Origin of the sequence: Burkholderia sp. BCC1996 (genome assembly GCF_905339955.1) — a bacterium.
Classification (GTDB): Bacteria; Pseudomonadota; Gammaproteobacteria; order Burkholderiales; family Burkholderiaceae; genus Burkholderia.
Genome location: NZ_CAJPHM010000010.1, coordinates 227146 through 273051 on the forward strand (window position 1 = coordinate 227146; position 45906 = coordinate 273051).

The 45906-nt window shown below is 68.8% G+C and carries 50 protein-coding genes, 1 tRNA gene, 1 other RNA gene, 1 pseudogene and 1 riboswitch (1 of these 54 only partly in view); of the genes and pseudogenes, 26 read left to right on the plus strand and 27 right to left on the minus strand.

The features are described 5' to 3' along the window. Window positions 1–504 carry the 3' portion of a pantoate--beta-alanine ligase gene (panC, locus tag U4Z64_RS17225; RefSeq protein WP_321820551.1) on the plus strand. 336 nt of this gene lie to the left of the window's left edge, so only the last 504 of its 840 coding nucleotides appear in the window; the start codon falls outside the window, past its left edge; its stop codon occupies window positions 502–504. 41 nt (window positions 505–545) lie between these two features. Beyond that, complete coding sequence (panD, locus tag U4Z64_RS17230) at window positions 546–932, plus strand: aspartate 1-decarboxylase (RefSeq protein ID WP_006484038.1); 387 nt, start codon at window positions 546–548, stop codon at window positions 930–932. Window positions 933–1140: 208 nt separating this feature from the next. On the opposite strand, the gene U4Z64_RS17235 is transcribed toward panD, so the two are convergent. From U4Z64_RS17235 to U4Z64_RS17250, 4 genes are all read right to left on the minus strand, one after another. After that, window positions 1141–1800, minus strand: coding sequence for a ParA family protein (locus U4Z64_RS17235; protein WP_321820552.1), 660 nt, complete (start codon window positions 1798–1800; stop codon window positions 1141–1143). A gap of 127 nt (window positions 1801–1927) precedes the next feature. Further along, on the minus strand, window positions 1928–2341 hold the full coding sequence (locus U4Z64_RS17240) for a DoxX family protein (RefSeq protein ID WP_321820553.1): 414 nt from the start codon (window positions 2339–2341) through the stop codon (window positions 1928–1930). A gap of 164 nt (window positions 2342–2505) precedes the next feature. After that, entirely contained in the window at window positions 2506–2646 is a 141-nt protein-coding gene (locus U4Z64_RS17245; protein WP_185735533.1) for a hypothetical protein, read from the minus strand. A gap of 81 nt (window positions 2647–2727) precedes the next feature. Next, window positions 2728–4230, minus strand: coding sequence for a cobyric acid synthase (locus tag U4Z64_RS17250; RefSeq protein ID WP_124571268.1), 1503 nt, complete (start codon window positions 4228–4230; stop codon window positions 2728–2730). Between the two features lie 74 nt (window positions 4231–4304). Here U4Z64_RS17250 and cobU point away from each other — a divergent pair, with 74 nt between their 5' ends. Genes cobU through U4Z64_RS17270 form a run of 4 tightly spaced genes read left to right on the plus strand, consistent with a single transcriptional unit; the run spans window position 4305 to window position 7723 of the window. After that, a complete protein-coding gene (gene cobU, locus U4Z64_RS17255) occupies window positions 4305–4865 on the plus strand; it encodes a bifunctional adenosylcobinamide kinase/adenosylcobinamide-phosphate guanylyltransferase (RefSeq protein ID WP_321804744.1) in 561 nt (186 codons plus the stop codon). Continuing rightward, window positions 4859–5803: an adenosylcobinamide-phosphate synthase CbiB gene (cbiB, locus tag U4Z64_RS17260; protein WP_321820554.1), complete on the plus strand. Its 945-nt coding sequence runs from the start codon at window positions 4859–4861 to the stop codon at window positions 5801–5803. Before cobU ends, cbiB begins: the two co-directional genes overlap by 7 nt. Next, entirely contained in the window at window positions 5796–6815 is a 1020-nt protein-coding gene (gene cobD / locus U4Z64_RS17265) for a threonine-phosphate decarboxylase CobD (RefSeq protein ID WP_321820555.1), read from the plus strand. The genes cbiB and cobD overlap by 8 nt, the downstream gene beginning before the upstream one ends. Continuing rightward, window positions 6812–7723, plus strand: a complete 912-nt coding sequence (locus U4Z64_RS17270; protein ID WP_321820556.1) for a cobalamin-binding protein — start codon at window positions 6812–6814, stop codon at window positions 7721–7723. Before cobD ends, U4Z64_RS17270 begins: the two co-directional genes overlap by 4 nt. A gap of 152 nt (window positions 7724–7875) precedes the next feature. Here U4Z64_RS17270 and cobC read toward each other — a convergent pair whose 3' ends face one another. From cobC to U4Z64_RS17295, 5 genes are read right to left on the minus strand one after another with little or no spacing between them, the layout of a single operon-like run. Next, window positions 7876–8460, minus strand: coding sequence for an alpha-ribazole phosphatase (gene cobC, locus U4Z64_RS17275; protein ID WP_321820557.1), 585 nt, complete (start codon window positions 8458–8460; stop codon window positions 7876–7878). Then, the gene (locus U4Z64_RS17280; RefSeq protein WP_321820558.1) at window positions 8445–9221 is read right to left on the minus strand and encodes an adenosylcobinamide-GDP ribazoletransferase; all 777 of its coding nucleotides are present in this window, start codon (window positions 9219–9221) and stop codon (window positions 8445–8447) included. Before U4Z64_RS17280 ends, cobC begins: the two co-directional genes overlap by 16 nt. Continuing rightward, entirely contained in the window at window positions 9211–10266 is a 1056-nt protein-coding gene (gene cobT / locus U4Z64_RS17285; protein WP_044845637.1) for a nicotinate-nucleotide--dimethylbenzimidazole phosphoribosyltransferase, read from the minus strand. The genes U4Z64_RS17280 and cobT overlap by 11 nt, the downstream gene beginning before the upstream one ends. Window positions 10267–10318: 52 nt before the next feature. Next, window positions 10319–11131: an ABC transporter ATP-binding protein gene (locus U4Z64_RS17290; RefSeq protein WP_321820559.1), complete on the minus strand. Its 813-nt coding sequence runs from the start codon at window positions 11129–11131 to the stop codon at window positions 10319–10321. Further along, a complete protein-coding gene (locus U4Z64_RS17295) occupies window positions 11128–12126 on the minus strand; it encodes an iron ABC transporter permease (protein ID WP_321820560.1) in 999 nt (332 codons plus the stop codon). The genes U4Z64_RS17290 and U4Z64_RS17295 overlap by 4 nt, the downstream gene beginning before the upstream one ends. Window positions 12127–12814: 688 nt before the next feature. After that, a riboswitch (cobalamin riboswitch) is annotated at window positions 12815–13068 on the minus strand. Window positions 13069–13233: 165 nt separating this feature from the next. On the opposite strand from U4Z64_RS17295, the gene U4Z64_RS17300 reads away from it, so the two are divergent. The 5 genes from U4Z64_RS17300 to U4Z64_RS17320 all read left to right on the plus strand — a co-directional run bounded on the left by U4Z64_RS17300 (window position 13234) and on the right by U4Z64_RS17320 (window position 15634). After that, a complete protein-coding gene (locus tag U4Z64_RS17300) occupies window positions 13234–13584 on the plus strand; it encodes an ATPase (protein WP_044845635.1) in 351 nt (116 codons plus the stop codon). Then, window positions 13581–13895, plus strand: coding sequence for a cell division protein ZapA (locus U4Z64_RS17305; RefSeq protein WP_011885730.1), 315 nt, complete (start codon window positions 13581–13583; stop codon window positions 13893–13895). The genes U4Z64_RS17300 and U4Z64_RS17305 overlap by 4 nt, the downstream gene beginning before the upstream one ends. Before the next feature lie 80 nt (window positions 13896–13975). Next, a non-coding RNA gene (gene ssrS / locus U4Z64_RS17310) (6S RNA) lies at window positions 13976–14157 on the plus strand. A gap of 69 nt (window positions 14158–14226) precedes the next feature. Continuing rightward, entirely contained in the window at window positions 14227–14688 is a 462-nt protein-coding gene (locus tag U4Z64_RS17315) for an EVE domain-containing protein (RefSeq protein WP_257772964.1), read from the plus strand. A 205-nt stretch (window positions 14689–14893) separates the two neighbouring features. Further along, entirely contained in the window at window positions 14894–15634 is a 741-nt protein-coding gene (locus U4Z64_RS17320) for an SIMPL domain-containing protein (protein WP_044845633.1), read from the plus strand. 181 nt (window positions 15635–15815) lie between these two features. Here U4Z64_RS17320 and lgt read toward each other — a convergent pair whose 3' ends face one another. Continuing rightward, on the minus strand, window positions 15816–16706 hold the full coding sequence (gene lgt / locus U4Z64_RS17325) for a prolipoprotein diacylglyceryl transferase (RefSeq protein WP_044845632.1): 891 nt from the start codon (window positions 16704–16706) through the stop codon (window positions 15816–15818). Window positions 16707–16795: 89 nt separating this feature from the next. Continuing rightward, a complete protein-coding gene (locus U4Z64_RS17330; protein WP_044845631.1) occupies window positions 16796–17713 on the minus strand; it encodes a LysR substrate-binding domain-containing protein in 918 nt (305 codons plus the stop codon). Between the two features lie 135 nt (window positions 17714–17848). On the opposite strand from U4Z64_RS17330, the gene ilvD reads away from it, so the two are divergent. Both ilvD and U4Z64_RS17340 read left to right on the plus strand, forming a co-directional pair. After that, window positions 17849–19522, plus strand: coding sequence for a dihydroxy-acid dehydratase (ilvD, locus tag U4Z64_RS17335; protein ID WP_321820561.1), 1674 nt, complete (start codon window positions 17849–17851; stop codon window positions 19520–19522). 125 nt (window positions 19523–19647) lie between these two features. Next, entirely contained in the window at window positions 19648–19977 is a 330-nt protein-coding gene (locus tag U4Z64_RS17340; protein ID WP_044845629.1) for a c-type cytochrome, read from the plus strand. Window positions 19978–20120: 143 nt separating this feature from the next. Here the strand turns inward: U4Z64_RS17340 and U4Z64_RS17345 are convergent, their stop codons facing one another. From U4Z64_RS17345 to U4Z64_RS17355, 3 genes are read right to left on the minus strand one after another with little or no spacing between them, the layout of a single operon-like run. After that, the gene (locus U4Z64_RS17345; RefSeq protein WP_321820562.1) at window positions 20121–20870 is read right to left on the minus strand and encodes a DUF2486 family protein; all 750 of its coding nucleotides are present in this window, start codon (window positions 20868–20870) and stop codon (window positions 20121–20123) included. 25 nt (window positions 20871–20895) lie between these two features. Continuing rightward, window positions 20896–21312 carry a DNA polymerase III subunit chi gene (locus tag U4Z64_RS17350; RefSeq protein ID WP_044845627.1) on the minus strand — a complete coding sequence of 139 codons (417 nt, stop codon included), beginning with the start codon at window positions 21310–21312 and terminating at the stop codon, window positions 20896–20898. 34 nt (window positions 21313–21346) lie between these two features. Then, the gene (locus U4Z64_RS17355) at window positions 21347–22858 is read right to left on the minus strand and encodes a leucyl aminopeptidase (RefSeq protein WP_044845626.1); all 1512 of its coding nucleotides are present in this window, start codon (window positions 22856–22858) and stop codon (window positions 21347–21349) included. 122 nt (window positions 22859–22980) lie between these two features. Here U4Z64_RS17355 and lptF point away from each other — a divergent pair, with 122 nt between their 5' ends. The 3 genes from lptF to U4Z64_RS17370 are packed head-to-tail and all read left to right on the plus strand — an operon-like array spanning window position 22981 to window position 25633. Further along, window positions 22981–24072 (plus strand): LPS export ABC transporter permease LptF, encoded by a 1092-nt coding sequence (gene lptF, locus U4Z64_RS17360; RefSeq protein WP_044845625.1) that lies wholly within the window; start codon window positions 22981–22983, stop codon window positions 24070–24072. A gap of 3 nt (window positions 24073–24075) precedes the next feature. Then, on the plus strand, window positions 24076–25224 hold the full coding sequence (gene lptG / locus U4Z64_RS17365) for an LPS export ABC transporter permease LptG (RefSeq protein WP_044845624.1): 1149 nt from the start codon (window positions 24076–24078) through the stop codon (window positions 25222–25224). Between the two features lie 25 nt (window positions 25225–25249). Beyond that, the gene (locus tag U4Z64_RS17370) at window positions 25250–25633 is read left to right on the plus strand and encodes a sirohydrochlorin chelatase (RefSeq protein WP_044845623.1); all 384 of its coding nucleotides are present in this window, start codon (window positions 25250–25252) and stop codon (window positions 25631–25633) included. A gap of 89 nt (window positions 25634–25722) precedes the next feature. Here U4Z64_RS17370 and cobA read toward each other — a convergent pair whose 3' ends face one another. From cobA to U4Z64_RS17400, 6 genes are all read right to left on the minus strand, one after another. Then, complete coding sequence (cobA, locus tag U4Z64_RS17375; RefSeq protein ID WP_321820563.1) at window positions 25723–26472, minus strand: uroporphyrinogen-III C-methyltransferase; 750 nt, start codon at window positions 26470–26472, stop codon at window positions 25723–25725. Window positions 26473–26560: 88 nt separating this feature from the next. Continuing rightward, the gene (locus U4Z64_RS17380; RefSeq protein WP_321820564.1) at window positions 26561–27877 is read right to left on the minus strand and encodes a sulfate adenylyltransferase subunit 1; all 1317 of its coding nucleotides are present in this window, start codon (window positions 27875–27877) and stop codon (window positions 26561–26563) included. A 22-nt stretch (window positions 27878–27899) separates the two neighbouring features. Further along, window positions 27900–28862 (minus strand): sulfate adenylyltransferase subunit CysD, encoded by a 963-nt coding sequence (gene cysD, locus U4Z64_RS17385; RefSeq protein ID WP_044845620.1) that lies wholly within the window; start codon window positions 28860–28862, stop codon window positions 27900–27902. A gap of 75 nt (window positions 28863–28937) precedes the next feature. Further along, the gene (locus tag U4Z64_RS17390) at window positions 28938–29681 is read right to left on the minus strand and encodes a phosphoadenylyl-sulfate reductase (RefSeq protein ID WP_044845619.1); all 744 of its coding nucleotides are present in this window, start codon (window positions 29679–29681) and stop codon (window positions 28938–28940) included. Then, window positions 29678–30220, minus strand: coding sequence for a DUF934 domain-containing protein (locus tag U4Z64_RS17395; RefSeq protein WP_044845618.1), 543 nt, complete (start codon window positions 30218–30220; stop codon window positions 29678–29680). The genes U4Z64_RS17390 and U4Z64_RS17395 overlap by 4 nt, the downstream gene beginning before the upstream one ends. Window positions 30221–30245: 25 nt before the next feature. Next, entirely contained in the window at window positions 30246–31925 is a 1680-nt protein-coding gene (locus tag U4Z64_RS17400) for a nitrite/sulfite reductase (protein WP_044845617.1), read from the minus strand. 217 nt (window positions 31926–32142) lie between these two features. Between U4Z64_RS17400 and U4Z64_RS17405 the strand changes: the two genes are divergently transcribed. The 4 genes from U4Z64_RS17405 (at window position 32143) to U4Z64_RS17420 (ending at window position 34830) form a co-directional block, all read left to right on the plus strand. After that, a complete protein-coding gene (locus tag U4Z64_RS17405; RefSeq protein WP_009689198.1) occupies window positions 32143–33084 on the plus strand; it encodes a CysB family HTH-type transcriptional regulator in 942 nt (313 codons plus the stop codon). 64 nt (window positions 33085–33148) lie between these two features. Continuing rightward, window positions 33149–34306: an ABC transporter substrate-binding protein gene (locus U4Z64_RS17410; RefSeq protein WP_321820565.1), complete on the plus strand. Its 1158-nt coding sequence runs from the start codon at window positions 33149–33151 to the stop codon at window positions 34304–34306. A 105-nt stretch (window positions 34307–34411) separates the two neighbouring features. Further along, a tRNA-Leu gene (locus U4Z64_RS17415) sits at window positions 34412–34496 on the plus strand. Between the two features lie 163 nt (window positions 34497–34659). Beyond that, window positions 34660–34830, plus strand: coding sequence for a hypothetical protein (locus U4Z64_RS17420; protein ID WP_321820566.1), 171 nt, complete (start codon window positions 34660–34662; stop codon window positions 34828–34830). A gap of 39 nt (window positions 34831–34869) precedes the next feature. Here U4Z64_RS17420 and U4Z64_RS17425 read toward each other — a convergent pair whose 3' ends face one another. Next, window positions 34870–35760, minus strand: a complete 891-nt coding sequence (locus U4Z64_RS17425) for an alpha/beta hydrolase (RefSeq protein ID WP_321820567.1) — start codon at window positions 35758–35760, stop codon at window positions 34870–34872. 105 nt (window positions 35761–35865) lie between these two features. Between U4Z64_RS17425 and U4Z64_RS17430 the strand changes: the two genes are divergently transcribed. Next, window positions 35866–36753 carry a LysR family transcriptional regulator gene (locus U4Z64_RS17430; RefSeq protein ID WP_321820568.1) on the plus strand — a complete coding sequence of 296 codons (888 nt, stop codon included), beginning with the start codon at window positions 35866–35868 and terminating at the stop codon, window positions 36751–36753. A 125-nt stretch (window positions 36754–36878) separates the two neighbouring features. Here U4Z64_RS17430 and U4Z64_RS17435 read toward each other — a convergent pair whose 3' ends face one another. The 3 genes from U4Z64_RS17435 to U4Z64_RS17445 form a co-directional block, all read right to left on the minus strand. Beyond that, window positions 36879–37808 (minus strand): LysR family transcriptional regulator, encoded by a 930-nt coding sequence (locus U4Z64_RS17435; protein ID WP_321820577.1) that lies wholly within the window; start codon window positions 37806–37808, stop codon window positions 36879–36881. Window positions 37809–37996: 188 nt separating this feature from the next. Next, the gene (locus tag U4Z64_RS17440) at window positions 37997–38770 is read right to left on the minus strand and encodes an SDR family oxidoreductase (protein ID WP_044845613.1); all 774 of its coding nucleotides are present in this window, start codon (window positions 38768–38770) and stop codon (window positions 37997–37999) included. A 192-nt stretch (window positions 38771–38962) separates the two neighbouring features. After that, entirely contained in the window at window positions 38963–39463 is a 501-nt protein-coding gene (locus U4Z64_RS17445) for a DinB family protein (RefSeq protein ID WP_044845612.1), read from the minus strand. Between the two features lie 210 nt (window positions 39464–39673). Here U4Z64_RS17445 and U4Z64_RS17450 point away from each other — a divergent pair, with 210 nt between their 5' ends. Further along, a complete protein-coding gene (locus tag U4Z64_RS17450; protein ID WP_044845611.1) occupies window positions 39674–40390 on the plus strand; it encodes a pseudouridine synthase in 717 nt (238 codons plus the stop codon). A 105-nt stretch (window positions 40391–40495) separates the two neighbouring features. After that, on the plus strand, window positions 40496–40684 hold the full coding sequence (locus tag U4Z64_RS17455) for a hypothetical protein (RefSeq protein WP_044845610.1): 189 nt from the start codon (window positions 40496–40498) through the stop codon (window positions 40682–40684). Here the strand turns inward: U4Z64_RS17455 and U4Z64_RS17460 are convergent. Then, a complete protein-coding gene (locus U4Z64_RS17460) occupies window positions 40667–41704 on the minus strand; it encodes an NAD-dependent epimerase/dehydratase family protein (RefSeq protein WP_321820569.1) in 1038 nt (345 codons plus the stop codon). The two genes, U4Z64_RS17455 and U4Z64_RS17460, sit on opposite strands and share 18 nt — an antisense overlap. A gap of 106 nt (window positions 41705–41810) precedes the next feature. Here U4Z64_RS17460 and U4Z64_RS17465 point away from each other — a divergent pair, with 106 nt between their 5' ends. The 3 genes from U4Z64_RS17465 (at window position 41811) to U4Z64_RS17475 (ending at window position 44792) form a co-directional block, all read left to right on the plus strand. Beyond that, window positions 41811–42842, plus strand: a complete 1032-nt coding sequence (locus U4Z64_RS17465; protein ID WP_321820570.1) for a CDP-6-deoxy-delta-3,4-glucoseen reductase — start codon at window positions 41811–41813, stop codon at window positions 42840–42842. Window positions 42843–43138: 296 nt separating this feature from the next. Beyond that, window positions 43139–44323 (plus strand): acetylornithine transaminase, encoded by a 1185-nt coding sequence (locus tag U4Z64_RS17470; protein WP_321812816.1) that lies wholly within the window; start codon window positions 43139–43141, stop codon window positions 44321–44323. Between the two features lie 13 nt (window positions 44324–44336). Further along, window positions 44337–44792: a GNAT family acetyltransferase gene (locus tag U4Z64_RS17475; protein ID WP_044845606.1), complete on the plus strand. Its 456-nt coding sequence runs from the start codon at window positions 44337–44339 to the stop codon at window positions 44790–44792. A 21-nt stretch (window positions 44793–44813) separates the two neighbouring features. Here the strand turns inward: U4Z64_RS17475 and U4Z64_RS17480 are convergent, their stop codons facing one another. Together U4Z64_RS17480 and U4Z64_RS17485 are read right to left on the minus strand one after the other, a co-directional pair. Continuing rightward, window positions 44814–45485 carry a DUF2278 family protein gene (locus U4Z64_RS17480; protein ID WP_321820571.1) on the minus strand — a complete coding sequence of 224 codons (672 nt, stop codon included), beginning with the start codon at window positions 45483–45485 and terminating at the stop codon, window positions 44814–44816. A 270-nt stretch (window positions 45486–45755) separates the two neighbouring features. Beyond that, window positions 45756–45906: pseudogene (locus U4Z64_RS17485) on the minus strand (ABC transporter ATP-binding protein); the annotation flags it as partial.

Sequence of the window (45906 nt, forward strand, 5' to 3'; positions counted from 1 at the left end):
CTCGAGGGCGAGTTCCGCCCCGGCTTCTTCGCCGGCGTGTGCACGGTCGTCACCAAGCTGATGTCCTGCGTGCAGCCGCGCGTCGCCGTGTTCGGCAAGAAGGATTACCAGCAGCTGATGATCGTGCGCCGCATGTGCCAGCAGCTCGCGCTGCCGGTGGAGATCATCGCGGCCGAGACCGTGCGCGACGAGGACGGCCTCGCGCTGTCGTCGCGCAACCGCTATCTGACGACCGACGAGCGCAAGGAAGCGCCCGAGCTCGCGAAGACGCTGCAACGCGTGCGCGACAGCGTGCTCGGCGGCGAGCGCGACCTCGGCACGCTCGAGCAGCACGCGCGCACGCACCTGGCCGAGCGCGGCTGGGCGCCCGACTACATCGCGATCCGCCGCCGCGCGAACCTGATCGCGCCGAGCACCGCCGAGCTCGAGGCCGGCGAGCCGCTCGTCGTGCTCGCGGCCGCGAAGCTCGGCGCGACGCGCCTGATCGACAACCTGGAAATCTGACGGGCCGCCCGCCCTCGCCTCACACGCATCACGGAGAACCCATGCAGCGCCACATGCTCAAATCGAAGATCCACCGCGCGGCCGTCACGCACTGCGAGCTGCATTACGAAGGCTCGTGCGCGATCGACGAAGACCTGCTCGAAGCGGCGGGCCTGATCGAAAACGAACGGATCGACATCTGGAACATCAACAACGGCGAGCGCTTCTCGACCTACGCGATCAAGGGCGAGCGCGGCAGCGGGATGATTTCGCTGAACGGCTCGGCCGCGCGCCGCGCGCAACTCGGCGACCTCGTGATCATCGCGGCGTTCGCGATGGTCGACGAAGCCGAGCTGCAGGCCGGCTGGAAGCCGAAGCTCGTGTTCATCGACGAAGGCAACAAGATCAAGGGCCACCGCGACCACGTGCCGACGCAGAACTGGACCTGATTCACGCGGCCGGCCGGCGCATCGCGGCGCGCCGGATCGCTGCCGCGGCGCGCCGCGCGCCGGGGCGGCCGAAGCCGCGCAGCCGCATACGTACGAAGGGCCTGATCCGGCACGCTGCCGCATCAGGCCCTTCTTCATTGGAGCGGGAACCGACCGAATTCGACCGGCTGCGCCGCGCGGGTTCGCCTCGCGCATCCGCCTCGCGCGCTCAGGACGCCTTCGCGACCTTCTCCGCTTTCGGCGCGCGGCGCTCGGCCCATTCGACGATCGGCCGCCACTGCTCGAGATCCTTCTCGACGCGGCTCTTCGCGACGTCCCACAGCGTCAGGCCGTGCGCGGCGATCTGCACGTAGTTCTGCGTGTCGCGCACGTAGCCGAGCACCGGCAGCCCGAGCCCTTCAACGAAGCGGTGCAGCTGGTCGGACGAGCGCGTGCGCGCGTCGACCCGCATCCCGACGATCCCGACCTCGACGCTGCCCTTGCGCACGGCCTTCTCGCCGGCGAGGCGCTCCAGAAACTGCTGGGTCGCGAGAATATCGAACATCGACGGCTGCAGCGGCACGATCACCTTGTCGGCGAGCTGCAGCGCGACGTTGAGCCGGTTGCCGTGCAGCCCGGCCGGCGTGTCGATCACCGCATATTCGAGGCCGCGCGGCGGCTTCGACGGCGCCTCCGGGTCAAGCTCCCACGCCTCGATCGGCGGCAGGCCGGCCGGCCGCAGGTCGAGCCACGCATGCGCGGACTGCTGCCGGTCCAGATCGGCGAGCGCGACCCATGCGCCCTGCGCCGCGAAATAGCCGGCAAGATTGGTGGACAGCGTGCTCTTCCCCACGCCGCCCTTCGGATTCGCCACCACGATGACCGTCATGAATTCCCCCGAAAAAGCCGTGCGGCGCCTGCCGCCCTGGCAGGCGCCGCTCGATTGCGGATACAGGGAGCGATGATATCGGCAAACGGGGTGTCACCGGAACGGGTTGCGCCGAAGCCCGCCCCGTTTATGCGGTCCGCGTCGCGGCGCGCGGTTCGCCGAGCGCGAACGCACCGCCGCCCAGCAGCGCCTGCACGGCCAGCGTGACGGCCCAGAACGCCGGGTATTCCCAGCCGCCGTTCGGCGACGCGAAGCTCCAGCCGTTCGGCAGATGCGCGGACACCGCGCCGAGCATGAACGGCAGCAGCACGAGTGCGGCGATCCGCACGCGGAAGCCCGCGAGCAGCGCGAGGCCGCCGGCCAGTTCGACGACGGTGGTGACATACGCGAGCCAGCCCGGCAGGCCGATGGACGCGAAAAACTGCGCGGTGCCGGGCAGCGTGAAGACGAACACCTTCTGCGCGACGTGCGCGAGGTACAGCACGCCGAGTGCGACACGCAGCAGCGTCGCGCCGAGATCGTTCAGGCGATTGGGGTTCATGGCGAATTCCTTCGTGAGTGGATGGGAATGGATCGCACTCTATTCGAATCGTTTCGACCAATAAACACGCATTTCTGCTTTAACTGATTCCCGAATGGAACGAATCGGATCATGAAAAAGGGCATGACCGATCATGCCCCGATGCCAGCACCCCGCCGCGAACCTCAGCCGCCGCTCTTGCCCTGGGCGGCGTCGCCCGAACCGGCCGGCCCGCCGCCCGGTGCATACGAATCGCACGCGTGCGCAAGCGCCGACGCGCCCAGCAGCACCGCGAGCAGCACACTCAACCACCATCGACCCTTCATCGTCGCGCTCCTTCGGGCGGACCTCCGCCCATCTGAGTTGTACGCGATCCGCCGCAAAATGCCAGGCCGGCACGCCATGCGTCAGCGGAACTCGGCGTACAGCGCGCGCAGGTCGAGATGCTCGGCGAACGAATCGGCCAGCCGCTCCAGCGACGCCTCGCGCAGCGCCGGATAGTCGATGCGTTCCGCGCCGTCGAGCCCCGCCCATGCGAGCAGTGCCGCGCACGCGTCGGGCGCGTCGAACAGCCCGTGCACGTAGGTCGCGAGGATCTGCCCGTCGGCCGAGCGTGCGCCGTCCGGGCGGACGCCGCCCGGTGCGTCGCCCGCCGCCAGTTCCAGCGCGGGCGCCGCGAGCGCGGGCCCGCGCGTGTCGCCCATGTGGATCTCGTAGCCGTGCACCGCGGCCGCGCCCGGCAGCGCGAGCTGCCCGGTCACGTTCTTCAGCGTCTTGTCCGGCTGCAGCGTCGTGTCGAAATCGAGCAACCCGAGCCCCGCCACGCTGCCGGGCGCCCCTTCGAGGCCGAGCGGATCGTCCAGCGTGCGGCCGAGCATCTGCATCCCGCCGCAGATGCCGATCACCTTGCCGCCATAGCGCAGGTGCCGGCGGATCACCGCGTCCCAGCCCGCGTCGCGCAGCCACGCGAGATCGCGCTGCACGCTCTTCGAGCCGGGCAGGATCAGCAGGTCGGCGTCCGGCACCGGGCCGCTCTTCCAGTACGTGAACTCGACCTGCGGATGCGCACGCAGCGGGTCGAAATCGGTATGGTTGCTGATCCGCGGCAACGCGGGCACCACCACGCGCAGCACGCCGGCATCGCCGCGCGCAGCGGCGCTGCGCGCCTGCGACGGCAGCATGTCCTCGGCATCGAGCATCAGCCCGTGCAGGTACGGCAGCACGCCGAATACCGGCTTGCCCGTCTGCGCGCGCAGCCAGTCGAGGCCCGGTTCGAGCAGCCTGATGTCGCCGCGAAAGCGGTTGATGACGAAGCCGCGCACGCGCGCGCGCTCGCTGTCCGACAGGCACGCGAGCGTGCCGACCAGGTGCGCGAACACGCCGCCGCGGTCGATGTCGGCCACCAGCACGACCGGGCAGTCGACGCGCTCGGCGAAGCCCATGTTCGCGATGTCGCCTTCGCGCAGGTTGATTTCGGCCGGGCTGCCCGCGCCTTCGACGAGCACCGTGTCGTAGCCGGCGCGCAGCCGCGCGTACGACTCGAGCACCGCGTCGAACGCGACCGGCTTGTAGTCGTGGTAAGCACGCGCGTCGAGGTTCATGCGCGCCTTGCCGTGAATGATCACCTGCGCGCCGCGGTCGCTCGTCGGCTTCAGCAGCACCGGATTGAAATCCGTATGCGGCGCGACGCCGGCGGCCAGCGCCTGCAGCGCCTGCGCGCGGCCGATCTCGCCGCCGTCGGCCGTCACCGCGCTGTTCAGCGCCATGTTCTGCGGCTTGAACGGCGCGACGCGCGCGCCCGCGCGGCGCGCGAGGCGGCACAGCCCCGCGACGAGCGTGCTCTTGCCCGCGTCGGACGTCGTGCCCTGGATCATCAACGTGCCGTGCGGCTGCGGTTCGGGTGCGTTCATCGTGTGCAAAGTCGTGGCGAAGCAAACGCGCATTATCGCCCGCGTGCGGCCGCCCGCGCCGTTACAATCACGCGATGATTCCGCACGACCTCACCTTCGTCCTCGGCGGCGCGCGCTCGGGCAAGAGCGCGCACGCCGAGCGGCTCGCCGCCGACAGCGGGCGCCCCGTCACCTACATCGCGACCGCGGCCGCGACGGCCGCCGACGCCGAATTCGAACGGCGCATCGCGCATCACCGCGCGCGCCGGCCGGCCGACTGGGGTTTCGCCGACGCGCCCGTCGACCTCGCCGGCACGCTCGCGCGGCTCGACGATCCGCACGCGTGCCTGCTCGTCGACTGCCTGACGCTGTGGCTCACGAACCTGCTGTGCCCGCTCGACGGCGAACCGCTCGACGATGCGCAGTACGCGGCGCAGGTCGAGCGGCTCGAGCACGCATTGCGCGGCGCGCGTGCGAAGGTGATCGTCGTCAGCAACGAAATCGGGCTCGGCGTCGTGCCGCTCGGGTCGGTCACGCGCCGCTACGTCGACGAACTCGGGCGCCTGAACCAGCGCGTCGCCGCGCTCGCGACGCGCGTGACGCTGCTGGTCGCCGGGCTGCCGCTCGAACTCAAGGCCGGAGCGCCGTCATGCTGATGCTGTCGCTGCCGCTCGTCGCGATGCTCGCGGTCGCGGCCGCGATCGTCGATCGTGTGATCGGCGAACCGGCCGGCTGGCATCCGCTCGTCGCGTTCGGCCGGCTTGCCGCGCGCATCGAAGGCGCGCTGAACACGGGCCGGCGCGGCCGCGTGGTCGGCGTCGCCGCATGGGTCGCGGCCGTGGTGCCGCCGGTGGCCGTCGCCGTGTGGCTCGCGGCCGTGCTGCCGTGGCCGCTCGCGGCCGCGCTGCACGTCGCGCTGCTGTGGTTCGCGCTCGGCGCGAAGAGCCTCGCCGACCATGTCGCGCCGATCGCCGCCGCGCTGCTGCGGCACGATCTCGATGCCGCACGCGCGCTGACCGCACGGATCGTGTCGCGCGACACGAGCGCAGCCGACGAAGGCGCGCTGTCGCGCGCGGCCGTCGAATCGGCCCTCGAGAACGGCAACGACGCGATCTTCGGCGCGCTCTTCTGGTTCGTCGTCGCCGGCGGCCCCGGCGCGCTGCTGTTCCGGCTCGCGAACACGCTCGACGCGATGTGGGGCTATCGAACGCCGCGCTTCCTGACCTTCGGCTGGGCCGCCGCGCGCCTCGACGACGCGCTCAACTGGATTCCCGCACGCCTCACCGCCGCGAGCTACGCGCTGCTCGGCGACACGGCCGCCGCGTGGCGCTGCTGGCGCACGCAGGCGCGCCACTGGGACAGCCCGAACGCGGGCCCCGTGATGGCCGCGGGCGCCGGCAGCCTGAACGTGCAGCTCGGCGGCCCGGCCGTCTATCACGGCGAAATCGAAGACCGTCCCGCGCTCGGTACCGGCGCACCGGCGACGGCCGCGCACGTCGTCGCCGCGCTGTCGCTCGTCACGCGCACGCTCGCGCTGTGGCTCGCACTGCTCGTCGCGAGCGGCGCACTCATCCTCGCTACCCATCATGTCTGACGCACGCATCCCGCACGGCGGCAACCTGCACGAAGCCGCGCGCCGCCACGGCATTCCGCACGACGCCTGGCTCGACCTGTCGACCGGCATCAATCCGGTCGGCTATCCGGTGCCGCCGGTTCCGGCTGACGCATGGCGCCGGCTGCCCGACGACGGCGACACGCTCGCCGCATGCGCGGCCCGCTACTACGGCGCACCCGATGCCGCGCACGTGCTGCCGGTCGCCGGCAGCCAGGCCGCGATCCGCGCGTTGCCCGCGCTGCTGCCGGCCGGCGACGCCGGCGTCGCGCCGCTCGCGTACGGCGAATACGCGCCTGCCTTCGCGCGTCACGGCCATCGTGTCGTCCCGCTCGACATCGCCTCGGACGCGTTGCCTGCGACGCTACATCACGTCATCGTCGGGAATCCGAACAATCCGACTGCCGAGTTCGTTCCGACCGAACGGCTGCTCGGCTGGCATGCGCAACTGTCGGCACGCGGCGGCACGCTGATCGTCGACGAGGCCTTCGCGGATACGGGCGCCACGCCGTCGCTCGCGCAGTACACCGATCGTCCGGGCCTCGTCGTGCTGCGCTCGGTCGGCAAGTTCTTCGGGCTCGCCGGCATTCGCGCGGGCTTCGTGCTCGCGCGTCCCGAGCTGATCGCCGCGCTGCGCGACATGCTCGGCGCGTGGACCGTCAGCGGCCCCGCGCGTCACGCGGTCGCCGCCGCGTTCGCCGACCGCGCATGGCAGGCCGCCGCGCGCGAGCGGCTCGCGGCCGACGGCGCACGCCTCGCCGCGCTGCTGCGCGCACATGGCTTCGCGGCGCACGCGACGCCGCTGTTCAGCTGGACCGACGACCCGCGCGCCGCCGCGCTGCATACGGCACTCGCCACGCACGGGATCTGGACGCGGCACTTCGCGCAACCGTCGAGCGTGCGCGTCGGCCTGCCGGGCAACGAAGCCGAATGGCAGCGCGTCGCCGACGCGCTCGCGCAGTGCGTGCCGACGCTGCAACGGGCATCCGCATGAACGCCCGCCCGTTGCGCCGGCTGCCGGCGCTCGCGATGCTGGTCGCGCTCGCGCCCTTCGCTCACGCCGACATCACGACCCGCGACGATGCCGGCAATGCCGTCACGCTGCCCGCACCGGCGCAACGCGTGATCAGCCTCGCGCCGCATGCGACCGAACTGGTCTACGCGGCCGGCGGCGGCACGAAGCTGGTCGGCACGGTCACGTACAGCGACTACCCGCCCGCCGCGCAGGCCGTGGCGCGCGTCGGCGACAACAAGGCGCTCGACCTCGAGCGGATCGCCGCGCTGAAGCCCGACCTGATCGTCGTCTGGCGGCACGGCAATGCCGAGCGGCAGACCGACGCGCTGCGTGCGCTGCACATTCCGCTGTTCTTCAGCGAACCGAAGCATCTCGACGACGTCGCGACGTCGCTGCGCCGTCTCGGCACGCTGCTCGGCACGGAACCGGTCGCCGACGCGGCCGCGGCATCGTTTTCGCGCGACATCGCGGCGCTGCGCGCGCGTTACGCGGCACGCCCGCCCGTCACGATGTTCTTCCAGGTATGGGACCGGCCGCTGACGACGCTCAACGGCGCGCATCTGTTCAACGACGTCGTCACGCTGTGCGGCGGCCGTAACGTGTTCGCGGCGCTGAAGCCGCTCGCGCCGACCGTCACCGACGAGGCCGTGCTTGCGGCGAATCCGGAAGCGATCGTGACGACGAGCGCCGGCGCGACACGCTCGGACGCGCCGCTGCCGAGCCTCGCGCGCTGGCGTGCATGGCCCGCGCTGACGGCCGTGGCGCGCAACAACCTGTTCGCGATCGACGGCGATCTGCTGACCCGGCCGTCGCCGCGGATCGCGCGAGGCGCGGCCGCGCTGTGCGAGGATCTCGACGCGGCGCGGGCGCGGCGGCCGGCGCGCTGATTTCGGGCGTCGATGCCCTTGCGCGCGTCAGGCGAGCACGCGACAGCCTACGCGTCCCAGTGGACGACTTCCCACATGCGGGCGACATCCTCCATCCGACGCTGATTGCGGGCCCTGATGCCCTTGCGCGCGTCAGACGAGCACGCGACAGCCTACGCGTCCCAGTGGACGACTTCCCACGTGCGGGCGGCATCCTCCATCCGCAACCAGACGACGCCGCCCGTCGGTACCGGTCGTGACAGCAGCGTATCGAGCGGCACGCGCAGCGCATGCGATGCGAAGGCGCGAATCACGCCTGCGTGCGTGATCGCCCATTGCGGCGCGTCGGCCTGCGCGACCTCGCCGGCCACGCGCGCCACGCGCGCGGCGAACCGCGCGACACTCTCGCCGCCATGCGCGCACGCATGCATCAGGTCGGCCGCCCACGCATCGAGCGCCGCGCGGTCGATGTCGTCCCAGCGCTGCAGCTCCCACGCGCCGAAGTCCATTTCCTGCCAGCCCGCGTCGCGCCGCAGCGGCACGTCGAACGCCTGCGCGAGCCGCTCGGCGACCGACGCGCAACGCGTGAGCGGACTCGTCCAGACCTGCGCGGGCAACGGCGCCCCGAGCGCCGCCAGACGCTCGCGCATGGTCCGCTCCCCCGCCTCGGCCGGTGCGGCGAGCGGCACGTCGCTGCGTCCGTAGCACACGCCCGGCTCGACAGCGACGGCCGGATGGCGAATCAGGACGAGATCCATCCGAGCACCACGAGATAGATCGCCAGCTCGCTCAACTGCTGCGCGAAGCCGAGGCAGTCGCCCGTATAACCGCCGATCCGCTTCACGAAATAGCGGGCCGCCCATGCGCGCACGAGCACGAGCGCGACGACGGCCGCGACGCCCGCGCGCCAGTCCGGCCAGAACAGCCACGGCAACCCGAATGCGGCCACGACGCAGGCCGCGCGCGCGCCCATGCGCCGTGCGACCGGTTTTGCCTTGCCTTCCGGCCGGACGTAGTCGAGCGACATCAGCAGGCTCACGGCCCCCGCGCGGCTCGCCGCATGCGCGGCGATCATGGTCCACGCGGCGCGCAGCGGCGGCATGGCCGCGAGCGCCTGCCATTTCAGGCCAAGCGCGATCACGAGCGCGGCCGCGCCGAACGTGCCGATGCGCGAGTCGTGCATGATGCGCAGCACGTCGTCGCGCGCGTAGCCGCCGCCGAACGCATCGCAGCTGTCGGCCAGGCCATCCTCGTGGAATGCGCCGGTCGCGAGCAGCGTCGCGGCCATCGACAGCCCGACCGCGATCGACGCCGGCAGCACGCGCAGCGCCGCGAGATAGACGAGCGCGCCCCATGCGCCGACGCACGCACCGACCAGCGGGAAGTAGCGTGCGGCCTGATCGAGATCGCCGGCCGCGTAGCCGATCGCGCGCGGCACCGGCACGCGCGTGAAATAGCCGAGCGCGACGAAGAAGTAGCGCAGTTCGGCGCGTACGCCCTGCGTGCGTTCAGGCGTCACGATTGTCGACGCCCGCGGATTCGAAGCTCGCCATCTCGGTGAGGAACGCGGCCGCCGCGCGCACCAGCGGCAGCGCGAGCGCGGCGCCCGTGCCCTCGCCGAGCCGCAGGTCGAGCGCGAGCAGCGGCTTCGCGCCGAAATGCTCGAGCATGCGCCGGTGCCCGGCCTCGTGCGACGCATGCGAGAACACGCAGTAGTCGCGCACGCCGGGCGCGATGCGCTCGGCGACGAGCAACGCGGCCGTCGCGATGAAGCCGTCGACGAGGATCGTCATCCGCTCGCTCGCGGCCGCGAGATACGCGCCCGTCATCATCGCGATCTCGAAGCCGCCGAACGTCGCGAGCACGTCGAGCGGCGCGATCGCATGCGAATGCCGGACGAGCGCGCGGCCGAGCACCGCGCGCTTGTGCGCGAGCCCCTGGTCGTCGAGACCCGTGCCGCGCCCGACGCACGCGTCGATCGGCACGTCGAGCAGACGGCTCATCAGGCACGCGGCCGACGACGTGTTCGCGATCCCCATTTCGCCGAAGCCGATCACATTCGTGCCGAGCGACGCGTGCACGCGCACGCGCGCGGCACCCGCGGCGAGCGCCGTTTTCGCCTCGTCGTGCGTCATCGCGGGTTCGACCGCGAAGTTGCGCGTGCCGCGCGCGACCGGCAGCGACACGAGCCGGTCGGACACCGGCAGCGGCGACGCGACGCCCGCATCGACGATCTCGAGCACGCTCTGCGCGACGCCCGAGAACGCATTGATCGCCGCGCCGCCGGCCAGGAAGTTCGCGACCATCTGCGCGGTGACCGCCTGCGGATACGGGCTCACGCCCTCGGCCGCGATCCCGTGGTCGCCGGCGAACACGATCGTCACGGGACGCTGCACGTGCGGCCGCTCGGTGCGCTGGATCAGGCCGATCTGCAGCGCGAGCGCCTCGAGCTGGCCGAGGCTGCCGGGCGGCTTGGTCTTGTGATCGATCACATGCTGCAGACGCTTGCGCAGCGTGTCGTCGAGCGGCGCGATCGCGGGCGGGAAGTCGGTCGGGTTCGTCATCGGAAGGTTGCCTCGTTGGTGCGGCCGCTGCCGCGCATCGAAAGAAGGAAGTTCATCGTCGCTCGGGCCACGCGGGCAGCAGCGCATCGCGGCCGTTCTCGCGAATCAGCACGAGCGGATAGCCGAACGCGTCGCTCGCGCGCGCCGGCGTCAGCACGTCGAGCACGGGGCCCGCCCACGCATGGCCGCGGCCGTCGAGCAACAGCGCGTGCGTCGCGAAACGCCGCGCAAGATTCAGGTCGTGACACGAGAACAGCACCGTGCGCGGGCCCGCGTCGAGCCACGCGGCCAACGCGGTCAGGCCGTCGATCTGGTGATGCAGGTCGAGATGGGCGAGCGGTTCGTCGAGCAGCATCAGCGGCGCGTCCTGGCACAGCGTCGCGGCCAGCGCGACACGCTGCCGCTCGCCGCCCGACAGCGACAGCACGTCGCGCGACGCGAGCGCGCTCAGCCCGAACGTCGCGAGCGCGTCGCGCGCGGCCGCGCGGTCTGCCTCGCGCTCCCAGCCCCAGCCGCCGAGATACGGAAAGCGATTGAGCAGCACAGTGTCGAATACCGTCGCGCTGAAAGCGTCGTGCAGTTGCTGCGGCATCAGCGCGCGGCGCCGTGCGAGCTGTTCGGGCGGCCACGCGGCGAGCGGCCGGCCGTCGATCTCGACCTGCCCGCCGGCCGGCCGCTGCAGGCCCGCGAGCGTCGCGAGCAGCGTCGTCTTGCCGGCGCCGTTCGGCCCCGCGACGCACCAGATCTCGCCGGGCCGAAACGCCTGCGTGAAGCCGTCGAGCAGGGTCCGTGCGCCGGCCCTCAGCGTGAGGTCGACCGCCGCATAGGTCATGTCGCCGGCGGTGTGCGGTGCGGCATGCGTCATCGCATCGGTCTCCTCAGCAACATCCACAGGAACACCGGCACACCGATCAACGCGGTCATCACGCCGACCGGCAATTGCGCGGGCGCGATGGCGGTGCGCGCGAGCAGGTCGGCCGCCATCACGCCGCCGCCGCCCGCGAGCATCGCGGCGGGCAGCAGCATGCGCTGGTCGTTGCCGAATGCGAGCCGCAGCGCGTGCGGCACGACGAGGCCGACGAAACCGATCGTGCCGGCCGTCGTCACCGCGGCCGCGGCGGCCAGCGACGCGACGAGGTAGATCCGCATGCGCAACCGCGCGACCGGCACGCCGAGCGCGAGCGCGGTCGCGTCGCCACGCAGCAGCACGTTGAGTTGCGGCGCGGCCGGCAGCGCGACGCAGACGGCCAGCAGCAGCGCGCCCCATGCGAACCAGGGCGCCGTCACGCCGTTCAGATCGCCCGTCAGCCAGAAGATGATGCCGCGCAGCCGCGCGTCGGGCGCGAGCGACAGCAGCAGCGTGACGAGCGCGCCCCACCCGGCCGCGATCACGACCCCCGTGAGCAGCAGCCGCGGCGACGCGTCGCGCGCATCGCCGCGCCACAGTTCGCGGCGCGCAAGCCCGAGCACGAGCGTGACCGACACGAGCGCGCCGGCGAACGCGGCCGCATCGACGAGCCACCACGCGGCGCCCGCGATCATCGCGACGAGCGCGAAGCCGGCCGCGCCGCCCGACACGCCGAGCACGTACGGCTCCGCGAGCGGATTGCGCAACAGCACCTGCAGCAGCGCACCGGCCAGCGCGAGCAGCGCGCCGCACGCGAAGCCCGCGAGCGCACGCGGCAGCCGCAACGTGCGCACGATGTCGGCGAGCAGTGCGTCGCCGCCGTGCGGCGCGAGCGACGCGAGCGCCTGCCACGGCGACATCGGCACGCTGCCGATCGACAGCGACGCGACGAACAGCAACGCGACCGCGGCCGCGAGCGCGGCCCAGATCGCGGCGGCACGCGCGGCGCTCATGCGCCGCACGGCATCGCGCATGACGCGTGACGCTTTCGCTGACCGTCATGGCCGGCCGGCCGCGGCACCGGCGTCGCGCTCCGGCGTGTCGTAGGCATACGCAAGCTCGTCATCCTCGTCGAACAGGTTGTTGATGCGTGCACGGACGAACCGTGCCCGGTGATGTCATCGCACGCACGGCCAGGATGCCATGCGCGGCATGACGCATGATTCACGGCCGACGACGCCCCATACCGCGCGCGACGATCGGCACCCGGATTCCGCATTTCGTCGCCCGGGTCCCCGCGATGCGGCGGCCGGCCGCGTGCCGGTCGCACCGACGTGACACGCGCGCGATCCGTCGCGCCGCATCCTCGCGCGGCCCACGTTCTGCGCAATATAGTGGAAGCCGCCGCAGCGGGTCGATCGGCATCGCGCTTGCGTCACCGTCAGGCACGCTCGGTGCGGCAACCGCGGCGGCCGGCAGCAAGGGGACAGCGTCGCGCCAAGCGACCGGGCGCGGTGCCGCGACGACCGGCGTCGTCGCCGATCCGGACGAATCGGCGTGCGCCGCGCTCCGCGCGATGGCGGCAGGCGACATTCCGCAGCGTGCGCCGCACGCCGTGCGGACGATTGGGGTCAGCATCGAAGACAAGTCCCGTGAAGCACTGCGCGCCCCGCTTCCCCGCAGGCCGCGCGTCATGAAGCCGTGCAGGCTCCTCGCCTCGGCCGGTATCCGGGCTGGCGGCGTACCGGCTCGCCTTCCCGCGCGTATCACGCGCAGTGGCCCGCGCCAGCGTGCGACCTGCACGCGAAACGCGCCCGAGCCGGCCTGCGTCATGCGACGCGGCCGCTTACCGTTGCGGGGGCAGCGCAGGTTGGCGAACTCCGGGCGGAGCACGCGCCCTGCTTCCCGTTTAACCGCGCGACGCACGCGCGAGCACCGAGGCGGCGCCAGTTTAGGAGCGGGCCGCGCGAGCGTCAAGGAAGCGTCCGGACGCATGCGGAACACGTGCCGGACCCGTGTATTCGCGGCAAGAAGCGGGGGTGTTACGACTGGAAACGTTACAGATGTCGGAATGCGCGTTATTCCGCGCTAAAATGCTGGGTCTTTAGAGGACGCAGCAAATGCTCAACGAACTCGAAACTTTATCTCAAAATATTGGCCGTCTGATCTCGCTGAACAAGCGCTATCACTCGGAACGGCTCGCGCTCGAGGAGCAGGTCGCGCAATTGCGCGCGGAAGCGGACACGGTCCGCGCGGAACTCGCGCAACTGCGCGACGAACGCAATGCGCTCGCGGCCGAGCGCGACACGCTGTCGGCAAAGATCGACGACGCCCAGGTCAAACTGAATGCGATTCTCGAAAAGCTGCCGCGCACGAAGAGCGCGGAGCAAGCCGACAACCAGCTCGACCTGCTGGATGCGCAGGCGCGCACGGACAGCGACGACGCGGCCAGCCACGGAGAACATGCATGAGCACCAAGCAGATCGAAGTCTCGATTCTCGGTCAGCCCTATCGGCTCGCCTGTTCGGCCGAGACCGAAGCGGCGCTGCTCGAGGCCGTCGCACGCGTCGACGCAGAAATGTCGAAGATCCGCGCGAACAGCTCGGTGCGCGGCACCGACCGCATCGCGGTCATGGCCGCGCTGTCGCTCGCGAGCGAATTGCTGCGGCTGCAAACGAGCGTGCGTCACGGTGAAGCATTTCCGGCGGAAGAAATCCGTCGTACAATGCACCAGATGAACGAACAACTCGGCGCGGTGCTCGCACAGCACGAGACGCAGTAACGTTTGATCGATGCGTCGATTCCCCTTGATCTCGGCGATCAACGGTGGTCAAATTGGCGCAACGAAACACAGTTCAGTCAGCTTCCCTGCCTGGTTCGCCAAGGTCATATATTCCTTGAACCAATGCCATGTGCACGGTTGCGGAAATTTGTAGCACGGGCGCGCGCGTCACTCTGTCTGATGTACCCGAAGTGCTGCTAACTGCGACCAATTCTGAACCCCAGGTTCAGGATGCCGGCCTAGCGGCCAAGGCGGGGGCCTATTCAACGGCATCGGGAAGTCCCGATGCCGTTTCCTTTTGTAGCAGCCCTTTCTGCGTCGATCACGATCCATGCAATACTGGCTGATGAAGTCCGAACCGGACGAAGCAAGCATCGACGATCTCGCGCACGCGCCGCAGCACTCGCTGCCGTGGACCGGCGTGCGCAACTATCAGGCGCGCAATTTCATGCGCGACACGATGAAGATCGGCGACGGCGTGCTGTTCTATCACTCGAGCTGCCCGGAACCGGGCATCGCGGGCCTCGCCGAAGTCTCGTCGACGCCCTACCCCGACCCCACCCAGTTCGATCCGACAAGCCCGTATTACGATCCGAAGTCGACGCAGGAAGCACCGCGCTGGCTGCTCGTCGACGTGCGCTTCGTGAAGAAGTCGCCGCTCGTGCCGCTCGCCGCGCTGCGCGAACACGACGAACTCGCCGACATGCGCGTGCTCGCACGCGGCAACCGGCTGTCGATCACGCCCGTCACGCGTGCCGAGTGGCGCTTCATCACCGAAAAGCTGATGAAGTAGGCGTACGCAGCGAGCGCGCGCGGCACGCACACGCCAAAGGTCAAATCCGGTCAATACGCGCCACCGCCACGGAACTCGCGGCGCGCTCGCGCAGCCTAAGCAACCGCTGTCGCCGCGATCGGGCGGCGGCCGTTTTTCGTCGCGCGGTACGCCCGCGTCGCGCACGCGTGATCCGCGTGCGCGCCCTCGCACAAGGAGTCCAACAATGACCAAGAAATCCGCACTCGCGCTGTCGCTCGCCCTCGCCGCCGCCGTGCCCGTCGCGCTGACGCTCGCGTCGCCCGCCGCGCACGCGCAGACCGCGAACCCGCACTTCCCGGAGCCGGCGGGCGTGCTGTCGCTGTCGTCGCAGGCCAGCGCCGACGTGCCGCAGGACATCATCCACATCACGCTGTTCTACGAACAGCAGGCGAAAGACCCGGGCAGCCTGACGTCGGCGCTGAACCAGCGCGCCGACGCGGCGCTCGCGCAGGCGAAGGGCGTGTCGGGCGTCACCGCGCACACCGGCGCGTTCTCCGTCTATCCGAGCACCGATCGCGACGGGAAGATCTCCGCATGGCGCGGTCGTACCGAAGTCGTGCTCGAATCGCGCGATTTCGCGGCGGCGTCGAAGCTCGCGGGCCAGTTGTCGAACCAGATGCAGATCGCGAACGTCGAGTTCTCGTTGTCACCCGAAGCGCAGCGCGCGGCCGAGCAGAAGCTCACGACCGAAGCGATCAAGTCGTTCCGCGCACGCGCGGACGAAGCCGCGAAGGCGTTCGGCTACAACAGCTACTCGATTCGCGACGTGAACGTCGGCGGCAGCCGCAACGTGCAGCCGTACCCGCGCATGATGGCGATGGCCGCCGCACCGATGGACAGCGCGAAGATGAGCGCGCCGATTTCGGTCGAAGGCGGCAAGGCGACCGTGTCGGTCACGGTCAACGGCTCGGTGCAAATGAAGTAACGCGCATTGCGCAACACGCGGCAGATGTGAAAACGCCGGCCCTCGGGCCGGCGTTTTTCGTTTGCGATCCTGCGATCGACGCGCACGCCGATCGTGCGCGTCCGCATCACATCAGGCATCACGCATCACGTGCCACGCGTCACACCGCTCGCGCGTGACGCAACCGCATCACGCCGCGACATCACGCGACCGCATTCGCCGCGCGACGGCGATACGCCCACACCAGCAACGCGACGCCCGCGAGGATCATCGGCAGCGACAGCCACTGCCCCATCGACAGGCCGAGCGCGAGCAGGCCGAGGAAGTCGTCCGGTTCGCGCGCGAATTCGACCGTGAAACGCGCGAGCCCGTAACCGATCAGGAACAGCGCGGAGATCGCACCCATCGGCCGCGGCTTGCGCGAGAAGAAGAACAGCACGAAGAACAGCGCAATGCCTTCGAGCGCGATTTCGTAGAGCTGCGAAGGATGGCGCGGCAGCATCTGGTACTGCATGAACACGTCGGCCAGATGCCACTTCTCGACGAGCGCCGGATGCTTCGGCAGCCATGCCGCGTCATCGCGCATCGCGCCCGGGAACAGCATCGCCCACGGCGCGTTCGGATCGGTCACGCGGCCCCACAGCTCGCCGTTGATGAAGTTGCCGAGCCGCCCGGCCGCGAGCCCGGTCGGCACCATCGGCGCGACGAAGTCGGTGACCTGCAGCCAGTGGCGCTTGCGCTGCCATGCGAACAGCGCCATCGCGAGCGTCACGCCGAGGAAGCCGCCGTGGAACGACATCCCGCCTTCCCACACCTTGAACACGTCGAGCGGATGCGAGAAGTAGAAGTCGGCCTTGTAGAACAGCACGTAGCCGAGCCGGCCGCCAAGCACGGTGCCGAGCACGCCGTAGAACATCATGTCGTCGATGTCCTTCGCGGTCCAGCCCTGCGCCGCGACGTGCGGCAGCTTCAGGCGGATCCGGCCGACGACGATCGCCGCGATGAAGCCGACGAGATACATGAGGCCGTACCAGCGCACGGCCAGCGGCCCGAGGTGGATCGCTACGGGGTCGAAATTCGGGTGAATGATCATGGGTTAGCGATGAAGTTTTCGAATGCGGTACGGCGCTCGCACCGGCGCCGCACCGCGCATTGGACGGCGCCGGCGCGCCATCGTTCGCGTCACGTGGCGAGCCCCTGCGCGCGCACGACGTCGATGAAGCCGGCGAGCACGGGGCTGACGTCGCCCGTGCGCCACACGAGGCCGGTTTCGACGACCGGCGCGTCGCCGGCGAGCGGCCGGTAGACCACGCCGGTGCGCCGCAGGTTACGCAGCGACTGCGGCACCAGTGCGACACCCATGCCGGCCGACACGAGGCTGACGATCGTCTGCATCTGGATCGCCTCCTGGCCGATGCGCGGGGTTTCCCCCGCCGCGCCGTAGCAGCCCGTAATGATGTCATAAAAGCCGGGCGCCAAACGGCGCGGGAAGATCACGAGCGGCAGCGCGGCCAGGTCGGCCAGATGCACGGGTTCGTCTTCGGACACGCCGTGCGCCGCGGCCGCCGGCATCGCGACCACCAGCGGCTCGCGCACGACCGGCAGGTACGACAGCCCGGCCGCGTGACGCGGCGGCACCGGCGGAATCACGAGCCCCGCGTCGATGCGGCCCGCGACGAGCTCGTCGATCTGCACGTCGCTCGTCGCTTCCGCGAGCTGCAGCCGCACTTGCGGATAACGCGCGCCGAACGCGCGCAGCAGCGACGGCAGCAGCCCGTAATCGGCGGTCGACACGAACGCGAGCGACAGCGAACCGGCTTCGCCGCGCGCGAGGCGCCGTGCGAGCGGCGGCAGCGCGTCGGCCGACGCGAGCAGCCGGCGCACGTCGGGCAACAGCGCCGCACCGACCGCCGTCAGCGCGACCGAGCGCTTGGTGCGCGCGAACAGCGCGACGCCGAGCGTGTCCTCCAGCGCCCGGATCGCCTGCGACAGCGGCGGCTGCGTCATCGACAGGCGCTCGGCCGCGCGGCCGAAATGGCGCTCGTCGGCCACGGTCACGAAATAGCGCCACTGGCGCAGGTCCGGCGTCGGTTCGGCCATCTCTCACTCATTCGCAAAAAGACTTAATAAGCGACAAATAATATATTGGACATCCCAAACCGGAAACTCCATGCTTGATTGATCCGAACCGGTGCGCCGATCGCGGGCGTCGCCAATACAACGATGGAGTCCCCCATGCCGTACAACCGTCGCTCGAAGCACATCACGCAAGGCGTGGCCCGTTCGCCGAACCGCTCGATGTATTACGCCCTCGGCTACCAGAAGGACGATTTCGACAAGCCGATGATCGGCATCGCGAACGGCCACTCGACGATCACGCCGTGCAACTCGGGCCTGCAGCGGCTGTCCGATGCCGCCGTCGCGGCGGTGAAGTCGGCCGATGCCAACCCGCAGATCTTCGGCACGCCGACGATCTCGGACGGCATGTCGATGGGCACCGAGGGGATGAAGTACTCGCTGGTGTCGCGCGAGGTGATCGCCGACTGCATCGAGACCTGCGTACAGGGCCAGTGGATGGACGGCGTGGTGGTGGTCGGCGGCTGCGACAAGAACATGCCGGGCGGGATGATCGCGCTCGCGCGCCTGAACGTGCCGGGCATCTACGTGTACGGCGGCACGATCCGCCCGGGCCACTGGAAGGGCCGCGACCTGACGATCGTGTCGTCGTTCGAGGCAGTCGGCGAGTTCACCGCGGGCCGGATGTCGCAGGAAGATTTCGAAGGGGTCGAGAAGAACGCGTGCCCGACATCGGGCTCGTGCGGCGGGATGTACACCGCGAACACGATGAGCTCGTCGTTCGAGGCGCTCGGCATGTCGCTGATGTACTCGTCGACGATGGCGAACCCCGATCAGGAGAAGGTCGATTCGGCCGCCGAATCGGCACGCGTGCTGGTCGAGGCCGTGAAGCGCGACCTGAAGCCGCGCGACATCATCACCAAGGCGTCGATCGAGAACGCGGTATCGCTGATCATGGCGACCGGCGGCTCGACCAATGCGGTGCTGCACTATCTCGCGATCGCGCACGCGGCCGAGGTCGACTGGACGATCGACGACTTCGAGCGCATCCGCAAGCGCGTGCCGGTGATCTGCGACCTGAAGCCGTCGGGCCAGTACGTCGCGACCGACCTGCACCAGGCCGGCGGCATCCCGCAGGTGCTGCGGATCCTGCTCGATGCGGGGCTGCTGCACGGCGGCTGCATGACGATCACCGGCCGCACGCTCGCCGAGGAGCTGAAGGACGTGCCGGGCGTGCCGCGCGCGGACCAGAAGGTGATCTTCCCGATCGATCGCGCGCTGTACCAGGAAGGCCATCTCGCGATCCTGAAGGGCAATCTCGCGGAAGACGGCGCGGTGGCAAAGATCACCGGCCTGAAGAACCCGGTAATCACGGGCCCGGCGCGCGTGTTCGACGACGAGCAAAGCGCGATGGACGCGATCCTCGGCGACCGGATCCGCGCGGGCGACGTGCTGGTGCTGCGCTATCTCGGCCCGCAGGGCGGCCCCGGCATGCCGGAAATGCTCGCGCCGACGTCGGCGATCATCGGCAAGGGGCTCGGCGAATCGGTCGGCTTCATCACCGACGGCCGCTTCTCGGGCGGCACCTGGGGGATGGTGGTCGGGCACGTCGCGCCTGAAGCGTTCGTCGGCGGCACGATCGCGCTCGTGCAGGAAGGCGACTCGATCACGATCGATGCGCACCGGCTGGTGCTGCAGCTGAACGTCGACGATGCGGAGCTCGCGCGCCGGCGCGCCGCGTGGAAGCAGCCGGCGCCGCGCTACACGCGCGGCGTGCTCGCCAAGTTCGCGGCCCTCGCGCGTCCGGCGAACCAGGGCGCCGTCACCGGCTGATGCGGCGCGCGGGCCATGCGACCCCATTGCGAACGGCCGCCGGGGAAACGCGCAGAACGCGCTTTCCCTTTGCTTTTATAATGCGCGGACCGTGAAGCCGGCCGTCTCCGCCGGCGGAGAATCGCATGAAACAGACGATATTGCGCGCGCTGCTCGTGGCGCTGCTGACCGGCAGCGCGGCGGCGGCACACGCCGACCCGGCCGGCGACGGGTTCGCGCTCGCGCAGCGCAAGAACTGCATGGCCTGCCATGCGGTCGGCAAGCCGCTGATGGGCCCGTCGTTCCACGACATCGCCGGCAAGTACGCGGCACGCGCAGATGCTCTCGATTACCTCGCGCAATCGATCGTGAAAGGAAGCGTCGGGGTGTGGGGTGGCGTGCCGATGCCCGCCAATACGCAGTTGACGAGCGCAGAAGCGCACACGCTCTCGCAATGGGTGCTGTCGCTGCGCTGAACCGGACGACCGGATGCGTGCACCGCGCGCCGCGCCTTGCGCCCGGCAGCGTTCCGCGCTTATCGTTGCAACCGGCCGGCAATCGTCAGTGACGATGACTGGAGCCGCGCCCGCGGCCCCTGCGCACGAAACGTGCGGCGGGCTCAGCCTGAATGACCGGTCCGGCGGCGGGCGATCTCCGCATCGACCGCGTCGCGAACCCACTCCATCACTTCGGTTTCGAGCGCCAGCGCCACTTCGCGCGTGATCTGGCCGACGAGCCAGGCCGTATGGTCGTGCAACGCGTCGCGACAGCGGGCCTCGATGGCCTCGCGCCCTTCCCCGGTCAGATAATTCGTCAGCCGATTGCGCAGACGCTCGGCGATATGCTGCGTGTCCTCCGCCGTCAGCGCGGCGGCTACATGCGAGTCCGGATGCGACGCGCCGGTGAGTTGAGCGGTAGCCAGCCCGCCGACAGCCGGTGCAATCGCGTGGGACAGCATCGCTTCGCCAGCATCGCGCGGCATCGCGGCAACGCCGGCCTGCTGCGCATCTTCGTCTTCGGCGGCCAGTGCGGAGCGCAGCGGCGCCTGCGCCGCAGCCGACTCTTCGGCGACGACGTGCCCCGCGGCACCGGGTTGCGCCGGCGCATCGCTGTCGCCCGGCAATTCGACGGTCGGGATGTCCGGCGTCGGCACCGGCTCGACCACCACGAATTCGGGGTCGGTGGCCGGCTGCTCCGGCGCGGCGGACGCCCGAGCCGGATGGCCTGATACCAGCACGTCGGTCAGCACCGGCACCGCGGCAACGTCGTGCGGCGGCGCGTCGGCCGCGGACGAACGCGCCGGCACCGGCTTGCCCGGCACCAGCACGTCGGTCAGCGTCGGGATCGAAGAGGATTCGGCTTGTGTCACGGGAACGCTCCGTCGACGGTTTCGGCTAACTGCCCTGCTTGTAGTTGTTCAGCGCGTAGCCGCGATCGCGATAGAAGCGGTAGCGGTCGCGGCCCGCGGCCAGCTCGTCCGGCGCATTGCCGACCACTTCGAGCAGGCGCTCGAAGCGGGCGAACTGCGCGGGTACGGCCGCGCCGAGGTTCAGCAGCACATGATGATGCGGCGCCTGGTCGAGATCGGCGGCCAGCACGATCGGCGTGCCCGCCGCGTGCGCGCTGTCGACGCCGCAGTGCGGAATGAAATCGAGCGGCGAGAACGTCCAGAGCCGCTCGTCGAGCGCGCGCAGGCGCGCGGGCTCCGCGAGCACGACGACCGGCTGCCCGGCCAGGTAGGCCTTGCGCAGCAGCCGGCATGCGTACGCGAGCGAATCGCCGACGTTCGAATGGAAATCGATTCGCGTCATTGCCCGCGTACCCGCATCGTCGTGAGACCTGCCATCACTGGCCGGCGCGGTCGATCAGGAACTGCGCGAGCAGCGGCACCGGACGGCCGGTCGCGCCCTTCGCCGCGCCACCCTTCCATGCGGTGCCGGCGATGTCCAGGTGCGCCCACGGATAGCTGTCGGTGAAGCGCGACAGGAAGCACGCCGCCGTCACGGCACCGGCCGGACGCCCGCCGATGTTCGCGATGTCCGCGAAATTCGACTTCAGCTGATCCTGGTACTCGTCGTCGAGCGGCATGCGCCATGCCGGATCGTTCGCTTCGCGCGATGCGTCGAGCAGTTCGCCCGCGAGTGCGTCGTCCTTCGAGAACAGGCCGCTGTTGTGGGCGCCGAGCGCGATCACGCAGGCGCCCGTGAGCGTCGCCACGTCGATCACCGCGGCCGGCTTGAAGCGCTCCGCATACGTGAGCGCGTCGCACAGGATCAGGCGGCCCTCGGCGTCGGTGTTGAGCACCTCGATCGTCAGCCCCTTCATGCTCGTGACGATGTCGCCCGGCTTGGTCGCGTTGCCGCCCGGCATGTTCTCGCAGGTCGGCACGATCGCGACGACGTTGATCTTCAGGCCCATTTCGGCGACCGCACGCATCGTGCCGAGCACCGAACCCGCGCCGCACATGTCGTACTTCATCTCGTCCATGCCCTCGCCCGGCTTCAGCGAGATGCCGCCCGTGTCGAACGTGATGCCCTTGCCGACCAGCACGACCGGTGCGGCCTTCGCGGCGGCGCCCTGGTAGTGCAGCACGATGAATTGCGGCGGCTCGACCGACGCACGCGCGACCGACAGGAACGAGCCCATCTTGAGCGCCTGGATCTGCTTCAGGCCGAGCACCTCGACCTTCAGACCCCAATCCTTCGCGATCTTCTTCGCGGTGTTGCCGAGATAGGTCGGCGTGCACACGTTGCCCGGCAGGTTGCCGAGGTCGCGCGTGAGGTCCATCCCGTTCGCCAGCGCGACGGCCTGCTTGACCGCCAGTTTCGCGGCCTTCTCATCGGCCGGATCGACGCTGAACACGACGCGCTTGAGCGTGTGCGACGCCGGTTCCGGCTTGCTCTTCATCTGCGTGAAGCGGTAGGTCTCGTTGCGCAGCGCGAGAATCGCCGCACGCACACCCCAGTCGGAGCTGCGCTCGTCGACCGGCAGCTGCGCGAGCGAGAACGTGACCTGGCCGACCTTGGTCGCGAGCAGCGCGCGCCATGCGGCCGTCACTGCGTCGTTGTAGGCTTTCTGATTGAAAGCATCCTGCTTGCCGAGGCCGACGAGCAGCACGCGCGATGCGCCGATGCCCGACACTTCGTGCAGAAACAGCGTCTTGCCGCGCTTGCCGTCCATGTCGCCGGCCTTCACCACGCGCGAGATCAGCCCCTTGGTGGCCGTGTCGATGTCGAGCGCCGCGCCCGAGAGAGTCTGCGCCTCGAAGATGCCGAGCACGATGCAGTCGGACTTCCCGGTCAGGAACCCCTTGGCTTCGCCTTTGCTCCAATCACAGCCTTTTATGCTAAAGTCCATCGCGCTTGTCCTCGGATAAAATCTGGGCTAAGGATGAAAGCCGCAATTATCCGCTATTTTTCCCGTGGCGGCGCGAGCGCTCCACCACGCGTGCGCAGCCTCCCGCCCTCTTCTCATCAAGAATGATCTTCGAACGCTCCCTCCAGCGCGAGCTTGCGTATACGGCTGGCGCCGTGTTCATGGTGCTGCTCACGATCATGCTCACGACGATGATGATCCGCATCGTCGGCTATGCCGCGTCCGGCGAAATCGATCCGCGCGACGTGCTCGTGCTGATCGGCCTGACCGTGATCGGCTACCTCGCCGTGATGCTCGTCGTCACGCTGTTCGTGTCGATCCTGTTCGTGCTGACCCGGTGGTACCGGGACTCCGAAATGGTGGTCTGGCTTGCATCCGGCGTGAGCCTCACGCGCCTGATCAAGCCGATCGGCGTGTTCGCCACGCCGATCGTCCTGCTGATCGCGTTCTTCGCGTTCGTCGGCTGGCCGTGGTCGAACCAGCAGAGCAAGATGATCAAGGCGCGCTTCCAGCAGCGCGACGAGATCTCGCTGCTCGCGCCGGGCCAGTTCCGCGAATCGGCCTCGAACCATCGCGTGTTCTTCATCGAGAAGATGTCGCCGGACCAGAGCAAGGTGCAGAACGTGTTCGTCACGTCGACTGAGAACGGCAAGGTCAACGTCGTCGTGTCGCACACCGGCCACACGGAAACGAAGGACGGCGATCGCTTCGTCGTACTGGAAGACGGCCGCCGCTACGACGGCACGCCCGGCCAGCCGAACTTCAAGATCATGGAGTTCCAGCGCTACGGCGTGAAGATCACGAGCACCCCGGTCACCAACGTGCCGACCACCAACAGCACGCCGACACCGGACCTGCTGCGCAACCCGACGCGCGACAACCTCGCGGAATTCGCGTGGCGCGCGGGGCTGCCGCTGATCGCGATCAACCTGATGGTGCTCGGCATTCCGCTGTCGTACCAGAACCCGCGCCGCAGCCGCACGATCAACCTCGTGATGGCCGTGCTGATCTACCTGACGTACTCGAACCTGCTGAACGTCGTGCAGGCACAGATCGAGCAGGGCAAGATGTCGTTCGGCGTCGGACTCGTCGGCCTGCACCTGGTCGTCGCGGCGATCGTCGCGTTCATCTTCTGGTTGCGCGTGCGCAATCGTCCGCTGTTTACACGCGCGCTGTTCGGCCGCTCGGGAGCATGATCGATGCGGCTCTATGAAAAATACTTCGCGCGGCAGATCTACGTCACGTTCATCTTCATCCTGTTCGCGTTCTCGGGCCTGTTCTTCTTCTTCGACCTGATCAGCGAACTGAACTCGGTCGGGCACGGCAACTACAAGTTCGGCTACGCGGTGCTGCGCGTCGCGCTGCAGACCCCGTCGCGCTTCTACGAGATCATCCCGGTCGCCGCGCTGATCAGCGCGATCTACGTGTTCGCGCAGATGGCCGCGAACTCGGAATTCACGATCTTCCGCGTGTCGGGCCTCGCGACCAACCAGGCGCTGCGCTCGCTGCTGAAGATCGGCGTGCCGCTCGTCATCATCACCTACCTGATCGGCGAATTCGTCGGCCCGTACGCCGACCAGCTGTCCGAACGCGTGCGGCTGCAGGCGCTCGGCGCGTCGGTGTCGTCGAACTTCCAGTCGGGCGTATGGGTGAAGGACACGCTCGCGGCCCGCGAGAACGGCGAGCAGGTCACGCGCTTCGTGAACGTCGGCAGCCTGTCGCCCGACTCGACGATCAGCAACGTGCGCATCTACGAGTTCGACTCGAAATTCCAGCTGCAGAACGTGCGGATCGCGCAGACGGGCCGCTACGAGCCGCCCGGCCACTGGCTGCTCAAGGGCGTCACGGAAACCGAACTGACGCCGATCAAGCCGATCGGCGGCGCACCGGCAGACGCGCTGAACCCCGTGTACCGGTCGCAGCAGGTGACGCTGCCCGAATACCGGCTGCGCTCGGACCTGACGCCGCAGATCCTGTCGGTGCTGCTCGTGTCGCCGGAACGGATGTCGCTCATCAACCTGTTCCGCTACATCCAGCACTTGCGCGAAAACCAGCAGGACACGCAGCGCTACGACATCGCGCTGTGGCGCAAGCTGCTCTACCCGTTCGCGGTGTTCGTGATGCTCGTGCTGTCGCTGCCGTTCGCGTACCTGCACACGCGAGCCGGCGTGGTCGGCGTGAAGGTGTTCGGCGGCATCATGCTCGGCATGAGCTTCCAGCTGCTCAACACGCTGTTCTCGCACATCGGCACGCTGAACACCTGGCCCGCGCCGCTGACCGCGGCGACGCCGGGCCTCATCTATCTCGCGCTCGGCCTGTTCGCGCTCAAGTGGGTCGACCGGCACTGAGCGCCGTCACGACGGAGGCTTCGACATGAGTTCGCACGGCATCGTCCTGTTCGGCCACGGCGCACGCGATCCGCGCTGGGCCGAGCCGTTCGAGCGGCTCGCCGCGCGGCTGCGCGGGGCCGGCTCCCCTGCTCCGCACGTGTCGCTCGCGTTTCTCGAACTGATGACGCCATCGCTCGATACGGCCGTCGCCGCGCAAGTCGCGGCCGGCTGCACGCGCATCACCGTGGTGCCCGTGTTCTTCGGTCAGGGCGGGCATGTCCGCCGCGACCTGCCGCAGCTCGTCGATGCATGCCGCGCCACGCATCCGGGCGTCGAGATCCGTTGCGCGACGGCCGTCGGGGAAGACGACGGCGTGCTCGATGCGATCGCGCGCTACTGCATCGACCAGCTCGGCCGCGACGCGTAAGCGGATCGCTGGCCGAAGCGGCGAGCCCAAAGAAAAAAGCGCCGGCTTCGGAAGCCGGCGCTTTTTTTCCTGCGGATCGCACGTTCGACTCAGGCCGCATCCTGCAACGCAGCGCCCTCTTTCACGCGCCGCACGCGTTCGGCGAACGCATCGCCGATCATCAGCAGGCTCGGCTCCGCCGGGTCGAGCCACGCCTGCGCGCCGCCCGCCGCCATCTGCCCGAGCGTCAGCGTCAGCGTGCGCTCGCGCGCGGTGCTGCAAGCCTCGACGATCGCCACCGGCGTCGCGCTCGCACGGCCCGCGTCGATCAGTTCCTGCGCGATGCCCGGCGCACTGTCGCGGCCCATGTAGTAGACGATCGAATCGGCGCGCGCGGCCTCGCGAATCTCGTCGCTGCCCGGTGCGCGGCTGTGCGTCGCGAACGCGACGCTGCGCGACACGCCGCGCAACGTCAGCGAGCGCTTCAGCGTCGCCGCGCCGGCCAGCGCCGCGGTGATGCCCGGCACGACCTCGAAATCGATGCCCGCCGCTTCGAGCGCGCGCATTTCCTCTTCGGCGCGACCGAACAGCATCGGGTCGCCGCCCTTCAGGCGCACCACGCACGCGTGCTCGCGCGCCGCGTCGACGATTTGCTTGTTGATGAAATGCTGCGCGGTCGAACGCTGCCCGCAACGCTTGCCGACCGCGATCTTGTGCGCGTTCGGTGCGTAGTCGAGCATCGCCGGCTCGACGAGCGCGTCGTGCAGCACGACGTCGGCTTGCTCGAGCAGCCGCATGCCGCGCACCGTGATGAGGTCCGCGGCGCCCGGCCCTGCTCCGATCAGATATACCTTGCCCATGTTTGTCGCTTCGCTTGGGGTCCTGCTCGTGCGGACGGCGGCCGGCCCGCGCCGCCGCGAGGGCGGCGCTGACCGCCGGTTAAGCCCGTTACGCCGAGAACGCCCGAATCATGCCGGCGGCGACCGTGTGGTGCGTCGCCTCGTCGATCAGCACGAACGCGCCCGTGCCCGGGTGCGCATCGTAGGTGTCGCAGACGATCGGCTTCTGCAGCGTCAGCGCGACGCGGCCGATGTCGTTCATCTTCAGTTCCTGGCGGTCGGTCGCGTGCGACAGCGTATGCACGTCGAGCACTTCCTTGACCGCGCCGATCTTCGCGAACACCGTGCTCGTGGTCTGCTTCAGCAGGTACTTGCGCTGCGGCGACAGCGGCGTCTCGTCGAACCAGCACAGGTCCGCCTCGAGCTTCTTCGCCGGCGCGACCGTCTCGGCGGTCGTGACGAACATGTCGCCGCGCGACACGTCGACGTCTTCCGCGAGGCGAATCGTCACCGTCTGGCCCGCGAACGCGTGCGCAACCGCCGCCGTGCCGCCCGGCACCGGCGCGATGATCTCGGCGACCGTCGCGGTGCGGTTCGACGGCAGCACGACGATTTCGTCACCGACCTTCACCTCGCCCGATTCGATCCGGCCCATGTAGCCGCGGAAATCGTCGGCCGAGCTGCCGTCCTGGCGTGCGACCCACTGCACCGGGAAGCGCAGCGCGTCATGCGCCTGCGTCTCGACCGGCAGCGATTCGAGCACGTCGAGCAGCGGTTCGCCCGCGTACCACGGCATGCGCTCGCTCGCGCCGACGATGTTGTCGCCCTTCAGCGCCGACACCGGCACGAAACGCACGTCCTTCAGGCCGAGCTGCTTCGCGAGCGCGACGTACGCGTCGCGGATCTCGTTGAAGCGCGCTTCGCTGTAGTCGATCAGGTCCATCTTGTTGATCGCGACGATCACGTGCTGCAGCGCGAGCAGCTTCACGATCGCGCTGTGGCGCTTCGTTTGCGGCAGCAGTTCCGCGACGCCGTTCTCGATCGTCACGCGCGTCGCGTCGACCAGGATGATCGCCGCATGCGCGGTCGATGCGCCCGTCACCATGTTGCGCGTGTACTGCTCGTGGCCCGGCGTGTCGGCGATGATGAACTTGCGCTTCGCGGTCGCGAAATAGCGGTAGGCGACGTCGATCGTGATGCCCTGCTCGCGCTCGGCTTCGAGCCCGTCCGTCAGCAGCGCGAGGTCGATCTCGTCGCCGACGGTGCGCTTGTTCTTCGCGCGCGACAGCGCGGACAGCTGGTCGGACAGCACGGCCTTGCTGTCGTACAGCAGGCGGCCGATCAGCGTGCTCTTGCCGTCGTCGACGCTGCCCGCGGTGATGAAACGCAACACGCCGAGGTCTTCGGTGTTCTCGATGATGCTCATGATGTGAATGTCCTCGTGTGCTTCAGAAATAACCTTGCTTCTTGCGCTGTTCCATCGCGGCTTCGGATGCCTGGTCGTCCATCCGGGTCGCGCCGCGTTCGGTGATCTCGGTCACCGCCGTCTCGGCGATGATCTTCTCGACGTCGTCCGCGTCGCTCTCGACCGGGCACGTGCAGCTGATGTCGCCGACCGTGCGGAAGCGCACCTGCGCGAGTTCGCTCGTCTCGCCGTCACGCATCGGCGTGAGCGGCGTGACCGGCACGAGCAGCCCGTTGCGGCGCACGATCTCGCGCTGGTGCGCGTAGTAGATCGACGGCAGTTCGAGGTTCTCGCGCGCGATGTACTGCCACACGTCGAGTTCCGTCCAGTTCGAGATCGGGAACACGCGCAGGTGCTCGCCGTTGTGCAGGCGTGCGTTGTACAGGCTCCACAGTTCCGGGCGCTGCGCCTTCGGATCCCACTGGCCGAATTCGTCGCGGAACGAGAAGATCCGCTCCTTCGCGCGTGCCTTCTCTTCGTCGCGGCGCGCGCCGCCGATCAGCGCCGTGTAGCCGTGCTGTTCGATCGTCTCGAGCAGCGTGACGGCCTGCGCGGCGTTGCGCGAATCGGTTTCGCGGCGCAGCACGACCGTGCCGCGCTTGATCGAATCCTCGACGTGGCCGACCACCAGCTCGGCGCCGAGCTCCTGCGCGCGGCGGTCGCGGAAGTCGATCACTTCCTCGTAGTTGTGGCCCGTGTCGATGTGCACGAGCGGGAACGGCAGCGTCGTCTTGCGGTTCGCGCCGAGGCCGAACGCCTTCAGCGCGAGGTGCAGCACGACGACCGAGTCCTTGCCGCCCGAGAACAACAGCGCCGGCTTGCTGCATTCGGCAACGAGTTCGCGCAGGATGTGGATCGACTCGGCTTCGAGCCAGTCGAGGTGGCCCATGCGGTCGTCGGCACCGGTGGGCGGGGCAAAGGCGGATTGCTCGAGCGTCGTGCTCATGATTTCAGTCCTTCTCTTCTGGGTTCGTGCCGCCCGCTGTCGCGGGCGGCGCAATATTCGGTTTCTTGTCGGCTTTCAGTGCGCGGCGCCGGCTTCGGCGTTCGCGGGAATCGGCGTGATCGTGATGTGCAGCCCGCATTCCTTCGTATCGCGCGACTCCCACCACCAGCGGCCCGCCCGGCTGTCCTCGCCGGGGCGGATCGCGCGCGTACACGGCTCGCAGCCGATGCTCGGATAGCCGCGCGCGTGCAGCGGATTGACCGGCACGTCGAACGCCTTCAGGTACGCCCACACGTCGGCTTCCGTCCAGTCGGCGAGCGGGTTGTACTTCGCGATCCCGCGCGCTTCGTCCTGTTCTTCCTCGTGCAGCTCCGCACGCGTGACCGACTGCTCGCGACGCTGGCCCGTGACCCATGCGCCGACGTCGGCCAGCGCGCGGTTCAGCGGCTCGACCTTGCGGATGTGGCAGCACGACTTGCGCAGCTCGACGCTTTCGTAGAACGCGTTCAGGCCGTGCTCGGCGACGTACTGGTCGACCGCGTCCTGCTGCGGATGAAACTGCTCGATCTCGTAGCCGTAGCGCTCGCGCACGCGGTCGATCATGCCCAGCGTTTCCGCATGCAGGCGGCCGGTGTTCAGCGAGAAGATGCCGATCGACACGCCCTTCGACAGGATCGCGTGCGTGAGCAGCATGTCTTCCGCGGCGAGGCTGCTCGCGAACTTCACCTTCTCGTGGCGCGCACCGATCTGCGCGAGCAGCGCGTCGAGGCGCTCGACCTTCGCGGCCAGTTCGGGCGTCAGTGCGGTCGCGGCGCTCATGCGCTCACCTTCGCGTCGGCCGCGGCCGCGCGGCGGCGGAACAGCGGCGCCGGCTCGTCGAATGCGCCCTGGTAACGCTGCGTGAATTCGCCGAACGCGTTCAGTGCATCGTGGATGTCCTTGTCGGCACGCACCGCGAACGCGTCGAAGCCGCAACGCGACATGTACAGCAGCTGGTCGCGCAGCACGTCGCCGATCGCGCGCAGCTCGCCGGTCCAGCCGTGGCGCTCGCGCAGCAGGCGCGCGATGCTGTAGCCGCGGCCGTCCGCGAAGCGCGGGAAATCGACGGCGATCAGCGAGATCGCACCGAAGTCGGCCACGAGATCGGCCGGCTCGCTGTCCGGCGCGAGCCACACGCCGAGTTCGTCCTTCGTCTTCGCGGCGACGAGCGCCGCGCGCTCGGCCTGCCACAGGGTGAACGGCACCAGCACCTTGCCGGCCGGCAATGCGTCGACCGCGGGCAGCGCACCGTCTTCCGCCGCGCGCACGACCTGCCATGCGTCGTCGATCACTGCGCGGTTCTTGATAATCGAAGCCATCTGCAAATTCCTTCTACCCGGTTGGTTACGCGTTGACTGCCTGGCGCGCCGCATACACGCGCTCCTTGAACGGAGCGATGCCGATGCGGTCGTACGTGTCGATGAAGCGCTCGCCGTCGATGCGTGCCTCGACGAACGTGTCGATCAGCTTCGCGATCACGCCCGGCACTTCCTCCGCGGAGAACGACGGCCCGATCACGCGGCCGAGGCGCGCGCCGTTGCGGCCCGTGCCCTGCTCGCCGCCGAGCGACACCTGGTACCACTCGGCACCGTCCTTGTCGACGCCGAGGATGCCGATGTTGCCCACGTGATGATGACCGCACGAGTTCATGCAACCGGAAATGTTCAGCGACAGGTCGCCGAGATCGTACACGTAGTCCAGATCTTCGAAACGCTGCTGGATCGCCAGCGCGATCGGGATCGACTTCGCGTTCGCGAGCGAGCAGAAATCGCCGCCCGGGCACGCGATGATGTCGGTCAGCAGGCCGACGTTCGGCGTCGCGAAGCTGGCCGCCTTCGCCTTTTCCCACACCGTGAACAGGTCGCGCTTCTTCACGTTCGCGAGGATCAGGTTCTGCTCGTGCGACACGCGCAGTTCGCCAAGCGAGTACGCGTCTGCCCAGTCGGCCACCAGGTCCATCTGCGCGTCGGTCGCGTCGCCGGGGGCGACGCGGTGGTCCTTCAGCGACAGCGTGACCGCGGCATAGCCCGGCACCTTGTGCGGCGCGACGTTGCGCTCGACCCAGCGCGCGAACGCCTTGTTCTCGAGCAGGTGCTGTTCGAACGACGCGTCGGTATCGGCCAGCTTCTCGTAGACGGGCGGCTGGAAGTACTGCGACACGCGGTCGACTTCCGCCTGCGTGAGCGTCGACGGGCCGTCCTTCAGGTGCTGCCACTCTTCCTCGACCTGCTGCGCGAACTTCGCGGGCGACAGCGCCTTCACGAGGATCTTGATACGCGCCTTGTACAAGTTGTCGCGGCGGCCGTAGCGGTTGTATACGCGCAGCACGGCTTCGCAATAGGTGAGCAGGTGCTGCCACGGCAGGTCTTCCTTGATCACCGCGCCGATGATCGGCGTACGGCCGAGGCCGCCGCCCGCGAGGATGCTCGCGACCACCTCGCCCTGCGCGTTCTTCTTCAGGTACACGCCGAGATCGTGGATCTGCACGGCCGCGCGGTCGTGCGTCGAGCCCGACACCGCGATCTTGAACTTGCGCGGCAGCCACGCGAATTCGGGATGGAACGTCGACCACTGGCGCAGGATTTCCGACCACGGACGCGGATCGATTTCCTCGTCCTGGGCGACGCCCGCGAACTGGTCCGCCGTGATGTTGCGGATGCAGTTGCCCGAGGTCTGGATGCCGTGCATCTGCACCGACGCGAGCTTCGCGAGGATCTCCGGCGTTTCCTCGAGCTGGATCCAGTTGAACTGGATGTTCGAGCGGGTCGAGAAGTGGCCGTAGCCGCGGTCGTGTTCGCGGGCGATGCGCGCCAGCATCCGCAGTTGGTCGCTGCGCAGGTTGCCGTACGGAATCGCGATGCGGTGCATGTACGCGTGGCGCTGCATGTACAGGCCGTTCTGCAGGCGCAGCGGACGGAATTCTTCTTCGCTCAACTCGCCCGACAGCCGGCGGCGCACCTGATCGCGGTACTGCGCGACACGCTCGTCGACGATCGTCTGGTCGTATTGGTCGTACTGATACATTCGGGGACCCCAGGGGTTTTCGTGGTGACCGCGCGACGTCCTAGCCACGTCGCGCCCGAATCTCCGTTCCGCCGCCATCGCCGGCCTTGCGCGGCCCGGCTGGATTGCTAATGACGAAAACAGATATCCATATTTGAAAAACTCCGGTGAATCGTAATAAACTCGCCTTATATTTCAAACGACTAAAAAATTCTGTTGATATGCGGAAGGGTTATAAATGAACCTGCACCAATTTCGCTTCGTGCGCGAGGCCGTCCGGCAGAATTTCAACCTCACCGAGGCCGCCAAGGCGCTCTACACGTCGCAACCGGGGGTGTCGAAGGCGATCATCGAGCTCGAGGACGAGCTCGGCGTGGAGATCTTCACGCGGCACGGCAAGCGCGTGCGCTCGCTCACCGAGCCGGGCAGGATCATCCTCGCATCGGTCGAGCGGATCCTGCAGGAAGTTGAAAGCCTCAAAAGGGTCGGAAAAGATTACGCGGCGCAGGATCAGGGCAACCTGACGATCGCCGCCACCCACACGCAGGCCCGCTACTCGCTGCCGGCCGCGATCGCCGAGTTCAAGAAGCGCTTCCCGAAGGTGCACCTGTCGATCCTGCAGGGCAGCCCGACGCAGGTCGCCGAGATGGTGATCCACGACCAGGCCGATCTCGCGATCGCGACCGAGGCGATCGCCGACTACAAGGAACTCGTGTCGCTGCCCTGCTTCCAGTGGCATCACGCGGCCGTGGTGCCGGCCGACCATCCGCTGCTCGAACGCAAGCCGGTCACGCTGGACGATCTCGCGCAGTACCCGCTGATCACGTACGACGACGCGTTCGCCGGCCGCAAGAAGATCAATCATGCGTTCGCGCTGCGCGGGCTGTCGCCGGACATCGTGCTGGAGGCGATCGACGCCGACGTGATCAAGACGTACGTCGAACTCGGCCTGGGCGTCGGGATCATGGCCGACATCGCATTCAACCCGGAGCGCGACCGCAACCTGCGGCTGATTCCGGTCGGCCACCTGTTCGGCAGCAACGTGACGCGTGTCGCGCTCAAGCAGGGTGCCTATCTGCGCAGCTATGTGTATACGCTCGTCGAGCTGCTGTCGCCGACGCTGAACCGCAAGCTGATCGAGCAGGCGCTCAAGGGCGAATCCGAATCGTACGAGCTTTGACAGACAGGTATAACGACAGGGGCGCAAATCGCGCCCCTTTTTATTGCCCGACGGAGATTTCCGCATGATGCTTCCCGCCCTGTTGCGCCGCGCCGCCGGCGCCGCCCTCGTGCTCGCCTGCGCGGCCGCGCATGCCGACCTGAAGGTCGGCGTCGACCTGTCGTCGACCGGCCCGGCCGCCGCGATCGGCATCACCAGCAAGAACGCGATCCTGATGTGGCCGAAGACGATCGCCGGGCTGCCGGTGCAGGTGACGGTGCTCGACGACGCGTCCGACCCGGGCGCGGCCGTGCGCAACATCCGCAAGCTGGTCGACGAGGATCGCGTCGACGTCGTGGTCGGGCCGAACATCACGCCGGCCGCGCTCGCGGCGCTCGACGCGGTGGCCGCCGCCCAGACGCCGATGATCACGCTGGTCGGCTCCGGCGCGATCGTCGAGCCGCAGGAAGGCGCGCGGACCTGGGCATTCAAGATGGCGCAGAGCGACAGCGCGATGGCCGACGTGATGACGCGCTACATGGCCAACCACGGCGTGAAGACGGTCGGCTTCATCGGCTTCGCGGACAGCTATGGCGACAGCTGGCTGAACGAATTCACGCGCTTCGCGGAAGTCCGCAAGATCCGCGTGATCGCGACGGAACGCTTCAACCGCACCGACGCGAGCGTCACCGGCCAGGCGCTGAAGCTGATCGCCGCGAAGCCCGACGCGATCCTGATCGCCGGCTCGGGCACGCCGGCCGTGCTGCCGCAACGCACGCTGATCGAGCGCGGCTACAAGGGCGCGATCTACCAGACGCACGGGATCGCCACGCCGGAATTCATCAAGCTCGGCGGCAAGGACGTCGACGGGACGCTGTTCCCGACCCAGCCGGTGGTCGTCGCGCGCACGCTGCCTGCCGACCATCCGGCCCGCAAGGCCGCGCTCGCGTTCGTCGATGCATATGAAGCGAAATACGGCGCCGGCACGGTCACACAGTTCGCGGGCGACGCGGCGGGCGTGTATCCGCGCCTCGCCGACGCGGTCGGCCGCGCGCTCAAGGCCGCGCAGCCCGGCACGCCGGGCTTCCGCGCGGCGCTGCGGCGCGAACTCGAACGCGCGCACGAACTCGTCGTGCCGAACGGTGTCGTCAATACCAGCGACAAGGATCACGTGGGGCTCGATCAGCGCGCGAGCGTGATGGGGATCGTGAAGCAGGGCCGATTCGTCTATCTGAGCCAGTAACGCACGGGCGGTCGCCGGACAGCTTGCCCGGTGCCCCGTTTTCCGCCATAATTCGCGTTTCGCCGCGCACAATCCGTACGAATCGCATGCGCGGCCAGGATCAAAGCCCAGGTGGTGAAATTGGTAGACGCAGGGGACTCAAAATCCCCCGCCGCAAGGCGTGCCGGTTCGATTCCGGCCCTGGGCACCAGTCTTTCGCAGCGTCAATGCGCTGCACTGTCGAAACCCGCGCAAGCTCGCCGCTTCGCGGGTTTTTTGTTGGTTTTTTGTTTGTTGCGCGCGCCACGCACACCGCAACGCACGCCGTTCCCCGGCGGTCCAAGCATCAGGACACGCAAGCACGGAGGCCGCTCATGTCCACGCGCTTCTTCTTTTCGAGCCCGATCCGCCGCTGCGTGCTTGCCGCGCTGTTGTCGATCATGCTGGGCGGATGCGACCTGCTGCGCGAGCCGCCCGTGCCCGACTGGCCAGGGCCGCATGCGCCCTACCCGTTCCCGGACAGCATCCCGCACCGCACCGAGTGACCGGTTCGATCGACCGCGCACCGAGGTGCGGCCGCGCGTTCAGCGTTGCTCGCAGAACCGCGCGATCGCGTCCGCAACCGCTTCCGGCGCCTCACGCTGCGGAAAGTGCCCGACACCGTCCAGCACGGCGCGCTCGTAGCGGCCGGTGAAGAACCGCTCGCGCCCGGCCGAAGTCTCGGGCCCGTTGCAGGAATCCGCGCCGCCGTGCAGCACGAGCGTCGGCACCGACAGCACCGGTGCGGGTGTCAGTTGCGCGTCGTCTTCCGCATACGCGGCCCCGCCGTCGACGAACCCCCAGCGATAACGGTACGAGTGCAGCACCACGTCGATCCAGTCCGGGCCGTCGAAGGCAGTCGCGGCCGCGTCGAAGTCGCATGCGTCGTACCAGCCGGCCGGCGACCACGTATCCCACATCAGGCGCGCAAACGCCCGGCGATCGTCGCGCAGCGCCTGCTCCCCGCGCGGCGTCGCCAGGAACCAGTGGTACCAGTAGTTGCGCGCCTGCGGCAGCGACAACGCCTGGGCCGGGTCGTTCGTGCCGTATCCCACCGACAGCATCACCAGATGCGAGGCCGCGCCGTCGCGCAACCCGCACGCGTTCGCAACCGCGCGCGCACCCCAGTCGTGCCCGACCAGCACGGGCCGCTCGATGCCGAGCGCGTCGATGAATTCGAGCAGGTCGCGGCCAAGCGCCGCGAGCCGGCCGCTGCGCGGCGTCGCGGAATCGCGAAAGCGGGTCGGCGCGAAACCGCGCAGCGCGGGCGCGAGCACGCGGTAGCCGCGTGCGGCCAGCGTTCGAGCCACGGCCTCCCAGCCGACCGGGCTGTCCGGCCAGCCGTGCAGCAGCACGGCCACGCGTTCGCCGCGCGGGTTCCATTCGAGATAGGCGAGTTCGAGCGACGCGGTCGTCGCATAGCGGTAAGCGGTCATGTGCACTCCGGTTGGTCAGCCTGAATGCCCGATGGTAGGCCCGTCTCTCATCACGATTCGCGGCGTATCATGACTCATTCTTCAAATATCGTGGTGAATCAACCGATGGAACCGCTGACCGATCCCGCGTCGACCGCGCTCGACATCGCGCTGTTGCGTACCTTCCTCGAAGTCGTCGACAGCCGCGGCTTCGCGCCGGCCGCGGAGCGCCTCGCGCTGACGCCGTCCGCGGTCAGCGGCCACATCAAGCGGCTCGAGCAGGCGGCCGGCACGGTGCTGCTCGCGCGCACGACGCGCCGCATCGCGCTCACGCCGGCCGGCGACACGCTGTACGCGTACGCGCGCAACATCGTCGACATGGAGCGCGAAGTGCGCGCGAGGCTGCGCGGCGCGCCGGCGCATGGCCGGCTGCGCGTCGGCGCGTCGGAGGATTTCGCGGGCGCATGGTTGCCGCAGGTGCTGCGCACGTTTCGCGACAGTCATCCGCGCACATCGATCGAACTGAAGGTCGGGATCACCGCGGCACTGCTGCGCGAGCAGACGCTGGGCCGGCTCGACGTCGTGTTCGGCAAGCAATGCAGGCAGGTCGACGCGCCGGGCGAACTGCTGTGGGAAGAACCACTGGTATGGGCGTTCGCGTCGGATATGGCAATCGACACCGAAGGCGATGTGCCGCTCGCGCTGTTTCCGGAGCCGTGCGTGTACCGGGAAGCCGCGGTGTCCTCGCTCGCCGCCGCGCTGCGGCCGTTTCGCGTGCTGTTCGAAAGCGCCAGCATGGCCGGCTGCATATCGGCCGCGCTGGCCGGCTTCGCGGTCACGGCGCTCGCGCGCAGCCAGCTGCGCGACGGCCTGCGCGCATGCGGGGCGCATGACGGCCTGCCGGCGTTGCCGGCCGCGCGCTTTTACGCGTTCGCGTCGAAGCCCGACGGCGCCTGCGCCGCGCTGATCGACGCGGTGCGGGCGACCGGGCGCACCCGGCAGTTCGCCGCCTGAGTACGCGACGCGATGGCCGCACGTGCCGGACGTACCGCGCATGCCGCGTCGCACCGACGCCGATCGATCGGCGTCACCGGCCGGCGAATGGCGGGCGGCCCGCAGTTGCGGCCACGACGCCGCTTTCAGTCGCCGCTGCCGGCCGCGCCCGTGTCGTTCAATGCATCCGCCATCAGCTCGCCGAACCACTCGACGAACGCATTGAGCCGCCTCGACCGATGCCGCCGATGCGGATATACGGCCGACACGTCCATCGGCGCGGCCCGATGGCCGGGCATCACCTCGACCAGCGCCCCGCTGTCGAGCAGATGCACGACGTCGAAGCGCGGAATCTGGATCAGCCCCATGCCGGCGATGCAGCTCGCGATATAGGTTTCAGCGTTGTTGACGATCACGCGGCTGGGCAGCGTCAGCGTATGCCGCCCGCCGTCCGCGCAGTATTCCCAGCCGAGCTCGCGGCCGGTCGTCGGCGACGCATAGCCGATCGCCCAGTGCCCGTGCGCAAGCGCATCGGGATACTCGGGCACGCCGCATTCGCGCAGGTAGTCGGGGCTCGCGCAATTGATCAGCGCGAACTGCCCGAGCGGCCGCACGACGAGGCTGCTGTCCGCGAGCCGCCCGACCCGGATCGCGCAGTCGACACCCTCCTGCACGAGATCGATCGAGCGGTCGGTCGAGCCGAGCGACAGTTGCAGCTTCGGGTAGCGGCGAAACAGCGACGGCAGCGCGGGGGCGATCACGCGGCGCGCGATCCGGCTCGGCGCATCGACGTTCAGCCGCCCGATCACGTCGCGATCGCGACGCCGGAACAGCCGGTCGAGCTCGTCGGCTTCCGCGAGCAGGCGCCGGCCACGCTCCAGCAGCAGCGCGCCGTCGGCAGTCAGCTGGACCTGCCGAGTCGTACGGTGCAACAGGCGCGTGCCGAGCGCGGTCTCGAGCTGCTGGACGGCGGCCGACACGGTCGCGCGCGGCACGTCGAGTGCGTGGGCCGCCTTGATGAAGCTGCCCATCTCGGCAACCTGAAGGAAGATTCTGACCTGATCCAGCTTGTCCATCGGCAGGCGGAGAACGTGGGTTCGGACGACCGCGGCCGGCAAGCGCCGCGCGTCGCGGCCGATCCCGGCGGCACAGATGAAACGGCGCGCGGCGTTGTGGCCGCGCGCCCGTCCATTGTCCATGCAAACGGTCCATTGCGGGTCGCCGCGCACACGACGACCGCCGGCACGGCCCGTTACCGGGTCGGTTACTTGGTCGTATAGCCGCCGTTGATCAGGATCGTCTGCCCGGTGATCCACCAGCCGTCGGTCACGAGATGACGGATGAACGGCACGACGTCCTCGATGTCGGTGAGGCCCGTCTTGCTGAACGGCGACAGCGCGGCGGCCGTCTTGTGATACGCGACCGCGTCGGCGCCTTCGGCCGGGTAGAAGAACGGCGTATCCATCGGGCCGGGCCCGACCGCCGTCACCGAGATGCCGCGCGCGCCGTACTCCTTCGACGCCGCGCGCGTGAAGTGCTCGACCGGCGCCTTCGATCCTTCGTAGGCCGCATAGAACGGCGTGAAGGCGCCGAGCAGCGACGTCACGAGCGTGACGAGCTTGCCGTGATCCTCGAGGTGCCGCCCCGCTTCCTTGATGAAGAAGAACGCCGACTTGCTGTTCACCGCGAACATCTCGTCATATTCGGCCTCGGTGATTTCGGTAAACGGCTTCTTCAGCACCTTGCCGACGGTATTGATCGCGATGTCGATCTTGCCGAAGCGCTGCTTCGCATCGCCGAACAGCTTCTCGACCGCGGCGGCCGTCGTCAGGTCGGCCTGGAACGTCGCGGCTTCCGCGCCGGCCGCGCGCACCGCGGCGGCCGTCTCTTCGGCCTGCGCCTGCGATGCCGCGCTGTTGTAGTGAATCGCCACCGCCTTCGCGCCGTGGCCGGCCAGGTCCCGGGCGATCAGCCCGCCGAGATTCTTGGCGCCGCCTGCGATCAGGACGACCTTGTCTGCGAGCGTATGAGTAGCCACGGTTGACTCCTGTTTGCGTTGAATGAAGCTAGGAGTGTAGGCACGCGCGACGTGCCGGTCAGCCGGGCACGGCTGGATGAATTATCCAGAAAAACGATCCAGTCAGGCATCCGGAACGGTGGGCTGCCCCACCGACGAACGCGACGAAATCCGCTCGACGCGACACGATGCACGGCCGCCGGGCCGTGCGGTTCAGCGCGCGTACAGCGCCGCGTCGATCTTGCCGAGCAGCCACTGCATGCCGGCCAGATGCTGCTGGTCGTGGCTGCACAGGTAATGGACGAGACCGCGCACGGTCAGCGCGCCGTAGCCTTCGAACTCCCCGGTGCGCGCAAACTGCCCGGGCGTGAGGCGCGACACGAGGTCGAGCGTCTCGCGCCGCGCGTCGCGAATCGCCGCGAGCACGTCGGACGCGTACGCGGCGTCGTAGCGGCGCTCGAGCGCGAGCGCATCGCCGTCGACCGACACGAGCAGCGGGTGATCTTCGTCGAGCATCCGCCGCAGCCGCACGTGGTAGCCGTCGATTTCGATGTCGCGCACGTGGCAGAGCTGCCCGAGCGGCGAGAAATGCTCGCTCGGGATCCCGCTCCAGTCGTCGGGGGTCCAGCGCGCGTAGCCGTCCGGCACGGCGGCGAAATGGGCTTCGAGCTGACGGGGGAAATCGGCGAGTGCATCGAGCGTCGTCGGATTCATGCGGCGAACTCCGTGTCGGATGGAGACGGCGGCAGCCCGGGTACGAGCCTGCCGCCGTCGTGGCGCGACTTCACGCTGAAGCCGGACGCTCCTTGCATGCGACGTCCACTTTCCGTGAAGAACAAACGTGCGGCGCGGCGCTCCGGCAGCTTACCAGCGCGGGCGGGTTCGTGCCGGTGCCGGCGCGTGGCTTGATAGAATGCGCGCGCTATGGATCTCGAAAGCATTCTCTACACGCAGGGCTTCGGCTCGCGCCGCCAGTGCCGCGGCCTGATCGAAACGGGCCGCGTCACCGTCGCGGGCGCGAGCGCGACCGACCCCGACGCGTCGTTCGACACCGACGGCCTCGTGTTCACGGTCGACGACACCGCGTGGCCGTTCCACGCCCGCGCGTATCTCGCGCTCAACAAGCCGGCAGGCTACGAGTGTTCGCGCGAGCCGCAACACCACGCGAGCGTGTTCAGCCTGCTGCCCGCGCCGCTCGTCGCACGCGGCGTGCAATGCGTCGGCCGCCTCGACCAGGACACGACGGGCCTGCTGCTGCTGTCCGACGACGGCCAGTTCGTGCACGCGTACACGTCGCCGAAGCGCAAGGTGCCGAAAACCTACGTCGCCACCGTGCGCCACCCGCTCGACGACGCCCAGCTGGACGCGCTGCGCGCCGGCGTGCAGCTCCACGGCGAGCCGAAGCCGATCGCGGCGGTCGCCGCCGACGCGCGCGACACGCACGCGCTCGCGCTGACCGTCCTCGAAGGCAAATATCATCAGGTGAAACGCATGGTCGCGGCCGCCAGCAATCGCGTCGAGGCGCTGCACCGCGAAAGCATCGGCGGGTTCACGCTGCCGGACGACCTGGCGCCGGGCGCGTGGCGCTGGCTCGGGGAAGACGACCTTTCAGCGCTGCGCAATCCCGTCAAAACCCTGTAAGGGAAAATCCGCACGATCGTTCGATGTCGGGCCGCGTCGCGGCCGCCCGATCCCCCGCTATACTGAAATCACAAGCTGTACGAGCAGCAATGCAGGGGAGACATCATGAACTTCAACCATTCTTTCGAACTGTCGTACGTGACGATCGCGTTCGCGGTCGTGGGCGCCATCGTGATCGGCGCGCTGCTGGCCATGATGCACATGAAGCACAAATACCATCCGAACCTGATCGGCGCGCTGATCGGCGCGCTGTTGTGCTTCCTGCTGATCGAGGCGTTACCGGCGCTGACCTGACGCGCCGCGCGGCGCGAGCGTTTGAAGGAATTCGTCTACGGTCGGATAGCGCAACGTCACGCACAATTCGGCCTTGAGCCGCGCATTGGACAGGCGCCGCGACTCGCGCATGAACGACAGGAGCGCCGGCTCGAGTTGCTGCTCGGCGTCCGCGCGGCTGATCCGCGGCGGCGGCGGCAGGCCGAACACCTGCGCGACCCGGTCGAAATACTCTCCCATCCGCAGTTCGCTGTCGTCCGACGCGTGCACGGCGCGCGCCGGCTTGCCGCGCACGGCCGCGCGACGCAGGATCGCCGCGAGATCGTCGGCGTGGATGTGGTTCGTGTAGACGTCGTCGGCCGCGTCGAGTGCCGGCGTGCCGCGCTCGAGCCGCGCGAGCGGCAGCCGGTTCGCCGCGTAGATGCCGGGAATGCGCACGATGCGCGCGGACAGCGCGCCGCGCACCGTCGCCGCCCGCAGCTGACGCTCGGCCGAGACGCGCCGGAACGCGCGCGGATTCGCGGGGCGCAGCGGCTGCGTTTCGTCGATTCGGGCGCCGCCGCAGTCGCCGTATACGCCCGTCGTGCTGGCGTAGACGAGCGTCGGCGCGCGAAGGGCGTCGGGTACAATACGCGCTTCCCGCACCGGCACGCCGGCCTGTCGGGTCGCGGCGCGCAGCGTGCGGAGCCGGCCGACCGACGACACCGCCGGTGCGGACGGCCGCCGCGCAGGCACGGACAATGCGGCGATCAGCGCACGGGTGCGGCGATCGTCGCGGCCGTCGGATTGCGGCGGCGCGAGATGCAGGATCGTGCGGGCGAGGCCCGCGATACGTCCGAGCGTCGCCCGGCGATCGAGGTCGCCGACGAGCGGCGTCGCGCCTGCCGCGCGCAGTTCGTCGCGGCGGCCCGGATGGCTCGTCAGCGCGACGATGCGCAGGTTGCGGCGCGCATCGCGCCATTGCGCGACGCAGCGCAGGCCGACGTCGCCGCAGCCGACGATCAGGACGCGCGGCCGGCGCAGGATTCGAGTCGCGATCATGTTGGTTGCGAAATCAGTAGCCACCGTTGCGCGGCGCGCAACGGGTTTGCATTGTAGCTGCCGTGCGCGATATGCACGGTCCCCACATTTTGTTCTATTTGGTTCTATGGCATTCAACGTTACTCTCAAGCAAAGCGGCCGGCAGTTCCAGGTCGAGTCGGACGAAACCGTGCTGGCGGCGGCGCTGCGCCAGAACGTCCATCTGCCGTACGGGTGCAAGAACGGCGCGTGCGGCTCCTGCAAGGGCCAGATCGTGTCGGGCCAGATCGAACAGGGCCCGCACGCCGCATCGGCACTGTCCAACGACGAGCGCACGCGCGGCCTCGCGCTGCTGTGCTGCTCGAAGGCGCAATGCGACCTCGAGATCGACGTGCGTGAAATCGCCGGCGTCGACGGCGTGCAGGTGAAGAAGCTGCCGTGCCGGATCGCCGCGCTCGAGCGCCGCGCCGACGACGTGATGGTCGTGAAGCTGCAGCTGCCGGCCAACGAACGCCTGCAATACCTCGCGGGCCAGTACGTCGAGTTCATCCTGAAGGACGGCTCGCGCCGCAGCTACTCGATGGCGAACGCGCCGCACGAGGAAGGCCCGATCGAGCTGCACATCCGCCACATGCCGGGCGGCAAGTTCACCGACCACGTGTTCGGCGCGATGAAGGAACGCGACATCCTGCGCTTCGAAGGCCCGCTCGGCACGTTCTTCCTGCGCGAGGACTCCGACAAGCCGATCGTGCTGCTCGCATCGGGCACCGGCTTCGCGCCGATCAAGGCGATCGTCGAGCACGTGAAGCACCGGGGCATCACGCGCCCGATGACGCTCTACTGGGGCGCACGCCGCAAGAAGGACATCTACCTCGGCGAGCTCGCCCAGCAATGGGCGCGCGAGATCCCGAACTTCAAGTACGTGCCGGTGCTGTCCGAGCCGGACGACGCCGACCAGTGGACCGGCCGCACCGGCTTCGTCCATCGCGCGGTGATCGAGGACCTGCCCGATCTGTCGGGCCACCAGGTGTACGCATGCGGCGCGCCGGTGATGGTCGAATCCGCACAGCGCGACTTCACGCAGCACCACGCGCTGCCGGCCGACGAGTTCTACGCGGACTCGTTCACGAGCGCCGCCGATCTCGCGCATCCGGTCTGAGCCCCGGGCGCGCCCGCGCGCCCCGCTGCGCGCCGCCGTGTCACATCCGTGGCATCGCGGCGGTTTACAGTGGGGCGCGGGATGCCTTATGCTTGCGCACATGAACCGCTTCCTGTCCGCACTTCGACGTCGCCGCTCGCCGCTCCGCCCGGATGCCGCCGGCTCGTCACGGACTCGCGCGTAACCTACTCCTCCGCTTCACCGGTTACGCACAAGCTGTTCGACCCACCAGCCACGGCCTTCCGTGGCTTTTTTATTGCCCGCTTTCCTTTCAACGTCCGCTGGAGTCTGCTGCCATGCCCCTGAACGATTACCCGATCGACTCGCTGATGTACATCACGAACCGCCCCGACATCGTGTTTACGCACGGCAAGGGTTCGTGGCTCTACGATCACACGGGCAAGCGCTATCTGGACTTCATTCAGGGCTGGGCCGTCAACAGCCTCGGCCACTGCAACGACGGCATCGTCGAGGCGCTGAAGACGCAGGCGGAGAAGCTGCTGAACCCGTCGCCCGCGTTCTACAACGAACCGATGGCGAAGCTCGCGGGCCTGCTCACGCAGCACAGCGTGTTCGACAAGGTGTTCTTCACGAACAGCGGCGCGGAAGCGAACGAAGGCGCGATCAAGCTCGCGCGCAAGTGGGGCCGCAAGTTCAAGAACGGCGCGTACGAGATCATCACGTTCGACCACAGCTTCCACGGCCGCACGCTCGCGACGATGTCGGCCAGCGGCAAGCCGGGCTGGGACACGATCTACGCACCGCAGGTGCCGGGCTTCCCGAAGGCCGAGCTGAACGACATCAACTCGGTCGAGAAGTTGATCACCGACAAGACCGTCGCGGTGATGCTCGAGCCGATCCAGGGCGAAGGCGGCGTGATCCCGGCCACGCGTGAATTCATGCAGGCGCTGCGCGCGCTGACGAAGCAGCACGACCTGCTGCTGATCGTCGACGAAGTGCAGAGTGGGTGCGGCCGCGCGGGCACGCTGTTCGCGTACGAGTTGTCGGGCATCGAGCCGGACGTCATGACGCTCGCGAAAGGCATCGGCGGCGGTGCACCGCTCGGCGCGCTGCTGTCGAAGGCCGACGTCGCGGTGTTCGAGGCCGGCGACCAGGGCGGCACGTACAACGGCAACCCGCTGATGACGGCGGTCGGCTATTCGGTGATCTCGCAGCTCGTCGCGCCCGGCTTCCTCGAAGGCGTGCGCGAGCGCGCCGAATACCTGAAGCGCAGGCTGCTCGAACTGTCGGAGGAACGCGGCTTCGAGGGCGAACGCGGCGAAGGCCTGCTGCGCGCGCTGCTGCTCGGCAAGGACATCGGCCCGCAGATCGTCGAGAAGGCCCGCGACATGCAGCCCGACGGCCTGCTGCTGAACGCTGCGCGCCCGAACCTGCTGCGCTTCATGCCCGCGCTGAACGTCACGACCGAGGAAATCGACCAGATGATGGCGATGCTGCGGTCGATCCTCGACACGCTCTAAGGAAACCGCCGCGATGGATGCCGCCGCCGATGCTGTCGCGATCCGCCCGTTCGAACGCGCCGACACCGATGCCGTGCTGGCCGTGTGGCGCGATGCGTTCCCGCAGTACGACGAAGCCGGCGCGCCGCCGCACCGCGACCCGCTGCGCTCGATCGAGCTGAAGCTCGCGACGCAGCCGGAGCTGTTCTTCGTCGCGACCCGCGGCGCGCGGGTCGTCGGCACGCTGATGGCGGGGTTCGACGGACATCGCGGCTGGCTCTACTCGTTCGGCGTGTCGAACGACGCGCGGCGGCTCGGCATCGGCCGCGCGCTGATCGCGCATGCGGAACGCGCGCTCGCCGCGCGCGGCTGCCTGAAGATCAACCTGCAGGTGCTGCCCGGCAACGACGATGCATGCCGCTTCTATGCGGCGCTCGGCTATCGCGTCGAGGAACGCATCTCGTTCGGCAAGACGCTGCCGGCCGCGTGACGCCGCCGGCAGCCGCCACGTTCAGCGCGTGATCGGCCCCGCGTCCGGCAGCGGATTGCCGAGCGCGTCGGTCGGCACGGCCTGCTGCTCGAACGCCGCGAAATACGCGGCCCACTGCGACTCGCTCACGCGCACGATCAACGCGCCGTCCTGCCACACGTCGTTGTGATCGTTGTGGTCGTTGCCCGCGCGATGCAGGTAGTTCGAGCCTGTCGAACCCTGGTTCATGTGCGTGTCGTGGATGCCGTTGCCCTCCCTATACGTGCGGCCGAACACGACGACGTCGAGCCCCTGCGACTGCGCGGCATTGACGAGTCGCAGCAGCGACGGGATCGGCTCCGCGTTCTCGGTGCCGTCCATCACCGCGCTGGCACGCCATGCGCCCGTCTCGTTCAGGATGTCGCTGCGCAGATAGTCGAGCGCCGGCAGCGCGGTTTGCCCGGTGAGATCCGTATAGCCTTCGGCCGCGGCCGCGAGCGTCGCCGTGACCGGATGATGGAAATCGTAGACGAGCTTGTAGTTCAGCAGGTCGTCCGCGTCGTTGGTGCCGACGTTGATCGCGACGTCCCAGTCGCCGGTCGGCAATGCGAGCGTCAGGTGGATGTGATACTGGATCTCGCTGCCGTGTGGCGAGCCCTTCAGCTGCGCCACCGACGTTACCTTCGCCTTCACGAAACCGTAATCCAGACTCATGGGTGCTCTCCGTGTCCCGATGAACCGACCATGCTACGCAGGCTGCGTGACGGTTGGTGGACGGCCGGTTTCGGAGGGCCTTCGCGCTACCGTGCCCCGCGCCGCATGGTCGGCGTCACTGTCGAATGCATGAAGTCGCATCCGCGCGCGCAGTTCGCCGCCGGGCGCGCCGCACGAAAAAAAAGCTGTCACGGTATCCCGTGACAGCCTTTCGAAAGCCCTTGCGCGGCACGCCGGCATCCGCCGCCGCACCGCACCGGGCCCGCTCATTTACTCACCCAGATACGCAGCCCGCACCTTCGGATCGTCGAGCATCTGTTTCGCGTCGCCTTCCATCGTGACCGTGCCGGAATCCATCACGTAGCCACGGTCGGCTGCCTGCAGCGCGAGGCGCGCGTTCTGCTCGACCAGCAGCACCGTA

Bases quoted from the DNA above. Each gene is read 5' to 3' on its own strand.
- panD (WP_006484038.1), top strand. From the start codon at position 546: ATGCAGCGCCACATGCTCAAATCGAAGATCCACCGCGCGGCCGTCACG.
- U4Z64_RS17235 (WP_321820552.1), bottom strand. From the start codon at position 1,800: ATGACGGTCATCGTGGTGGCGAATCCGAAGGGCGGCGTGGGGAAGAGC.
- U4Z64_RS17240 (WP_321820553.1), bottom strand. From the start codon at position 2,341: ATGAACCCCAATCGCCTGAACGATCTCGGCGCGACGCTGCTGCGTGTC.
- U4Z64_RS17245 (WP_185735533.1), bottom strand. From the start codon at position 2,646: ATGAAGGGTCGATGGTGGTTGAGTGTGCTGCTCGCGGTGCTGCTGGGC.
- U4Z64_RS17250 (WP_124571268.1), bottom strand. From the start codon at position 4,230: ATGAACGCACCCGAACCGCAGCCGCACGGCACGTTGATGATCCAGGGC.
- cobU (WP_321804744.1), top strand. From the start codon at position 4,305: ATGATTCCGCACGACCTCACCTTCGTCCTCGGCGGCGCGCGCTCGGGC.
- cbiB (WP_321820554.1), top strand. From the start codon at position 4,859: ATGCTGATGCTGTCGCTGCCGCTCGTCGCGATGCTCGCGGTCGCGGCC.
- cobD (WP_321820555.1), top strand. From the start codon at position 5,796: ATGTCTGACGCACGCATCCCGCACGGCGGCAACCTGCACGAAGCCGCG.
- U4Z64_RS17270 (WP_321820556.1), top strand. From the start codon at position 6,812: ATGAACGCCCGCCCGTTGCGCCGGCTGCCGGCGCTCGCGATGCTGGTC.
- cobC (WP_321820557.1), bottom strand. From the start codon at position 8,460: ATGGATCTCGTCCTGATTCGCCATCCGGCCGTCGCTGTCGAGCCGGGC.
- cobT (WP_044845637.1), bottom strand. From the start codon at position 10,266: ATGACGAACCCGACCGACTTCCCGCCCGCGATCGCGCCGCTCGACGAC.
- U4Z64_RS17290 (WP_321820559.1), bottom strand. From the start codon at position 11,131: ATGACGCATGCCGCACCGCACACCGCCGGCGACATGACCTATGCGGCG.
- U4Z64_RS17295 (WP_321820560.1), bottom strand. From the start codon at position 12,126: ATGAGCGCCGCGCGTGCCGCCGCGATCTGGGCCGCGCTCGCGGCCGCG.
- U4Z64_RS17300 (WP_044845635.1), top strand. From the start codon at position 13,234: ATGCTCAACGAACTCGAAACTTTATCTCAAAATATTGGCCGTCTGATC.
- U4Z64_RS17305 (WP_011885730.1), top strand. From the start codon at position 13,581: ATGAGCACCAAGCAGATCGAAGTCTCGATTCTCGGTCAGCCCTATCGG.
- U4Z64_RS17315 (WP_257772964.1), top strand. From the start codon at position 14,227: ATGCAATACTGGCTGATGAAGTCCGAACCGGACGAAGCAAGCATCGAC.
- U4Z64_RS17320 (WP_044845633.1), top strand. From the start codon at position 14,894: ATGACCAAGAAATCCGCACTCGCGCTGTCGCTCGCCCTCGCCGCCGCC.
- lgt (WP_044845632.1), bottom strand. From the start codon at position 16,706: ATGATCATTCACCCGAATTTCGACCCCGTAGCGATCCACCTCGGGCCG.
- U4Z64_RS17330 (WP_044845631.1), bottom strand. From the start codon at position 17,713: ATGGCCGAACCGACGCCGGACCTGCGCCAGTGGCGCTATTTCGTGACC.
- ilvD (WP_321820561.1), top strand. From the start codon at position 17,849: ATGCCGTACAACCGTCGCTCGAAGCACATCACGCAAGGCGTGGCCCGT.
- U4Z64_RS17340 (WP_044845629.1), top strand. From the start codon at position 19,648: ATGAAACAGACGATATTGCGCGCGCTGCTCGTGGCGCTGCTGACCGGC.
- U4Z64_RS17350 (WP_044845627.1), bottom strand. From the start codon at position 21,312: ATGACGCGAATCGATTTCCATTCGAACGTCGGCGATTCGCTCGCGTAC.
- U4Z64_RS17355 (WP_044845626.1), bottom strand. From the start codon at position 22,858: ATGGACTTTAGCATAAAAGGCTGTGATTGGAGCAAAGGCGAAGCCAAG.
- lptF (WP_044845625.1), top strand. From the start codon at position 22,981: ATGATCTTCGAACGCTCCCTCCAGCGCGAGCTTGCGTATACGGCTGGC.
- lptG (WP_044845624.1), top strand. From the start codon at position 24,076: ATGCGGCTCTATGAAAAATACTTCGCGCGGCAGATCTACGTCACGTTC.
- U4Z64_RS17370 (WP_044845623.1), top strand. From the start codon at position 25,250: ATGAGTTCGCACGGCATCGTCCTGTTCGGCCACGGCGCACGCGATCCG.
- cobA (WP_321820563.1), bottom strand. From the start codon at position 26,472: ATGGGCAAGGTATATCTGATCGGAGCAGGGCCGGGCGCCGCGGACCTC.
- U4Z64_RS17380 (WP_321820564.1), bottom strand. From the start codon at position 27,877: ATGAGCATCATCGAGAACACCGAAGACCTCGGCGTGTTGCGTTTCATC.
- cysD (WP_044845620.1), bottom strand. From the start codon at position 28,862: ATGAGCACGACGCTCGAGCAATCCGCCTTTGCCCCGCCCACCGGTGCC.
- U4Z64_RS17390 (WP_044845619.1), bottom strand. From the start codon at position 29,681: ATGAGCGCCGCGACCGCACTGACGCCCGAACTGGCCGCGAAGGTCGAG.
- U4Z64_RS17395 (WP_044845618.1), bottom strand. From the start codon at position 30,220: ATGGCTTCGATTATCAAGAACCGCGCAGTGATCGACGACGCATGGCAG.
- U4Z64_RS17400 (WP_044845617.1), bottom strand. From the start codon at position 31,925: ATGTATCAGTACGACCAATACGACCAGACGATCGTCGACGAGCGTGTC.
- U4Z64_RS17405 (WP_009689198.1), top strand. From the start codon at position 32,143: ATGAACCTGCACCAATTTCGCTTCGTGCGCGAGGCCGTCCGGCAGAAT.
- U4Z64_RS17410 (WP_321820565.1), top strand. From the start codon at position 33,149: ATGATGCTTCCCGCCCTGTTGCGCCGCGCCGCCGGCGCCGCCCTCGTG.
- U4Z64_RS17420 (WP_321820566.1), top strand. From the start codon at position 34,660: ATGTCCACGCGCTTCTTCTTTTCGAGCCCGATCCGCCGCTGCGTGCTT.
- U4Z64_RS17425 (WP_321820567.1), bottom strand. From the start codon at position 35,760: ATGACCGCTTACCGCTATGCGACGACCGCGTCGCTCGAACTCGCCTAT.
- U4Z64_RS17430 (WP_321820568.1), top strand. From the start codon at position 35,866: ATGGAACCGCTGACCGATCCCGCGTCGACCGCGCTCGACATCGCGCTG.
- U4Z64_RS17435 (WP_321820577.1), bottom strand. From the start codon at position 37,808: ATGGACAAGCTGGATCAGGTCAGAATCTTCCTTCAGGTTGCCGAGATG.
- U4Z64_RS17445 (WP_044845612.1), bottom strand. From the start codon at position 39,463: ATGAATCCGACGACGCTCGATGCACTCGCCGATTTCCCCCGTCAGCTC.
- U4Z64_RS17450 (WP_044845611.1), top strand. From the start codon at position 39,674: ATGGATCTCGAAAGCATTCTCTACACGCAGGGCTTCGGCTCGCGCCGC.
- U4Z64_RS17455 (WP_044845610.1), top strand. From the start codon at position 40,496: ATGAACTTCAACCATTCTTTCGAACTGTCGTACGTGACGATCGCGTTC.
- U4Z64_RS17460 (WP_321820569.1), bottom strand. From the start codon at position 41,704: ATGATCGCGACTCGAATCCTGCGCCGGCCGCGCGTCCTGATCGTCGGC.
- U4Z64_RS17465 (WP_321820570.1), top strand. From the start codon at position 41,811: ATGGCATTCAACGTTACTCTCAAGCAAAGCGGCCGGCAGTTCCAGGTC.
- U4Z64_RS17470 (WP_321812816.1), top strand. From the start codon at position 43,139: ATGCCCCTGAACGATTACCCGATCGACTCGCTGATGTACATCACGAAC.
- U4Z64_RS17475 (WP_044845606.1), top strand. From the start codon at position 44,337: ATGGATGCCGCCGCCGATGCTGTCGCGATCCGCCCGTTCGAACGCGCC.
- U4Z64_RS17480 (WP_321820571.1), bottom strand. From the start codon at position 45,485: ATGAGTCTGGATTACGGTTTCGTGAAGGCGAAGGTAACGTCGGTGGCG.